Here is a 48,530-nt window from a genome sequence, read left to right as displayed (position 1 = left end):
ATTATTGGGTCGGCAAATGAAGGGGCCCTGGAAAATCCCGGGGGTCCCTTTAACCGCGCCCTTGGTTTTTTTTTTTTTTTTTTTTTTTTTGGATGGTTTTATTGAGGTCCATCCAAAAAATGCATCGCCGCCGATAGGCTAATCTTTGCCAGCTTAGCGGGTCGAAACTAATACATGTCGACCGCGTTCGCCTAGAGCTAACACTAGTAGTGGTGGGCAAATACCGCAGTGCCCAATAGAATATAAGCCTACTATTTATGTTTGACGAGGGAAGGTAATGAACTGGGTCCAAGAAATTTCAATTTTGGTGTTGGTCAAACAAGCCTTGGCTGAAGTGGATAAAAATGGCTTGTATCCTTACTCTCTTCCCAGTGTTGGGGCGTCTTCCGAGCAGCTGGTTGAAGTGGCGAGTTTATTGGGATTTCAGTTGGACTCTAAGTATTCTGATTTTTTGATGAGTGCTGACGGTTGGAACGGTTTCTTTCAAACTGTGGATCTATTTGGTTCTAAGGATTTATGTGGAGGCGAAAAAATGCAATTGGCTTTTAATTTACTGGGGGAGCTGAGTGATGCTCTTTTTGAGCAGGCCGGAGTTTCTCGAGTAGACGTGCTTCCAATTGCTGCGGCTATGGCCGATAAAGATATTTTTCTTCTGGCGAAACCTGACTCCTCTGTACCTGGTGTGGTTCTATGGTTTGCAGGCGAAGAAATTGATCGTTTTGATAATTTTGATGAGTTCTTCCTCGCTATGGTTGATTATAATAGAGAAGAGTTTTATCACATCAGCAAGTGAGGGGGCGGAATCTCTGCTAAAGGGGTGAGCTATTTTTAATGCTGTAGGGAGCTTAAGTTGAGTGTCATCGAAATGGTTGCAATAATGCCAGCTCCAAGTTCTACGTTTGAAGCACCATCTGAAAAAGCATGGTTGGCTGTGGAGAGTCAACTAGGTATTGCGTTGCCTGATGACTATAAGGAGTTCGTTCATAAGTATGGAACAGGGAGTGTCGATAATTTCCTTTGGGTTTTTAATCCGACCTCAAGGAACGAGAATGTAAATTTTCTAGATCAGATTAGTGCTCAGTTGAAGGTGTTGATTGAGCTTCAGTCTTACGGGGAAATTATTCCGTATAGGTTGTTTCCTGCGCAAGGAGGCATCTTGCCGTTCGCTATAACCGATAACGGAGACGTATTGTTTTGGCTTTCAGTTGGCGAACCTAACAGCTGGACTGTTCTAGTTAATGAGGCTCGATCCCCTGAGTGGGAGGTGTTTGATATGTCGATGAGTAAGTTCTTGCTTGGGATCTTGAGCCGTCGACTTATATGTGGGCATTTCCCTAAGTCTTTTCCCCGCGCGAACCCCGTTTTTTACGCAAGTCATTAACGGGATTAAAATTTGATCGCCGGAAAAAGGGGAAAAAGAAGGGGAAAAAGGGGTCGTGGGAAAAAGGGGTCGTAGTCATTTAGTGGCCGCAGCTTGTGCGCTGCTGACATCGATACCCCCCGCGCCACCCAAGGCGCGGTTAGCGCGCGTTATCGATACGGCGCCGCAGGTACTCGGGCAACGATGCCTCATGGCCCATGCGCAACGGTTCGAACAGGTTGAGGATGCGACCGTGACCGATTTTCAGGTGGTCTTCGGCCGTCAGGTCCTTGCCCGACGCCAGTTCGATCGTCCACAGCAGTGCCTGGTTGATGCACAGCGTCAGTGACAGGCATTTGCCCGGTTTGATCAGGATCGACACGGCACCCGAATCGCCGATAAAAGGGCTCGGCCGGCCATGGCCCTGGTGTACCGGGGGGCGGGCGGTAAGCAAGGTCGCAGTGGGGTCGCTGCCGGACCAGAGCGCGTGGCTCAGCCGTTGGCCATGGGCGGTGCGCAGCAGTTTTTCACCGAACAGGGCGACACCGGTGCCCAACGCCAGCTTGCTCATAAAGGCCGTCTCGCAGGGGGCATGCGGATAGGGCTGGCACTCCGGCGCGTCGCCGCGGCCCAGGGTAGCGTGCAGATAGGCCAGTGCCTGCCGGTCGGTGGCCGTGGGTGGGCAAAAACCGCGGGCGTGCGGCGAGTGCAGGCCGGCTAGCCCGCCCAGCACCTTTCTCGGTGGCGCATGCCGGAAGCCATCCCTGAGGGTGGCCAGTCCGGATTGGAAGCCGGGACGGTCCTCCAGGAAACAGTAGGCTCGGTTGTCGGCGTGGGGGCCAGGGCCCGCACAGCGCTGCGTGGCGTCGTCAGCGGCCCTGATCAGCACCAGCTGTTCGCCTTCCGGTCCCTGCCAATACTCGGCAATTTCCTCCGCGCGCATCCCGGGGATCGGCAGAGCGATCCGTCCCAGGCATCTCAGTGGGGGGTGGATATGGGGGTGGCGGGCCGCCAGCCGGCCTGCGGCCTGCGCCAGGGCCTCGGAGACCGACCAGGCCCGTTCGAAACAGGCATCGACACGGCGCGTCAGTTCAGCCTGACAGCGCCGACAGGCCCGGGTGAGTTGATAGGAGGAGGGCGCAAACGCGCCCCCCAGGTAACGGGGAATCACGGGTACCGAGGTCATGCAGTTGAGCGGGTTAAGTTGCTGGCAGTAAATACAGCGAATTGCGGCTTGCACTTCAGCCGTGGTTTCGAGTTGCGCATCCATGGCAGTCTCCAAACGGTCTGAGCGTATTTTTATTCTGTAGTGAGGCTGTGGTTCTGGATTCGATGGCCGGAGCCGGGTCGCCCGCCGCGCAGGGGGTCCTTTTCATTGCGGGGAGCGGGACGAACAGGACTATAGACCAAGGACGCAACGCCGCGCGGCGGTGCAGTCGAAGGGGGGGGCTGTCGAGCGGGGGAAGGGCATCAGCGCCCCCTGCGCCGCAGGGGCGGTGAGGGTTACACATGCCCGGTCAAGCGTCTTAGCCGGGATTCAGCGTCCTGAACACCTCGACCCCGCGGACGATCCAGTACCACAGCTTGTCGTCCTCGCTCTGGTGATAGGGCACGTCCTCGAACATGCAGTCATTGAAGATCAGGTGCTGTTGAAAAAGTGGGTCCTCGTCGTCGACCTCGTCGATGTCCGGAAAATCCAGCACATACCAGTCGGCCAGGGGCAACAGGCGCGCTGCGTTGGCCGCCGGGGTGGTGACCTTATCGGCGTCCTGCAGGTAAAGAGGCCGTTCGATGTTGCCGGCCACCTTGAGGTAGAAGTCGTTGAGATAGGCATGCCGGCAGGACAGGTCCTGTCCGATATTCAATTGGCCATTGGCCCAGCGGCTGGCGATCAGGGCGTTATCCAGGGTGAGACTGCCTTCGACGACCAGCTCGCACTGTTCGCGAATAAACAGGTTCTGCGCCGTCAGGTTGCCAAGCACGTGGAGGTAGCCGGGCAGCCCCACATCGCTCATCCGCAGGTCGAGGTCGCCGCTCAGGTGCAGGTCGCCTTCGATCACGATGCAGTTGCAGTCGCCGGGTTCGAAGCCGCTCGAGTTGCGGTAGGTCAGCTCGGGCAGTTCGGTATTGCCCGGGTAGACCAGGGCGCGAAAGCCCGCGCAAGGGTCGTCTGCTGAGCCGGTTTCGGCCCACACCAGATGAGGGGGCGTATTGAACCAGTCGCTGCCGCCCTGGAGACGGGTGGCGAAGCGCGCCTTGAGCTCGGTCCAGGACAGGGACTGGGGCAATGGATTCATCGAATAGGCACCTCGTGGATTGTGCAGGCAGGGCAAGTTGCCCGGCGGCGTGACGTCATGGCCGACGGTGGGCGACCCACAGTAGCAAATCGGCTGGCACCTGATGCCATGGCGCCGCATCAGCGCGGGGTGCGCATAAGGTGATTTTTCACCGATAACCACTATCGAAACCGCTGATTTCTGCGGGTGCTTTCGCTTGGATAGTCTGGGCACCTACCCACTGTCCCGTGCCGAGAACGCCATGAAAACCCTTTTCTCCTGCCTGTCGCTGACCCTGAGCGTGCTGTTGGCCGGCTGCGCCAGTCCTTGCGTTTCTGCACAGCCGCCGGTTACCGAGGCCGAAGTGCGCCAGTTCGCGCTGGAGATGCTCAACCGCAGCAGCCTGCCGTACGAGCAATACGAAAAAGCCCGGGCGGCGCTGCTGGCGCCCTCCGCCGCAAGCGTGGCCGTTGTGCCTCGCTCTGACAGTTGACCGGGCAGGCTGCGAATACTGGCCAATCAGCTCGATCGACTTTCCGGCGGGGTGGTCACAGCCAGTGACATGCTGAAAAGGACAGTGCCGGTCGCCCCAGTGCGGTGCCGGTACCGGCAGCCGGACGCCAGGCGTGCGGATTGCCTTGGAAGGGAGGAACGCCCCGTGCACCTCGTCGACATGACCCTGTTCTACACCCCGGCCAGTGGGGGCGTGCGCACTTACCTCGAGGCCAAGCATCGGTTGATCGGTGCAGTCGCGGGGGTGCGTCATAGCCTACTGGTGCCGGGTGCGGCCTGGGCCCAATCGGACGCGCGCTACCAGCTCCCCGCCGCCCGTCTGCCCTTCTGCCGGGACTATCGGATGCCGCTGCGGGCAGCGCCCTGGCTCAAGCTGCTCGATGGGCTGCAGCCCGACCTGATCGAAGCGGGCGATCCCTACCGGACGGCCTGGATCGCCCTGCAAGCCGGGCGCCGGCTCGATATCCCGGTAATCGGCTTCTACCACTCGGACCTGCCGCGGCTGGTCGGCAACCGCATCGGCCCCTGGCTGGGAGAGCCGATGAAAGGGTATGTGCGGCGTTTGTATGGTCGCTTCGACCGCGTGCTGGTCCCCAGTGCGGTGATGGCCGAGCGGCTGGTCGACCTCGGTATCGCCCAGGTGCACCTGCAACCGCTGGGGGTGGACCTGGCGACCTTTCGACCGGGACGCCGTGATCCTGCTCTGAAACGGGTGCTGGGGCTGTCGGAAGGCTGCCGTCTGATGCTGTTCGCCGGTCGCGGTTCGCGGGAGAAAAACCTGCCGCAGCTGCTGGAGGCGGCGCGTTTGCTGGGGCCGCCCTATCAACTGTTGCTGGTGGGCTCCGGCATGCCGACCCGTACACCGGCCAATGTCCGGGTGATCGATCGATTCTGCCCGGCCGACGAGGTGGCGTGCCTGATGGCCAGCTGTGACCTGCTGCTGCATGCCGGGGCCCAGGAAACCTTCGGCCTGGTGGTGCTGGAAGCCATGGCCTGCGGTTTGCCGGTGGTGGCGGTGCGCGCCGGGGCCCTGGCCGAACTGGTGCCGTTTCACTGCGGACGCCTGTGCCGGCCCGCGGACCCGGCGGCGATGGCTGCTGCGGTGCGCGAGGTGTTCGACGGCGATCCGCGCCAGCTGGGCCGTCAAGCGCGCCTGCATGTCGAGGCCCACTACGGCTGGGAGCAGGTGGTCGACGGCTTGCTCGGCCATTATCGGGCGGTGCTGGGGCAGGCGCAGCCGGTGGAGTGGGCCCATGGGTGAGCAATCGGTAAGCCTGGTGCTGCACGATGCCTCGCCGCTCAGTTGGGCGGCGTACCGATCCTTTGTCGAGGCGGTGGACGCCTTCGGACATGTGCCCATCACCTGGCTGGTGGTGCCGGATTTCCATCATCGCCAGCCGCTGGCGGCGCACCCCGGGTTCTGCCGGTACCTGGACGTTCGCCTGGCCCGCGGAGATGAAGTGGTCCTGCACGGGCTTTACCACTGCGACGAGGGGCCGCCGCCGGCGTCGTTGTCGCAGTGGTTTATGCGTCGGGTCTACACCCGGGAGGGCGAGTTCCACGGCCTGGATCAGACGGCGGCCCTGGCGCGGCTGCAGACCGGCATCGAACTGTTTCGCCGACTCGGCTGGCCGCTGCAGGGGTTCGTCGCGCCGGCCTGGCTGATGAGTGCCGGCACGCGCCAGGCCTTGGCCCACTGCGGCCTGGTGTACACCAGTGACCGTCAGCGCCTGTACCGCTTGCCGGGGTTCAGCCCCGTGGCGGCACCGAGCCTGGTCTGGAGTGCCCGCAGTGGCTGGCGGCGAGGTGCCTCCTGGCTGCTCAGCGAAGCCGCGTGGCGCCATTATCGCTCGGCGTCGCTGCTGCGCCTGGGGGTGCATCCGGTGGACCTGCGCCATGCTGTTGCCCGTGATTACTGGCTGCGCCTGCTGCGCCAAGCGCTGCACGCGGGGCGAGTGGCGCAGACCAAGCAGGCCTGGCTGGCATGTCAGGGGTCATGAGCCTGCGGCGCCGGTGGCTGCCCGGCGCCCTGGCGACGGCCCTGTCGATTCCCCTGGCGCTGGGCGGCAGTGACGTCTGGGGGGCATCTGCAGCGGTTTCCGTCGGGCCTGTTGCTGGCGATGCTGGGTATCCTCACTTACGCGCGGTGCGGGAGGCGTGGGTCAGTCCGTTGCTGGGTGGCAGTGTGGCGCTGTTAGGCACCGCGCTGCTGCTGGTGGCGCTGCTGGGGCGCTTTTATCGGCGACTGCTGGGTGTCAACGGCCGGCTGCTGGCCCGCCTGGGTATCGGGCAGTCTCGGCGACAGCGGTGGATCCGGCGGGTGCTGCGGTTTTGCGCCGCGCTGCGGGCCAGCTTGCGTTTGCCGCGGCCCCTGTTGTGGGGCCTGCTGCTGTTGACCGCCGTGCATTGGGCGCTGCGTTACAGCCAGCTGTACCTGGCGCTCTGTGGACTGGGCAGTGCGCTGCCCTGGAGCCGAGCCCTGCTGGTGCAGGTGCTGGCGCTCAGTGCCGGTCAGCTGAGTCTGGCGCCGGGTGGCGCGGGCAGCACCGAGCTGACAGCGGTGGCGTTGCTGGCGCCGTGGCTAGGAGCCTCGACGGCGGCGGCCGCCATCCTGATCTGGCGCCTGGTCGCCTTCCATCTCTACCTGCTGGCCGGTGCCCCGGTGTTTGTTCATCTGGTTGGCCGGGTGCTGTGGCAGCGCCTGGGCGATCGGCGCCCGGAGTGAGCGGACGCGCCGTCAGAGCGCGTCCAGCGGGATTTTCAGGTAGCGGATGCCATTGGCCTCGGCATTGGGTAAGCGGCCGCCGCGCAGGTTGATCTGGATGGCCGGCAGTATCAGTGTCGGCATCGACAGTTGGCGGTCGCGCGCGGTACGCATCGCCACGAACGTCGCTTCGTCGATCCCGTCGTGCACATGGATGTTCGCCCGGCGCTGCTCGTCCACGCTGCTTTCCCAGCAAGGCCCGCGGCCTTCGGGTGGGTAGTCGTGGCACATAAACAGGCGGGTGGCCGGTGGCAGTTCGAGCAGGCGGCGGATCGAGCGATACAGCTGGTGCGGATCACCGCCGGGGAAGTCGCAGCGCGCCGAGCCGACATCCGGCATAAACAGCGTGTCGCCCACGAACACCCAGTCGTTTTCCACCTGATAGGCCATGTCCGCAGGCGTATGGCCGGGGACGTGCAGCGCGCGAGCCTGCAGGCCGCCGATCTGGAACAGCTCGCCGGGCTCGAACAGGTGGTCGAAGGGCAGGGGATCGTCCAGCGGCGAGGGTTGCAGGTTCAGCAGCCGCTGAAAGCGCTGCTGCACGTCGCGGATCCCCGCGCCGATGCCGATGCGGCCGCCCAGTCGCTCGCGCAGGTAGGCGGCGGCCGACAAGTGGTCGGCGTGGGCATGGGTTTCCAGCAGCCAGTGCACCTCAAGCCGTTGCTGGCGCACGCGCTGGATGATGCGTTCGGCGGATGCCGTGGCGGTGCGCCCCGAGGCCGCATCGTAGTCGAGTACCGCATCGATAATGGCGCAGGCACCCCCGGGGGTCGGGTAGATCAGGTAGCTGACGGTGGAGGTGGCAGGGTCGTAAAAGGCCTCTAACTGGGCTGTCATGCGCGGCTCCATGCCGTAATGCCTGGGGCTGACAATATAGTGAAAGGCCGTAGCTTTGAATATACGGCGTCGGCCCCTGCAGGCATCGAGTCTGCTGCGCGCGGCACAGGCCCGTGAAGCCCCGCGGATAAGCCTCCGTCTGCCGGCAGTGAGTGCCCGCGCACAGCCTCGGCAGTTCGCCGTGGCGCGGCTCGACAACGGCTGAATAACCGCTTTACTGCCAGGTTTCGCGTGGCTTGCGCGGCCGCGTGGCGTTGTTCAATTACAGGTGTTTCAGGAGGGTATATGGATATCCCACTCACTTCACACAGTCCCGATTTTTCCAGCAGCGGGCAGATTGCCGCGGACGACCTGGAGGCCCTGGCGGCCCTGGGTTTCCGTTCGATCGTCTGCAACCGGCCCGACCACGAAGGGGGACCCGCGCAACCCTGCAGTCAGGTCCTGCAGGCACGCTGCGATGAGCTGGGCCTGGCCTTCGCCTATTGTCCGGTGGCGTCCGGCGGTATCAGTCGCGCCGACGAGCTGGCCTTTGCCGCGTTGCTGGAAGCGTTGCCGGCACCCGTGTTGGCCTTCTGTCGATCCGGTAACCGCTCCAGCCAGCTGTATCGACTCACCCGGCCCGCGGCGGGGCAAGCGCCGGCCACGGCCTGCGAGGTGCTGGAGCAGGACCGTTTCGATGTGCTGGTCATAGGCGGTGGCTCCGCCGGTATCGGTGTGACCGCCAGCCTGCTGCGGCGCCGTCCGGACTTGAAGGTGGCGGTGGTGGAGCCCAGTGACACCCATTATTATCAGCCGGCCTGGACCCTGGTGGGCGGCGGGGCCTTTGCCCAGGAGCGGACCCAGCGCCCGATGGCCAGCGTGATTCCGCCCGGCGCGCACTGGATCAAGGCGGCGGCGGCCGCGTTCCAGCCCGAACGGCACCAGGTTCAGCTCGTCGACGGCCGCCGCCTGGGCTACCAGCAGTTGATCGTCTGCCCAGGCCTGACCCTAGCCTGGGAGCGCATCGAGGGGCTGGAGCAGAACCTGGGGCGCAACGGCGTAACGTCCAACTACCGCTATGACCTGGCGCCTTACACCTGGCAGCTGGTGCGTGAGCTCAAACAGGGCAAGGCGCTGTTTTGTCAGCCGGGCATGCCGATCAAGTGCGCCGGTGCACCGCAGAAGGCCCTGTACCTGTCCTGCGACCATTGGTTGCGGCAAGGGGCGCTGGAGCACATCGAGGTGGAGTTCAACCTCGCCGGCAAGGAGCTGTTTGGCGTGGCCGCCTTTGTGCCGCCGCTGATGGCCTATATGGAAAAATACCGGGCCCAGTTGGCGTTCAACTCGAACCTGGTCAAGGTCGACGGCGACAGCCGTACCGCCTGGTTCGAATCCACCGCGGCGGATGGCAGTGTGACCCGTCAGGCCAAGTCCTTCGATCTGTTGCACGTGGTGCCGCCGCAGGTCGCCCCGGACCTTGTTCGTCACAGCAGCCTGGCCAATGCCGCCGGTTGGTGCGAAGTCGATCCCGCCACCTTGCAGCATCCACGTTACCCGGACATCTTTGCCCTGGGCGATGCCTGCTCGGCGGCCAATGCCAAAACCGTGGCCGCGGCGCGCAAGCAAATCGTGGTGGTGGTGCAGAACCTGCTCAGCCAGCGTGAGGGTCAGGTGCTGACGCAGTGTTACGACGGCTATGGCGCCTGCCCGCTGACCGTCGAGCGGGGCAAGGTGGTGCTGGCGGAGTTCGGTTACGGTGGCAAGCTGCTGCCGACCTTTCCCCTGGAGCCGCGGGTGGCGCGCCGTTCCGCCTGGTGGCTCAAAGCCCATTTCCTGCCCTGGTTCTATTGGAACGGCATGCTCAAGGGGCGCGAGTGGCTGGCCGGTTCGTCACTGCCCTGAATCCGCGGTTAACGGGGCGGGCGCGGACCGTCGGGGTGGTAAGCGGCTTGGCGCCGCGCTGGTCTGTCGCGCCGCTCCAGGCCGGGATTACCGGGCGCCGCCGGTGGGTCTCTGACTCGGTTGGCGTGGGCGCCGCCGCACCGCCGCGAGATTGTTCGGCGCGGTACGCGCGTCCCTGTTTGCTCTTGGGCCCCGACCGCGTAAACTCGGCTTCTTTGAGTGATTGACCGGGCGGATCAGTGTCGGGCTTCGCTCGCGCAACAGGTCAGGCGGGCTGCGCCAGCATCGAAGTGGCATGCTGGGTCCGCCTGTTAATGCCCCGTTGTCTGGTGTCTGCTGCCGTACCTGTGGTCACCAAGTCAGGCCTAATCGAGGCTTTTCGTCAGGATTGGCACAGGTGCCCGATCGCTGCGAAAAGCAGCTTGTCAACACACACACGAGGTGGCTGCTTGATCAGGGTGCTGGTGGTCGATGATCACGATCTGGTTCGCACGGGGATCACCCGGATGCTGGCCGATATCGAGGGTCTGCAAGTCATAGGTCAGGCTGACTCCGGTGAGGAGTCTTTGAAAAAGGCCCGGGAGCTCAAGCCCGACGTGGTGCTGATGGACATCAAGATGCCAGGCATCGGCGGTCTGGAGGCCACCCGCAAGTTGTTGCGGACCCATCCGGACCTCAAGGTGGTGGCGGTGACGTCCTGTGAGGAGGATCCTTTTCCGACCCGGTTGCTGCAGGCGGGTGCGGCGGGCTACCTGACCAAGGGCGCGGCCCTGGAAGAAATGGTCCAGGCGATCCGTCTGGTGTTTGCCGGACAGCGTTATATCAGTCCGCAGATCGCCCAGCAGCTGGCCCTCAAGTCGTTCCAGCCACAGAACAATGGCTCGCCCTTCGACCTGCTGTCCGAGCGTGAAATTCAGATCGCCCTGATGATCGCCAATTGCCAGAAAGTGCAGAGTATTTCCGACAAGCTTTGCCTGTCGCCCAAGACGGTCAACACCTACCGTTACCGTATTTTCGAAAAACTGGCGATCACCAGCGATGTGGAGCTGGCCCTGTTGGCCGTGCGTCATGGCATGGTGGACGCGCTCAGCTGAGATGTTCCTTCCGTTCGATTCCAGTGCCTTTCTCGCCACCTGCAGTGGTCGCCCCGGTGTGTATCGGATGTTCGATGCCGAGGCCAAGCTGCTGTATGTGGGTAAAGCCAAGCACCTGAAGAACCGTCTGGCCAGCTATTTCCGCAAGACCGGGCTGGCGCCCAAGACAGCGGCGCTGGTGGCGCGCATCGCCCAGGTCGAAACCACCATCACCGCCAATGAAACTGAAGCGCTGTTGCTCGAGCAGACGCTGATCAAGGAGTGGCGGCCGCCGTACAACATCCTGTTGCGCGACGACAAATCCTACCCCTATGTGTTTCTTTCGGATGGGGCGTTTCCGCGCCTGAGCATCCACCGTGGGGCGAAGAAGCAGAAGGGCCGTTATTTCGGGCCCTACCCCAGTGCCGGCGCTATCCGCGAGAGCCTCAGCCTGCTGCAGAAGACCTTTCTGGTGCGCCAGTGCGAAGACAGCTATTTCAAGAACCGTACGCGGCCCTGCCTGCAGTATCAGATCAAGCGCTGCAAGGGGCCCTGTGTCGGCCTGGTCGAGCCACAGGAATACGCCCAGGATATCCGCCATTCGGTGATGTTCCTCGAGGGTCGCAGCAATGCCCTGACCGACGAGCTGTCCAGCGGCATGGAGCAGGCTGCCCAGCAGCTGGATTTCGAGCGCGCCGCGCAACTGCGTGACCAGATCTCGCTGTTGCGGCGGGTGCAGGACCAGCAGAGCATGGAGGGTGGCACCGGCGACGTCGATGTGGTGGCGGCCATGGTCAACCCGGGTGGCGCCTGTGTGCACCTGATCAGTGTGCGGGGCGGGCGGGTGCTGGGCAGCAAGAACTTCTATCCCCAGGTGGCCATCGAGGAGGACGCCAGCGGGGTGCTCGCGGCGTTTCTGGCGCAGTACTATCTGGGCAACCAGGAGCGTGAACTGCCCAGCGAGCTGATCGTCAATGCGCTGCACGAGGACTTCCCCACCCTGATCGCGGCGATTGCCGCGCTGCGTGGACGGGAACTGAGCATCAGTCACCGGGTACGCGGGACACGTGCGCGCTGGCAGCAGTTGGCGGTGACCAATGCCGAGCAGGCCCTGGCCGCGCGCCTGGCCAACCGCCAGCACCTGTCCGCGCGCTTCGAGGCCCTGGCCCAGGCGCTGGACCTGGACGAGCCGCCGCAGCGCCTGGAGTGTTTCGATATCAGCCACTCGAGCGGCGAAGCCACGGTCGCCTCCTGCGTGGTGTTTGGCCCCGAGGGGCCCTTGAAGTCCGATTACCGGCGCTACAACATCGAAGGGGTGACCGCGGGTGACGACTACGCCGCCATGCACCAGGCGCTGACACGGCGATTCAGTCGGTTCAAGGACGGTGAAGGCAAACTGCCGGATATCCTGCTGGTCGATGGTGGCAAGGGGCAGTTGGCGATGGCGCGCGATGTGCTGCAGGAGCTGGCGATCCACGACCTGTTGCTGCTCGGCGTGGCCAAGGGCTCGACGCGCAAACCGGGCCTGGAAACCCTCTACCTGAACGATGCCGCCCACGAGTTCACCTTGCCGGGCGATTCGCCGGCGCTGCACCTGATCCAGCAGATTCGCGACGAGGCGCACCGCTTCGCCATTACCGGTCACCGGGCGCGGCGCGGCAAGACGCGCCGCACCTCGACCCTGGAAGAGGTGGCGGGCGTGGGTCCCAAGCGGCGTCGCGAGTTGCTCAACCATTTTGGCGGCTTGCAGGAATTGACGCGTGCCAGCGTCGAAGAGATTGCCAAGGCGCCGGGCATCAGTAAAAAGCTTGCCGAGTCGATTTATGCGACCCTTCACAGCGAGTAGAATGCCCGATCACTTCGCCAGTCCCGTGTGCCGATGAATATCCCCAATCTGATTACCGTGCTGCGCGTTGTCCTGATCCCTATTTTTATCTTGTTGTTTTATATGCCCTTTTCATGGAGCTATTGGGCGGCCAGCGGCGTCTTCGGGTTTGCCGCGCTGACCGACTGGCTGGACGGCTACTTGGCCCGAAAACTCGAGCAGAGCACCCCGTTCGGCGCCTTTCTCGATCCGGTGGCGGACAAGCTGATGGTGGCGGTGGCGTTGGTGCTGTTGGTCGAAGAGCATGCCAGCCTGTGGTTGACCCTGCCGGCGGCCATCATCATCGGCCGGGAGATCGTCATTTCGGCCCTGCGCGAGTGGATGGCCGAGCTGGGCGCCCGGGCCCAGGTGGCGGTGTCGAACCTGGGCAAATGGAAAACGGCGGCACAAATGATGGCGCTGGTCATCCTGCTCGGCAATCCGCCGGTACTGACGTTTTGGGTCGGCTTGGGCTATTGCCTGTTGTTGCTCGCGGCGGCCCTGACCCTGTGGTCCATGCTGCAGTACCTGAGGGCCGCCTGGCCGCACTTGCGCACCACCACGGAAAAGAAATAAAGTTTTTTGAATCAAGCGGTTGACGCGGCGCTCCGATCAGATAGAATGGCGCCCGTCACCAAGCAAGACAAGCGGGAATAGCTCAGTTGGTAGAGCACGACCTTGCCAAGGTCGGGGTCGCGAGTTCGAGTCTCGTTTCCCGCTCCAAATTTTACGGGCCGTCCACAGCGGCCCGTTTGCTTTAAAGGCTGAGTAGCAGAGTGGTTATGCACCGGATTGCAAATCCGTGAACGCCGGTTCGATTCCGACCTCAGCCTCCATACATAGACCCCCAAGGCCCCGGGCCTTGGGGGTTTTTTGTTTGGGGCCAGGTGGTGCGCGACTGAGCCGCCGCGGCGGCCCAGTCGACTCCCTGCACGATCAGGCCACCTGGTCTCCTCGCTTGACCGCCAGTGCGGCCTTGATCTGTTCACGCCACTGCTGCGCCGTAAGGTCCCAGGCCTGGCAGTCGGCGAGATCCGCAGGCCCCTTCAATGCCTCTTCCAGGTAACGAAGGCTGAATTGCTGGAAGTAGGCGGTCGCGGCGTTGGTTGGCTTCAGCGTAATCATGTCGTCTCCTCCTTGAAGCGAACATCAGTAACGGGCTGGAAAGCCGTGAATCGTGAATATAGGCGCGTTGCGTCGCGTGCACGCCGTTTAAAACGACCGTTAGTCGTACCGTTACCCGGAGGCGATCGGGTCTGGATCAGCTGGCATCCAGGGGCTGGCTGAGCATCTCTTCGATACGACTGGCGAGGGTGGTGATCGCGAAGGGTTTGGTGATCATCTGCATGGCGGGCCCGAGAAAGCCGCTGGCCGAGGTGGCGTCCTCGGCGTAACCGGTAATAAACAGTACCTTGAGGTGGGCGTGCTTGTGCGTCGCCAGTTTGGCCAACTGATGACCATTGATGCCGGGCAGGCCGATGTCCGTGATCAGCAGGTCGATGCCCCGGTGGGTGTCCAGGATATTCAGCCCGGACGGCCCGTCAGCGGCGGCCAGGGTGTGGTAGCCCAGGTCCTGCAGCACTTCGCCGACCAGGTTGCGTAACACCGGGTCATCTTCCACCAGCAGCACGGTTTTATCCGCCGAGGCGCGCACGCGCGCGTCGCGCTGTTCGCCGGCTTCCTGCTCCAGGCTGCCGGCGTGGCGCGGCAGGTGGATCTGCACGCAGGTGCCTTTGCCGGGCTCGGAGCTCAGCTGCAGGTGACCCTCGCTTTGCTTGACGAAGCCGTAGACCATCGACAGGCCGAGACCGGTGCCTTGGCCTTGGGGTTTGGTGGTAAAAAACGGCTCGCAGGCCCGGGCTGCCACCTCCGCGGGCATGCCCGTGCCGGTGTCGCGGATGCTCAGGGTCACGTACTGACCGGGGGGCAGGTTCACCAGGTCGGCGCTGCTGCGGTCGACCTCGGTATTGGCGGTTTCGATGCTCAGCGTGCCGCCTTGCGGCATCGCGTCCCGCGCATTGAGCGCCAGGTTGAGGATGGCGCTTTCCAGTTGGTTCGGATCGCAGAGGGTGGGCCAGAGGGACTCGGCGGTGGTCAAGGCCAGGCTGTGTGTCGGGCCAAGGGTGCCGCGCAGCAGGTCTTGCATGTCGCGAACCAACTGGTTGGCGTCCACCGGTTTGGGGTCCAGGGGCTGGCGACGGGCAAAGGCCAGCAGGCGGTGCGTCAGCGCCGCGGCCCGTTGCGCCGAGTTCATGGCGTTACGGGTGTAGCGCGGCAGGCTCTCGAGCCGGCCCTGGTCGATGCGCAGCTGGATCAGCTCCAACGAGCCCAGGATGCCGCCGAGCAGGTTATTGAAGTCGTGGGCGATGCCGCCGGTGAGTTGCCCGACGGCCTCCATTTTCTGGGCCTGACGCAGCAGCTCCTCGGTTTCGCGCAGGGCATCGGCCTGGGCCTTTTCCGCGCTGATGTGCCGGCCGTAGGCGTAGATCTGCTGCCCTTCAACGCTGCTCTGCCAGGAAATCCAGCGGGGCGTGCCGTCCTTGTGCCGGTAGCGGCTCTCGAAGCTGGTGAGTGCCTGGGTGGCGGCCAACGCCAGCCGCTGTTCGGTCAGCGCGCGGTCCGGCGGCCAGACGAATTCGCGAAAGCTGCGCCCGGTCAGTTCCGCGGGCGTATAGCCCAGGATCTCCTGCCAGGCCGGATTGACCGCGTGAAAGACGCCCTGGGTGTCGAAAATGGCCAGCAGGTCGCGCGAGTTGCGCCAGACCCGGTCACGCTCCGCGGTGCGGGCTTCGACGCGCATTTCCAGGGTGTCGTTGAGCTCGCGCAGGGCCTGGGCCGCCTGCTTCTGATCATGAATATCGGTGTGAGTCCCGATCCAACGGCTGAGGGTGGTGGTGTCGTCCTGAATAGGCACGGCGCGGGACAGGTGCCAGCGGTAGGCGCCATCGTGGCGGCGTAAACGCAGTTCGGCTTCATAGGGGGTGCCGGTGGCCAGGGCGGCGTTCCAGCGCTGCAAGGCGGACGGCAGGTCGTCGGGGTGCACGTGGCGGGTCCAGCCGTGGCCGTCCAGTTCGCCTTGGGCGGCGCCGCTGTATTGGTAGCAATGGGGGTTGAACCAGTCGAGCAGGCCACCGGCCGGGGCGGTCCAGACATGGTTGGGCATGGCCTGGGTCAGGGCGCTGAAGGTTTGCTCGCTGGTGTAGAGGGCTTCCTGGGCCATATAGGCATCGGTGACGTCATGGCCTTCGACGAAGATGCCGGTGACGGCGCCCAGTTCGTTGGTCACCGGTTCGTAGATAAAATCCAGGTAGCGCAGTTCCGGCGCGCTTCCAGGGGTCTGATTCAGACGAATCGGATTGCGTTGGGCGATATAGCGTTCGCCGGATCGGTACACCTGGTCGAGGCGCTCGAAAAAATCCTGACCGGCCAGCTCGGGAAAGACCTCGCGTACCGACCGGCCAAGCAGGTCACGGTCGCCGGTGAGTTTGGCGTAGGCCAGGTTGGCGAATTCGAAGCGGTGCTCGGGGCCTTGCAGGATGGTGATAAAACCCGGGGCCCGCTCGAACAGCCGACGCTGGCGCGCGGTGTCCTCGGCCCGGCGTCGTTCGGTCTGCACCTGGCGCGTGGTTTCCAGGCAGGGGCAGAAAAAGCCGGCGACCTGGCCCTGTTCGTCGCGCACGGGGGTGTAGGAAAAGGTGAAGTAGGCTTCCGCGGGATAACCATGACGCTCCATGACGAAACGCAGGTCGTTCATGTGCACCGATTCGCCGGCATAGGCCCGTTCGACTATGGGTTCCAGGTGAGGCCGGATCTCTCTCCACACCTCCAGCAGCGGTCTGCCCAGGGCGGTGTCGTGTTTGTCGCCCAACAGTTCCGCGTAGGCGTCGTTATAGAGCAGGGTATGTTGGTCGCCCCAGGCGATAAACATCGGCTGGTTGGCGCCCAGGGTGACGGCCACCAGGGTCTGCAGCGGCAACGGCCAGCGGACGGGTTCGCCGAGCGGCGTGTCCGCCCAGGGATGTCGGCGCACCCGCCGGCCCATTTCGCCGCCGCCGCTGAGGAAGGCGCACCCTGCGCCCGGGTCGGCCGTCAGCGGGCGCATCGGAGTTCACTGCCAGGACCTGGCTCGAGAGGCGGTCTGTCGGGGCATGCGCGACGAACTCTGCCGGCGGTGGGCAAGGATAGGCGCCCAGTCGGGCCGACGAAAAAACTGCAACAGTGGTTTCGGAGCATGGTTGCAGCGTCCCACCAAGCGAGGGGAGTTGTCAAAGCGTGCAGCTGGCACAGGTGCAGCAGGTCCTTGGACCGCGGATAGCCTTATGAGGTTCGTAGCCTGCTGATCCGCCGAGTTTTTTTTTGCTGGCGGGCGTGCGGGCGGTGACCCGAACTTGCTTCGGCGGGGCAGGCTCTATATATTCCTGCCCTCGTCAGGCCGGTGCGAATGCACTGAGTCCCGACGCCTCGCGTTACCGCCCGGATGGCGAAATTGGTAGACGCAAGGGACTTAAAATCCCTCGCTCTTTGAGCGTGCCGGTTCGACCCCGGCTCCGGGCACCATCTTTTATAACGGCCCCAGCGATTCGCCGGAGTTCTGGCCCTGCTCGCCCTCGCAACTTTCGTACGAAGCGTTTGGCTCTATCCGTGCCCTGTCCGGATGGGCTGTCAGTGCGAGGTCACCCGCGTTACGCGCCTGACCTTTGGGGGGGGAGGGCACCTTGCGGGCAACAACCCCGTGACTCAATACATCTTACCGCCGGCTGCCGTGCAGTTGAATGACTCTGGGTGAGCCAGCTTGACCGCCATCCCGTAGGCCTGAGCGCGGGGTATCAATAGGGGGCGATAACGGCTGCTCATGTCAATGATCGCGTCGGCGCCGCTTTGACGACCGGTGTTCGCCAGAGCCAGGAATGTTTCGGCAAACCCCCCGAAAAATTTACTGGCCACGGCCCGTCCGATCAAGGTCGAGGGTTGGGAGGGTGAAAGCGGGGTGGTCAGCAGGCAAACCGGTCCCGCATGGGGCGTCAGCGCACCGGTTCCGCCTTGCCACTGTTGCAGGTAGGACTTCGCGGCGCATCCGGTTAAAAGCACGATCATTATCAGCGGTACTACTGTGCGCATGGCGCCTCCTGGCGAATTCTACTGCGAAGGAATAACGCTTGGGCCACAGGCTTGCGGCGCCACTTGGGACGACAGACCTTATACCTAACATCCAGGAACAAGCCCAGCGGGAGGGGGACGAAAGTGCCGATGCCATGCGGCGGTTCGCGTGTCGCATAAGGCACGCAAATGGCGGCCTCTGTGGGGCGCAGGTGTCCCAGCTGCCTGGTAGCGAAAATACCACGCTGCCCAGAAAGGGTTCGCTACCGCCGCTATTCTGAACCGCGGCCTTCAGGAACCGCCGACCCGCCAGGTAGTCGATATCAGCGACACGTGGTGATCGGGCGAGGTGGCGGTTCTGCCTGCCCTTCCCGCCACCTGTGACCCCTTCAGAAGGAGCTGACGGATGGATAAAAGGGTCCGTAAAAAACTGCTGATCGAAGCGGTCCGGCACTACTTGAAGACCGCCAAGCGGCCGATTCCCGAGGATCCGGCAAGGGCTGGTGATGCCGTATTCGCCGCCTTGCTGGAAGATTGGGAACGCATGAGCAGTTTTGCCCAGGGTCAGCTATTGTTGGCGATCGCCATTCTTGCCAAGTTTCACGGTTCGGAAGGGCGCGCCGAGCGTGAGATTCGTAACTTCAAGGGGAAAGGTTAATCGCCGCTGCTGCTGTTTCGATGGAGGTATAGGCGGCAGGTGTTGTCAATGGCCGAACACCGTTCAGACTGTGCTCGGCAGTGCCTATGTCGGCAGTTGCACTGCGCCGCAACGGCAAATTTCCGGTACGCTGCGGGTTATTCGTCCTGCCATTGCAAAGGTATAGTCCTCCAATAATGCTGCCCCCAGCCGCCGGACGTCTTGTGCATTGCCGCATTCGTCGGCGCGGATGCCGACGATGACAAAGCTATCGACATTGGAATGACTTTGGAATTGAAAAGACAAGAATCCATCGGCGCAGCAGGAACAGCGAATCCGAAAGGCGGGCATGCTGGTTTCGAGGATGTTTTCGATGACCGGGTTCGGTAACTTGATCGCCATACAGACCTCCCTGTTATGATAACGATCTTGAGGGAATTTAGCATTGATTGTTGGTCGATCAACTATTAGTTAACTTGCATCCGATCAATGGTGTTTCGCTTCGCTTGATATCGTTGAGGCTGGCGGGTGGGTCAGATTAATCTATGAGTGGGACTCTCCTGGCAGGTAAGTTGGGTTGGGTTAGTTGCGTTATTGAACGTTGGCTGACTCGTAGCCACTGGGCGTGCTTCGATCAAGACAAGGCTGATATTTAATGGGTACCTTTGTCGGGTGCATCACGCACGATGAGCCATTCAGGGCGTCGGCCCGTTGCATCGACTGGCTTAACGGTTTGTGCGGGTGTTGTGATGAGCTCCAGCAAGGACCCAGCTAACCGGTGGTTGGCGTGGCGCGCTGATTGGATGTTGGTGCAGCATCTAGACGGCCCCGGCCAGTCAGATGACTAAGATGGCTATTTACGGAGTGCAGTACAATAGGTCGCCTTTAATGTGTTGGCGTTTTCCAAGTTCGGCTTCGGTTGGATTTTCTCTGGGAGCAAAACCTCGCTCTTTGTAAGTTGTTGATCATTAGGTCAAGTTGTAGGTGTGGCTGTGGAACTTGCGATGATGGTTTCTGGGCGCAATGGTGTTCTGTTAGCGACCCTGGACCGGAACCACCGCTGTATCCAAGCCTGTAGCACCGTTCAGCGGCTAGCCGGTGCAGCGCTGAACAAATCCTTAGGGTACCGCTCCAAGTTAGCGGCCACTATTATGCCCAAAGGAATTTCATGGACCTGTACCCTGATACCCTCGCCGAGTTTGAGGCGTCGCCCGAAGTGGATTGGCCGTTGGATGAGCCAGTGGTGCCAAACGCTTTGCCCGTGCCGACGGTCTATTCGCCTATCGATATTGCCGATGACCGTGTCTTGGACCGTTTCTGCTGAGCGGCTTGAGGTTGCACCCGCCGCCAGTGCCCGGTTCAGTCACCGAGCGGGTTTCTTTACGCCCGTCAAGTGGGCACTCCTTCAGATTGACACACTGCCTGTACGCACTGGCGATCAGGTTGAATGTCCGAGAGACGGAGCAGGCGAGCGATGACCGTCAGGACAGAAGTGAGCGAACAGGGCGGTTCGCTAACCCTCTGGGTCGAGGGCGACTTTGATTTCGCAGCGCAGCGGCAGTTCGAGCTGCTGTATCGTTCGCCGGCCGTTCGGCCGACGCGGTTTATCGTGGATTTTTCCAACTGTACCCGAATCGACAGTGCGGCCTTGGGCCTGCTGCTGTTGCTGCGTGACTATGCCGGTGCCGGTGCCGGTGCCGGTGCCGGATATGCCGGCGCCGAGCCGGCCCGGATCCTACTGCGTAACTGCAGCCCGTATTGCCGGCGCATCCTGGATGTGGCCAACTTTCTCCAGCTGTTCGATATCAGTTGAGGGTGCGGCGCTCCGCTGACAGGCGCGGCTGTGCAGGCAGCGTCATCAGGCCCTAACGATCCAGGAGTGTCAGTGTGAGCCTGTCTCGCCAGCCTGAGAAAACACAACGTGCCGATTTGTAGAGCGTTTTTCCGGTTAGCTCGAAATGCAGGTCGACCTCCAGGTCCATGGTGACGTTATCGCTTTCGTCCACCTGAACTTGACCCGATCCCCGATACGTTACTCGATTGGCCTTGAAGTCTTGGCCGGCCGCGCGCTCGATTTCCGCTTTGCAACGGGCAAAGGTGGGTTCGAGGTCCTCGGCGCTGATACCTCGGTCCTGGCTGCAGGCGCTCAGGGTACTCAGGCCGAGAAAAAGGGTGAATGACAAAAGACGCATGGCAGATTTCCGCAGGAGGGACTGGCAGACAGGGTAATAGCTCCGGACGCGTTCGGCTCGCCTGTCGCTTAGCGTCGCCGACGCTGTCCGGTTTTGAGTGGTCCTGGCCGAGGGCTAGAATGGGCGCCGGGTCGCTCTGTCAGACGTGAGCTTCCTGCTTGGCTGGGCGTTTAGCCAAGTTCTTTTAACGTTGCACTGGAATTCGCCAATGAACAGCCGCTGGGACATCTTTTGCCGTGTGGTCGACAATTATGGCGACATTGGGGTGACCTGGCGGCTGGCCCGGCAATTGGTTGCCGAGCATGGCCTGGCGGTGCGTCTCTGGGTGGATGACATCGATGCCTTTGCCCGGCTCTGTCCCGCGGCCGACGCGACGGCCACGCGGCAATGGCGGCAGGGGGTCGAGGTGTGCCAATGGTTGGATCCCTGGCAGCCTGTCGCCGCGGCCGACGTGGTGATCGAAGCCTTTGCCTGTGAGTTGCCCGCTGACTACCTGGTCGCCATGCGAGGCCGGACGCCGCCGCTTTGGCTCAACCTGGAGTACCTGAGCGCCGAACCTTGGGTGGAGGGCTGCCATGGTTTGCCCTCGTTGCAGTCCCAAGGCCTGCAGAAATTCTTCTTTTTCCCCGGGTTCAGTGACGCCACCGGTGGCCTGTTGCGCGAGCGCAGCCTGCTGGAACGGCGCCAGGCTGTGCAGGCCGATGACGCGGCCCGGGCGTCCTTGTTTCGAGAGTTGGGGGTGCAGTGGTCGCCCGCGCAGCGGGTGATCTCGCTGTTCGCCTATGAGAATTCCGCACTGGCCAGCTGGCTCGCCTGCCTGGCCGCAGAGGCCACACCGACCCTGCTGTTGGTGCCCCAGGGACGTATTCTGGGTGATTTGCGCCAGGCGCTGGGTAGCGGCGCGCTGGAGTCCGGAGTCCCGTTCATGATCGGCCATCTGCAGGTGGAGGTGCTGCCGTTTCTCGAGCAGGATCACTACGACCGCCTGTTGTGGTGCTGTGACTTCAATGCGGTGCGCGGGGAAGACTCGTTCCTGCGGGCGCTATGGTCCGGCCGGCCGCTGCTCTGGCAGATTTACCCCCAACAGGAGGACGCGCATTGGGACAAACTGGAAGCGTTCCTGGCACGTTACCTCGAGGGGCTGCCGTCCGCGGCCGCGCAGCCCATTAAGGCACTGTGGCAGGCGTGGAACGCCGGGGCTGCCATGGGGCCCGCATGGACAGCGTTCAGCGAGCAATGGCCGCGGTGGCAGGCGCATGCGCAAGGCTGGGCGCAGCGGCAAGCCGTGCAGGCTGACCTGGCGACTCAACTGCTGGACTTTTACCGGCACTGGTCGGCCTGAGCAACAGCGCTTGGCGGCTTTCTCAGGCGCGTTGCGCCTGGCGCGTGACCTGCGCGGGGGGGCAGACCGCCGAGTCGATGGCTGCCTCGATGGCGACGATGATGCGCTCCACTTGGGCCTCGGTGAGGCTGTGACTGCAGGCGATACCGGCAATCGACAGCAGGGTCTCGCCAGTGCCAACCACAAACAGCCGCACCGCCATGCTGCCGGGGCTGTCCAGGGTGGCATCGAAGCCAATCGGGTAGAAGTGGGTGCGTAGGCGCTGGCACGCGCTGGGGAAGGACATTCTGCTCATAGGGGCTACCTCACAAAAGGGCCGTGCTCCAGCGACTGCGACCGGCATGCCGCGCCCTTCGATTGAATGTAGCAGCTGCACCAGGATGCGGCGCAGCGCAGCGAACGTTGAGCACCAGCAGGTCGTCTGGTTTGGCGCCGTCGGTAAGCCCCGATACCCATATGGGATCGAATTGGCTATGATACGCGGCCTAGATTTCTGTAGCCCATCCAAATTCGGATATTCGTATGAAAACCGCACAAGAAATGAAGCCCAACAGTGTGGCGCTGATCGACGGCCAGCCTTGGCTGATCCAGAAGGCCGAGTTCACCAAGTCCGGTCGTAACAGCGCCATCGTCAAGATGAAGCTGAAGAACCTGCTGACCGGTAGCTCGACCGAGACCGTCTACAAGGCCGACGACAAACTCGAGCCGGTGATCCTCGACCGTGTGGCGGTGAGCTACTCGTATTTCAGCGAACCCAACTATGTGTTTATGGACGAGGAATTCAACCAGTACGAGCTGAACCAGGATGACCTGGAAAGCGTACTGCCGTTTATCGTCGATGGCATGACCGACGTCTGTGAAGCGGTGTTCTTCGAAGGCAAGGTGGTGTCCGTAGACCTGCCGACCACCATCGTTCGCCAGATCACCTACACCGAAGGTTCCGCACGCGGCGATACCTCGGGCAAGGTGATGAAGCCGGCCAAGCTGAGCAACGGCACCGAAGTGAAAGTGGCTGATTTCTGCGAGATCGACGACTGGATCGAAATCGACACCCGCACCGGCGAGTACAAGTCGCGCGCCAAGGCCCCGGTTTAATAGCCGACCTGGTGTATCGAAAAAGCCCGGCTCTGGCCGGGCTTTTTTATGCCTGTCGTATTCAGCCCGATGACCTGGCCGGCCGGAGTGGCGGGGCCAGGCTTGCGAGTCAGCGAGGTGTTAGATGGTGGTGGTCAGGCGCACGTCGATATTGCCGCGGGTGGCGTTGGAGTAAGGGCAGACCTGGTGAGCGGCGGCGACCAGCTCTTCGGCCACGGCGCGATCGAGCCCCGGCAAGTTGATCTGCAACTCGACCTCCAGGCCAAAACCGCCGGGAATCTGGCCAATGCCGACCTTGCCGGTGATCGAGCTGTCCGCCGGCAGCGCCTGTTTGCTCTGGCTGGCGACGTACTTCAGCGCGCCGATAAAGCACGCCGAGTAACCCGCCGCGAACAACTGCTCCGGGTTGGTCGCTTCGCCGCCTTGACCGCCCAGCTCACGGGGCGTGCTGAGTTTCACGTCGAGCACACCGTCGTCGGACACGGCGCGGCCATCGCGCCCGCCGGTGGCGGTGGCAGTGGCGGTGTACAGGGCTTTGATCGGGGTCATGGTAAGTCTCCAGTGGTGGGTTCGCTGAGTGTTGGCACGCCTTCCTGGCGCTTGGGATTTAATTTAGTGCTATTTATTTTTGTGCGCAATATATATTTTATGATTTTGTCGGTCGTGCTTATGGCGGTGCCTGGCGCTGGGCGGCTAGGCAGTCGGACCGCCTTTTGCAAACACCTGCCAGGGCCACCAGAGCTTGCTTGAGGCTGCCCCGTTGCGTCATGGACTGCGCGGTCGCCTGCAGGCTGCCACCCGGCACGGCCTTGGCCTGCGCCCGCCGCGCGACCCATTGTCCGTCAGGTGCAGTTCCACCCTCCGTTCGTCCCGGTTTCTGCGCGTGCGGGCCAGCAACAGCGAAGTGGTGTGCAGGGCGCTATGGTGCATGCCCTGGTTGCGTAGCGGTATTGTTCAGAACAGTGGCAGGCTGACGTTTAGGAGGGCAGGTAAATATCCTGCACAGGCTGTGATGGGCTTCCTTGTCGTGCAACTTGCGTGCTGGGCATCATGATGTGTTTCTCTCTTCCAATGACCAGGAGTGCAGTATGGATACGCCCAACCCCTTTCAGGCGCCCGCGGCGGAGCTACGATCCGAGACTAGCTTGGAGCTCGCCGGTCGAGGCGAACGCCTGGGAGCCGCTCTCATCGATGCCCTGGCGGTCCTGGTGGTGACGCTGCCCGTGGCCTGGCTGACCGGTAGTTTCGACGGTGTGATGGAGGGCAAGCAGCCGGGCCTGGGGCTGCAAGTGTTGAATTTTGTACTCGGCGTGGCCACGTTTCTGGCGATCAATGGCTACTTGCTGAAAACCTACGGTCAGACCCTGGGTAAACGTTTGCTGAAGCTGGCCATCGTCGACCTCGAGGGACGTCAACCCGACTGGATTCCCATGATCGCCAAGCGATATGGGGTCCTGTGGGTCGCTTCGGCCATTCCGTTCGCGGGTGGCTTGGTGGGTCTGGTCGACGCCCTGTTTATCTTTCGCGCCGACCGTCGCTGCGTCCATGACCTGATCGCCGAGACCCGTGTGGTCAAGCTGCGCGACTGATCAGTTGCGACCCAGGCCGGCCTGCAAGGCCAGGTCCCAGGGGGGCACGGGGGCGAAGCGCGCCTTGAGAAACTCCTGCAGCAATCGGCTGCGGGAGCTGGCCTGGCCGTCCAGGCGCAACGCGTAGATACCGCTGGGCTCGGGCGCCGGCAATCCCTCTTCACAGAACAGCGGCAGTAACTGCCCCCGGCGTAAGTAGTCGCTGATCAACCAGGTCGGCAGGTGTGCGATGCCCAGGCCCGCCAGGGCACCAAACAGCAAGGTCTCGGCGTTGTTGGCGACCATGCGCATGCGCTGCGGGCGGCACAGCTGCAGCCGTCCCTGCTGCTCGAAACGCCAGGCATAGGGTGGCGCCAGGCCGTCCCAATCCAGCCCGTCATGTTCGCTTAAGTCCGCCGGACAGCGCGGCATGCCGCGTCGGTGCAGGTAGTCGGGGCTGGCGCAGACCACCCGGATCAAGGGCGCCAGGGGCGTGGCCACCAGCCGGGTATCGGCCAGCGGCCCAATGCGCAGTACCAGGTCGACTTCACCCAGGTGCTCGCCGTGCAGGTCGACAAAACTGTCGATCAGTCGCAATTGCACGTCGAGCCCGGGGTAGGCCACCAGGAACTCGGCGATGGCCGGGGCCAGGTGGCGCCGGCCGAACGGCGCGGGTGCGTCGATACGCAGTAACCCTTCCGGTGCGCAGCTCAGCGACACCGCTTCGGCACGCGCCAAACGCAGTTCCTGCAGGATGCGCCGGGCCCGTTCGGCGAAGGCCAGCCCGGCGGGGGTGGCGCGCACCGCATGGGTACTGCGACTGAACAAGCTGCTGCCCAGGGCCCGTTCCAGGCCGTCGATGCGCCGTGCCACCGCCGAGGGGGTGAGCGGGTGACGACGGGCCGCGGCGGAGAAACTGCCGGTTTCCAGCACGTCGATAAACAGCACCAGCTGGTGCGTCATGGCATCCGGGTTCATGGCTCTCACTTATGCAGATAACGCACAGCCATTGTGCTGGCTTGTGCGTTTCGCCGCCAGTGATCAGTCGCTAGCATGGCGGCCTGCGCGAGGAGAGTGGCCGATGACCCTGCTGGACCTGTTAATCAACCTGATGCTGGGCCTGGCGCTGGGCACGCTTGGCGGGCTGTTCGGTATCGGTGGCGGACTTATTGCGATTCCGGTGCTGGGCGTGCTGTTCGGTCTGGATCAACCGCTGGCCCAGGGCACCGCGCTGGTGATGGTGGTGCCCAACGTACTGTTGGCGCTCTGGCGCTATCACCAGCGCAACCGGATCGTCCGGCGCCACGCCGTAACTTTGGCCGTGCCCGCCCTGTGTTTTGCCTGGCTGGCCTCGGCCTGGGCGGTGGCACTGGACGCCGACGCCATGCGTCTGGGCTTTGTCGGTTTTCTGCTGGCGCTGGCGCTGTACACCCTGGCCCGGCTGTTCCGTCGCCCGCCGCCTGCCAGTGCAGCGCTGCGTCAACCCTGGCCCTGGCTGGGGCTGCTGGGGGCCGGCTCCGGCCTGCTGGGTGGGGTGTTCGGGGTCGGCGGCGCGGTATTGGCCACCCCGGTGCTGACCAGCGTGTTCGGCACCAGCCAGCTGGTCGCCCAGGGTTTATCCCTGGCCCTGGCCGCGCCCAGTACCGGCATCACCCTGGCCACCTATGCGCTGCATCAACAGGTCGACTGGCTGCTCGGCGCGCCCCTGGCGGCCGGCGGGCTGCTCAGCATCGGCTGGGGCGTGAGGCTGGCCCATGCCTTGCCGGAGCGGCTGCTGCGTGGCCTGTTCTGCGGCTTCCTGGTGCTCTGCGCGGTGCTGCTGGCGGTTAAAGTCTGAAGCCTTCGGCGATGTGTTCGGCCAGGCACTCGGTGACCGGTGACTGCGTGCGCGGGTTGCGCAGCAGCACGATGCTGGTCATCGGCAGTTCGGGCAGCCCCTCGGCCGCGCCGAGGATGCGCATGTCGGCTGGGATCAGGCTCTGCAATTGCGCGGTGACGGCCAGTCCGGCGCTGACCACGGCCATCAGCGCCGACAGGCTCGGGCTGCTGTACGCCACCCGGTAATCGTGGGATTGCGCCTCCAGCGCATTGCAGGCCCAGGTGCGGCAAAAGCAATCGGTGTTGAACATGGCCAGCGGCATGGGCGTTTGCTCATGGGGGCTGAAGCCGATCGCCTCGGCCCAGACGAAACGTTCCTGGCGCAGCAGTTGGCCGATCTCGGTACCGGGCTCGCGCGTGATGATCGACAGGTCGAGATCGTCCCGTTGCAGCAACTGCGACGAAGACTCGCAATGCACCTCGACCTGTACCAGGGGGTACGCCTGGGCAAAGCGCGAGAGGATGCCCGGCAGGAAACGCATCACATAGTCGTCCGGGGTGCCGATGCGCACCGCGCCGACCATATGGGGTTCACGCAGGGTACTCAGCAGTTCGCCGTGCAGGCGCAGGATCCGCCGGGCGTAACTCAGCAACAGCTGCCCCTCGGGGGTCATGCGCAATTGGCGGCCGTCGCGCTCGAACAGCGCCCGCTGCACCACGTCTTCCTCGAGACGTTTCATCTGCATGCTGACCGCCGATTGCGTGCGGTTAAGCACTTCGGCCGCGCGGGTGAAGCCGCCATGATCGGCAATGGCGACGAAGGTGCGCAGCAACTCGGTGTCGATGCCGGGATAGTGGGCCATACATCATCCTGTGGAATGTATAGTATAAGAAACATTCGTTGGATTGATCTTAAGCCCGGCGCGAGACTGAAGCCAATCCCCTAAGGAGGGCTTCGAGATGAACGGTCAACATGCGGTACTGGGCTTTACCCGCCGGAAATCCATCGACCTGGTGTCGCACTGGTGGGCGAAAGTGCGGCGCTGGAACGAACTGGCGCGGCAACGGCGGCAGCTGTTGCGGCTCAACGAGGCCGCGCTCAAGGACCTGGGCCTGAGTCGCGCGGATGTCGAGCACGAAGTGGAGCAACCGTTTTGGCACGATCCGATGAATAATCGCTGAGCGAGCGGCGCGTGCGTAGCCGCACCGGGGTGGCCAGCGGGTTCGCGCAGGCCGGCCGCTGCCGATTCAGGCTTGAACATAATAAGGTGATCTATGCAGGTGGATATCAAGGTAGTGAATGCCTTTGTCGAGGCGGGCCGCGGCGGTAACCCGGCCGGTGTGGTGCTCGACGCGGACGCGCTGAGCGCCGCGCAAAAACTGGCGATTGCCGCCCGGGTCGGGCTGTCGGAAACGGCGTTTGTTTCCGCCTCGGAGACGGCCGCGTTCAAGCTGGAGTTTTTCACGCCGGTGCGACAGATCGCCCATTGTGGCCATGCGACGGTCGCCACCTTTTCTCTGCTGCGCCAGCTGGGCCGGGTGCAGGAGGGCTGGAGCAGTAAAGAAACCATCGATGGCAATCGCGACATCCTGCTGGTCGGCGACGCTGCTTATATGGAGCAACGCCGGCCGCAGTACCGGGAGGTGGCCGCGGAGGATCCCGCGGTGCTGGCCGAGGTTCTGGGTGCGCTGGGCCTGGAGGCGCGGCAGTTGCTCGAGGGGCATCTGCCGACGCGGGTCGAGACGGGCATGGCCTTTATTCTGGTGGCGCTGCGCAACGAAGCGGATGTAAAGGGGGTGCGTCCCGACCTGGCCCGCCTGGAGCGCCTGAGCGAGCGCTTCGACCTGGTCGGCTTTTATGTGTTTTCCACCGCCACCCGGGAGCCGGGACGGGCCGCCGGCGCGCGCATGTTCGCGCCGCGTTACGGCATCGCCGAGGAGTCGGCGACCGGCATGGCGGCGGGGCCGCTGGCCTGTTACCTGCACGATCGCCTGGGGCTGGCGACGACCCGCCTGGCGATCGAGCAGGGGTATCTGATGGCGCCGCCGTCGCCCAGCCTGATCCAGGTCGAGCTGGAGCTGGAGGATGACCGGATCAGCCGGCTGATGGCCGGCGGCCAGGCGCGGGTGATGGACGCCTACTGCCTGTCGCTCTGACGCGGCCGGGCACGCCAGTGCCGTCGCGCTGCTGCCGCCCGTCGCACGATGGCGCTATGCTGCGGCCCTGACGCAGTTTCCCTGTCTGACCCTGGGTGATAAATACATGCATGCAGTAGCGCGGGCGGCGAGTTCATGGCGATGACGCGCAAGGGCGCGGACGCCTTTTTGTTCGGTGTCATGCTGCTGTTGTGCGCCTTGTGGGGCCTGCAGCAGGTGGCGATCAAGGTGGCGGCGGCGGATATCGCGCCGCTGTTGCAGGTGGCCTTGCGCTCGGGCATCGCGGCCGTGCTGGTCGGCCTGCTGATGACCCTGCGCGGGGGGTGGCAGGGCCTGCGCCAGGGCACCTGGCGGCCCGGCCTGCTGGCCGGCGCCCTGTTCGCCCTGGAGTTCCTGTTTATCGCCGTGGGCTTGCACTACACCTCGGCCTCGCATATGTCGGTGTTTCTCTACACGGCGCCGATTTTCTCCGCCCTCGGCCTGCACCTGCGCTTGCCCAGCGAGCGCCTCGGGCGGCTGCAATGGGGCGGCATCGGCCTGTGTTTCCTGGGGATAGCCCTGGCATTTGGCGGCGACCTGTCCTGGTCCGCACTGGATGGGCGGATGCTGTTCGGCGATGCCCTGGGGCTGTGCGCGGGCATGGCCTGGGGCGCGACCACGGTGGTGGTGCGCAGCTCGAGCCTGTCCGAGGCGTCGCCGAGCCTGACCCTGTTCTACCAGCTGTTCGTGGCCTTTATCCTGCTGCTGGCCTTCGCCCTCTGCAGCGGCCAGTTGCAACCGCTGCGCCTGACCCCGGTAAGCCTGGGCAGTGTGTTGTTCCAGGGGGTGCTGGTGTCCTTTGTCAGTTACTTCACCTGGTTCTGGCTGCTGCGCCGCTACCTGGCGTCGAACATGGCGGTGTTTTCCTTTATGACCCCGTTGTTCGGCGTCACTTTCGGGGTGCTGATCCTCGCTGAACCGCTGAGTCTTAACTTCGTGCTCGGCGCTGGCCTGGTGCTGCTGGGGATCACCCTGGTCAGCGGGCATGCCTGGCTCGCGCGCTGCTTTGGCGCAGGAACGCCGGCATGACCCACTCGCTGTCACTGGTGCAGGCCCGGCGCCTGGCACTGGCGGCCCAGGGGTTTCTCGCGCCGCCGCGTCAGGGGGTTGGCGCGGCGCGCCTGAACGGGCTGATCGAGCGCCTGGGTGTGGTGCAGATCGACTCGGTCAATGCGCTGGTGCGCTCGCATTACCTGCCGCTGTATTCGCGCCTGGGCGACTACCCACGCGAGTTGCTGGAGCAGGCCGCCTGGGGCACCGGGCGGGCGCGGCGTCTGTTCGAATACTGGGGGCACGAAGCCTCGCTGCTGCCATTGTCGCTCTATCCGCTGTTGCGCTGGCGCATGCGCCGGGCGGCCGAGGGTGGCGGCATCTACGGTCAGCTGGCGCGTTTCGGCCGCGAGCAGCAGCCCTTGATCCGCCAGGTGTTGCAGGCGGTGCACGAGCGTGGCGCGCTGGGTGCCGGCAGCTTGACCCAGCGCACCTTGCGCGCCGGCCCCTGGTGGGACTGGAGCGCGGAGAAAACCGCGCTGGAATGGCTGTTCGCTGCGGGGGAGGTCACGGTTGCCGGACGTCGTGGTTTCGAGCGCCTGTACGACCTGCCCGAGCGGGTGTTGCCGAGTGCCTGCCTGGACCATCCGGAGATGACCGAGGCGCAAGCGCAGCGCGCGCTGCTGCTGCGCTCGGCCCGGGCCCTGGGGGTGGCGACCGAAAAGGACCTGCGCGATTACTACCGGCTCGATCCCCGTGACAGCCAGGCCCGCCTGGCGGAGCTGGTCGAGGAGGGCGCGTTGGTCCCGGTGCGGGTGCAGGGCTGGACCCACACGGCCTACTGCGCCGGAGAGCCCAGCGCAGTACGCGGACGGCCCGTAAGCGCGCTGCTGTCGCCTTTCGACTCGCTGATCTGGGAGCGGGCGCGCACCGAGCGCCTGTTCGGTTTCCGTTACCGGTTGGAGATCTACACGCCCCAGCACAAACGTGTGTACGGCTATTACGTGCTGCCGTTCCTGCACCATGAGCGTCTGGTCGGGCGTATCGACCTGCGTGCCGATCGCCGCGCCGATTGCCTGATGGTGCATGCCGTGCACGAAGAGGCGCCGGGCCTGGACGACGGCGCGCTGCAGGCGCTGGCCGAGGCGCTGCGGCGCCTGGCCGCTTGGCTCGGCCTGGCGCAGCTGCAACTGCCCTGTCGCTCGCCCGTGGCGGGGCGCCTGCGGGTGCTGCTGGTGGAGTCGCTCAGCGACGGACCTGCTTGAGGGTCTCGGCGATCAGAAAGGCCAGCTCCAGGGACTGATCGGCATTCATCCGGGGGTCGCAATGGGTGTGGTAGCGGTCCGACAACCCGTCCTCGGTGATCGGTCGGGCGCCACCGATGCACTCGGTGACATTCTGCCCGGTCATCTCGATATGGATGCCGCCGGCATAGCTGCCCTCGGCCTGGTGCACGGCGAAGAACTGCTTGACCTCGGCGAGGATCTGCGCGAAATCGCGGGTCTTGTAGCCGCTGCTGGCCTTGATGGTATTGCCGTGCATGGGGTCCGAACTCCAGAGCACCTGGCGACCTTCGCGCTGCACCGCCTGGATCAGTCGCGGCAGCCCGCCCTCGACCTTGTCCGCGCCCATGCGCACGATCAGGTTCAGGCGCCCCGGGTCGTTGTCCGGGTTGAGCACGTCGATCAGGCGGAGCAGCTCGTCCGGCTGCAGGCTGGGGCCCACCTTCACCCCGATCGGATTGCCCACGCCGCGCATAAATTCGACATGGGCGCCGTCGAGCTGGCGGGTGCGGTCGCCGATCCACAGCATATGGGCCGAACAGGCGTAATCGCCGCCGGTGAGGCTGTCGCGACGGACGAACGCCTGCTCGTAATTGAGCAACAGCGCTTCGTGGGCGGTGAAGAAACTGGTCTCGCGCAGTTGCGGCGAGGTGTCCATGCCGCAGGCGCGCATAAAGGCCAGGGTTTCGTCGATGCGATCGGCCAGCTGGCTGTATTTTTCGCCCAGCGCCGAGTGGGCAATAAAGTCCAGGTTCCACTGGTGCACCTGGTGCAGGTCGGCGAAGCCGCCTTGGGCAAAGGCGCGCAGCAGGTTCAGGCTGGCGGTGGACTGGTGGTACGCCTGCAGCAGGCGCTCGGGGTCGGGCACCCGGTTCTGTTCGTCGAAATCGATGCCGTTGACGATATCGCCGCGGTAGGCCGGCAGGGTGACGCCGTTCAGGGTCTCGTCGTTGGCCGAGCGCGGCTTGGCGAACTGGCCGGCCATGCGCCCGACCTTGACCACCGGGCAGCCCGCGGCGAAGGTCATGACGATCGCCATCTGCAGCAGCACCTTGAAGGTGTCACGGATCTTGGCGGCGGAGAACTCGGCGAAACTCTCGGCGCAATCGCCGCCTTGCAGCAAAAAGGCCCGGCCCTGGGTCACCTCGGCGAATTGCCGGCGCAATTCGCGCGCCTCCCCGGCGAACACCAGGGGTGGATAACTGGCGAGGGTCTGTTCGACCCGGCTCAGGTGAACGGCGTCGGGGTAGTGGGGCTGCTGCTGGATGGGTTTGCTTCTCCAGCTTTCCGGGCTCCAGGTGTGGCTCATCGTCTTGGCTCGATCCGTTAATGCGCGATGGGCCATGGTAACAGCTCGGTTCGCGGGTTGTGATAGACGCGCTGCAGGGCGCTGGTAAGATGCCGTGCATCGATCGCAGGGGGCTGGGCATGGACTTGGAGGGTAAGGAGGAGCGGATTGTCGCCGAGGTGCAGGACCCGTTCGGCCTGATTCGGGTGCTGGAAATCGGCGACTACCGGTTCCTCGAATTTGGCGAGGCGATCGAGCAGAGCTGCACCTTTATCGCCGATCCGAGCTGGCTGGAATACGACTACACCCGCGCCATGTTCCTCGGGGCGCTGTGCCATCCGGCGCCGGAAACCGCGCTGTTTCTCGGGCTCGGCGCGGGGACCCTGACCCAGGCGTGCCTGAAGTTCCTGGTGCTGGAGGACGTCGAGGTCATCGAGCTGCGTCCCGATGTGCCTCGCCTGGCGATGGAGCACATGGGCCTGGTGGATGACCCGCGCCTGACCATTCGCATCGGCGATGCGCTGGAATTGCTGCACAGCGCCGAGACCGCCGACCTGATCTTTCTCGACCTCTATACCGATCAGGGGCCGGCGGCGGGGCACCTGGCCTGGGCGTTTCTCGAACAATGCCAGCAGCGGCTGAACCCGGGTGGCTGGCTGGTGATCAACCAGTGGGCCAGCAACGATGGCAAGCCCCTGGGGGCGGCGCTGCTGCGCGGGCTCTATCACCGGCACTATTGGGAGTGCCCGGTGAAGGAAGGTAATGTGATCCTGTTTATCCCGGCGGACCTGGAGCAACAGTTCGAGCCCCAGGCGGTGCGCCAGCGCGCCGAGGCCTTGGCGCCGCACCTGGGTTACTCGCTGCTGCCGCTGCTGGACAGCGTGCGCGGGGCGACTTAGCGCACGCCAACGGGTCGGGGGAAGGCATTCACCATGGGGGCGCGCCTCCCCCACGCAGCAGGACAGTGCGCCGCCCGCAGGGGTGGACTACTAGCAGCCTTTAAACTCCCCGGGGCGGCGCTCCTGCATGGCGCGCACGCCTTCGGCGGCATCCGCGCTGGCCATCAGCCGTTGCACGGCCGGCAGCAATCCGTCGATGGCCGCCTGCTCGCCCTCGGTGATGCACTGGCGCGCCGAGGCCAGGGTGGCCTGGACGCCCAGCGGTGCCTGGGCCGCGATCCGCTCGGCCAGTTGCAGCGCGCGCGGCATCAACTCCTCGCTGGCCAGCACTTCCTGGACCAGGCCCAGGCGGTAGGCTTCGTGGGCATCGAACTCGTCGCCGGTCAGCAGCCAGCGCATGGCATTGCCCCAGCCCGCAGTCTGGGGCAAGCGCAAGGTGGCGCCGCCAAACGGCAGGATGCCGCGTTGCACTTCCATCTGGGCAAAGCGGGTATTGCTGGCGCACAGGCTGATATCCGACGCGAGCATCAGCTCGATGCCGATGGTCAGGCAGTAGCCTTGGGCAGCGACTATCACCGGTTTGCTGACCCGCGGACCGCCGAACACACCCCAAGGATCGCAGCCGCCTGCCGGCAGTTGCCAGCCGGCGGCAAAGGTCGGCGCCACCTGGGCCAGGTCCAGGCCGGCGGTGAAGTGCTCGCCGTGGGCGAACACCAGGGCGACCCGCGCCTGGCCGTCGCGTTCGAACTCGCCATAGGCCAGGCTCAGGTCGTTCAGCAGATCGAGGTCGAAGGCGTTGCGCTTGGCTGGACGGTCCAGGCCGATGAGGAAAAGCGGGCCACGTTGTTCTCGGCTGACACGGCCGCTGGCGCTGTGGGTCATGACGGACTTCCTTGCGTGGGTGGGGACCTGCGAGGGTATAACGCCCGGCTGCCCGGCTGTCCAACAAAACCGCCGAAGGGCGTTCGACCCTAGGGTTCGACCGTCCGGCGGTGCAGTTGAAAAACTTGTGGGAAAAACCCGCACCCTGGTCAAGTTTTTCCGGTATAGTACGCGCCGGCCAATACTCTGGCCGCGTTCAGGTAATGCAATCCCTCCGAAGTCAGCTTCGGCTGCATGTCCGCTTCAGCGGGCGTCCTTGACGATTCATCCATTAATACGTTTTCGCAAATCCCCGCCGACAGGGCTGCCAGGGTGACTCTAGGGTCTTACACGGCATGCGCAGCTTTGGAACATGGGTCTTTGCGGATGCACTAGAGGCAGACCCATGACCCAAGTACTCGGCGGCTTCGCCGCACTCGAACTTCATCCGAATATCCTGGCCGCGGTGATCGCGACCGGTTACGAAGAGCCGTCGGCGATCCAGTTGCAGTCGATTCCGGTGATCCTCGCCGGCCACGACATGATCGGTCAAGCCCAGACCGGTACCGGCAAGACCGCGGCCTTCGCGCTGCCGATCCTCAGCCGCATCGACCCGGCCAAGAAAGAGCCGCAGGCCCTGATCCTGGCGCCGACCCGCGAGCTGGCCCTGCAAGTGGCCACTGCTTTCGAAACCTACGCCAAGCAGATGCCGGGCCTGAGCGTGATCGCCGTATACGGCGGCGCCCCAATGGGTCCGCAACTCAAGGCCATCCGCAATGGTGCCCAGGTGGTCGTGGCCACGCCGGGTCGCCTGGTCGATCACCTGCGTCGTGACGAGAAGGTCTTGTCGACCATCCAGCACCTGGTGCTCGACGAAGCGGACGAAATGCTCAAGCTGGGCTTTATGGACGACCTGGAAGTGATCTTCAAGGCCATGCCGGAAAGCCGTCAGACCGTGCTGTTCTCGGCGACCCTGCCGCAGTCGATCCGCGCCATCGCGGAAAAGCACCTGCGCAACCCCAAGCACGTCAAGATCGAAACCAAGACCCAGACCGTGACGGCGATCGAGCAGGCGCACCTGTTGGTGCACGCTGATCAGAAACACGCCGCCGTGCTGCGTTTGCTGGAAGTCGAGGAATTCGACGCGCTGATCGCCTTCGTGCGCACCAAGCAAGCCACCCTGGACCTGGCCGCCGCGCTGGAAGCCAAGGGCTACAAGGCCGCCGCCTTGAACGGCGATATCGCGCAGAACCAGCGTGAGCGCGTGATCGAATCGCTGAAAGACGGTCGCCTGGACATCGTGGTCGCCACCGACGTGGCCGCACGGGGCCTGGACGTGCCGCGCATCACCCACGTGATGAACGTGGACATGCCCTATGATCCTGAATCCTACGTGCACCGTATCGGCCGCACCGGCCGTGCCGGGCGTACCGGTCGTGCCTTGCTGCTGGTCACCCCGCGCGAACGCCGCATGCTGCAGGTGATCGAGCGCGTCACTGGGCAGAAAGTCGCCGAAGTGCGTCTGCCGGATGCCCAGGCCGTGCTGACCGCACGCATCAAGAAACTGACCATGAGCCTGACGCCGCTGGTGGCCGGCGATGCCGAAACCACCCACGGTGAATTGCTCGATCGCCTGACCGCCGAAATCGGTTGCACCCCGCGTGCCCTGGCTGCGGCCCTGCTGCGCAAGGCCACCAATGGCCAGGCGCTGACCTTGGCCGAAGTCGAGCGCGAGCAGCCGCTGGTGCCGACCAGCGCGCCGCGTGAACGCAGCGAGCGTTCGGGTGAGCGTTCCAGCGAGCGCAGCGAAATGCGTGAACGCCGTGCCCCGGTGCCCTTGGCCGACGGCCGTGCCCGTTGCCGTACCGCACTGGGCGCGCGTGACGGCATCGCCGCGAAAAATCTGTTGGGCGCCATCCTCAACGAGGGCGGCCTGGCCCGTGAAGCCATCGGTCGCATCCAGGTGCGTGACAGCTTCAGCCTGGTCGAGTTGCCGGAAGACGGGCTCGAGCGCCTGCTGACCAAGCTCAAGGACACCCGCGTGGCAGGTAAGCAACTGAAGCTGCGCCGGTATCGCGAGGACTGATCCCTCGGGATTGAGTCACCCTAAAAAACCCCGCCTTGGCGGGGTTTTTTTTATGGCGGTGTACGGTCAGTCGAATCGGTAGATATCCATGCCCAGCGCGCCGAGGGTAAAGCCACTGTGCACTTGGGCGAAACGCCCACCCGCGCCTCGGGCGAAGTACAGCGGCAGCAGGTGCTCGTCGCTGGGGTGGTTGCGTACGGCCGAGGGGGCCAGGCGTCGGTAGTCGTGCAGCGCAGCTTCGTCGTCCGCGGCCAGCTGCCGCACCATCCAGTCGCGAAATGCCCCAGCCCAGGGCTCGATGACCTCGGGCCCGGCCTGCCAGTCCAGTTCACCCAGGTTATGGGTGATGCTGCCGGAGCCGATCAGCAGAATGTCTTGCGCCCGCAGTTCAGCCAAGACGCGGCCTATGCGGGTCTGGGCGGCCGGGCCAAGCCGGCTCGGCAGCGACAGTTGCACCACCGGTATATCCGCGTCGGGGTACATCAGCGACAGCGGCACCCAGGCGCCGTGGTCCAGCGGGCGGTCGGGGTCGATGCTCGCCGGCAGACCCTGGGCGGCCAACAAGGCCTGCACCTGCTGCGCCAGCGCCGGTGAGCCGGGGGCGGGGTAGCGCACGTCGTAGAGGGGGCGCGGAAAACCGGAAAAATCGTGCCAGGTCGCCGGCGTCGCGGCGCCAGTCAACTGCAGGCTGTGGCTTTCCCAGTGGGCCGAGACCAGCAGGATGGCCCGCGGCCGTGGCAGTTCGGCGGCCAGTTGCCGCAGGGCCGGGCCGCTGGCGCCGGGCTGCAGGGCCAGCATGGGTGAGCCGTGGGAAATAAACAGGCTGGGGAGCATGATAAGGTTCCTCCTGGGGTGCCCTTATCTTCAGCGTGAAACGTATCGGCATCCAGTATAAATTATTGCCCTAATCAATCGAAATAATTGGTAGGTAAGCATGGATGAAGCGTTTTGGCAGGCCCGCTGGTCGCGCGATCAGATCGGCTTTCACCTGCCCGAGGTGAACCCCTATTTGCGCCGCCATTGGCAGGGGCTGGCGCTGGCGCCTGCCGGGCGGGTGCTGGTACCGCTGTGCGGCAAGACGCTGGACCTGGCCTGGCTGGCGGCGCAGGGCCATCGGGTGGTGGGTGTGGAGCTGGCGCAAAAAGCTGTCGAGGCGTTTTTCCAGGAGCAGGGGCTGCTGCCCGAGGTGGCCGAGGAGGGCGCCTTCGTGCGTTACCGGGTCGGGACCCTGGAGCTCTGGTGCGGTGACTTTTTCGCCCTGCAGGCGCATCAGCTGGCCGATTGTGTAGCGCTCTACGACCGGGCCGCCTTGATCGCCTTGCCCGCGGCCATGCGCCTGGCCTACGCGGAGCATCTGGCGCGGATCCTGCCGGCAGGCGTGCGCGGCCTGCTGATCACCCTGGATTACGACCAGGCCCGCCTCGAGGGGCCACCGTTTGCGGTGAGCGACGCCGAAGCCCGCGAGCGCTTCGCGGCGCTGGGGGCGCTGCAGCTGTTGCAGGCCGGGGATGTGCTGGGCGACAACTGGAAGTTTCTCGAGCGCGGCCTGGACCGCCTGGAGGAGCGGGTCTATGGCCTCAACTGGCCGTGCTCTGCAGACGCCGGATAAAGGCGTCGGATTCGTCGATGGAGCGTTGCATCTCGCGCATCAGCTGATCGACATTGCCTTGCAGGGTGCGGTATTCGCCTTGCAGGGCGCCAATCGCCCGGGCATTGAGGTTGTGCTTGAGGAACAGCACCTGGTCCCGTAGCACGCTAAGCACCGGTTCGATACGGGCTTCGGCGGCCTGCATGCGTTGCAACAGGCTGCGGTACTCCTGGCGGGTGCGGCTCAGTTCCTTGGCGCTGGCGGCACGCAGGCTGGGGTTGCTGTATTGCGCGAGCTCGTCCTGCCACTCCTCGAACAAGGCCACGGCCACGTCCTCCACCGCGGCGATGCGCTGGCGTACCTGCTGGGCGCTGGCCTCGCTGGCCTGGTATTCCTGGTCCAGTGCCTGGTAACGCTCCTCCAGTTCGCCGCCGTCCACCTGCACCACGCTGCGATAGCGTTCCAGGGCGTCCTTGAACTGCTGCTTGGCGTCCTGCTGGGCATCGCGGGTTTCCTCGACACGATCCACCAGGATATCGCGCTTGTGCACGCCGACCTTGTCCATGGCGGCGTAATAGGCGCTTTGGCAGCCACTGAGGCTGAACAGGGCGATGCAGGCGAAAACCAGTGGACGCATGGGGGCACAATCCTGGAGAACAAAGGGAGGGAAGGGGGCCGTGGGCGCCACGGACACCCCGAGTAGACCCCTGGCGTCTTGCGGAGTGCCCATAAAAAACGCCCTGACCCGCGAGGTCGCCCAGGCGTTCGACGTCCTCCCCGTCAGCCGCGCTGGCGCAGGGCCTCGATCCGCACTTCCAGCGGGGGGTGACTCATAAACAGGCTTTTGAGGCCCTGCTTGCGGCCGCCATTGATGCCGAAGGCGGTCAGGCTGTCAGGCAGCTGCGCCGGCAGGTTCTGTTCCTGCTGCAGGCGTTGCAGGGCGCCGATCATCGCCGGCGTGCCAGCCAGGCGAGCACCGGCCTCGTCGGCGCGGAACTCGCGCTTGCGCGAGAACCACATGACGATGGTGGTGGCCAGGATGCCCAGGACCAGCTCGGCGACTATGGTGGTGACATAAAAACCGATGCCGCGGCCGCTTTCGTTCTTAAGGATCACCTTGTCGACGAAATTGCCGATGATGCGCGCGAAAAACATCACGAAGGTGTTCACCACGCCCTGGATCAGGGCCAGGGTGACCATGTCGCCATTGGCCACATGGCCGATCTCGTGGGCCAGCACGGCCTTGACTTCGTCGGGTGAGAAGCGCTCCAGCAGGCCCTGACTGACCGCCACCAGCGCATCGTTCTTGTTCCAGCCGGTGGCAAAGGCGTTGGCCTGGGTGGCCGGGAAAATGCCGACCTCGGGCATCTTGATGCCGGCGTCGCGCGACAGCTGTTCGACGGTCTGCAGCAGCCACTGTTCGTGGTGGGTGCGCGGTTGGCTGATGATCGCCGTGCCGGTGCTCATCTTGGCCAGCCATTTGGAGATCAGCAGGGAAAACAACGAACCGGCGAACCCAAATACCGCGCAGAACACCAGCAGCCCTTGCAGGTTCAGGTCGATTCCATTGGCCGCCATTATCCCGTTGAAGCCCAGCAGGCTCAGGGTAATGCTGGCGATCAGAACCACCGCCAGGTTGGTGCCCAGGAACAACAGGATGCGCATCATGGTAGAAAATATCTCCTTGCGGGAGCAGGTGAACTGCTGATGCGGCTTATATAAGGGCGCCCCTCCTGTCTATACAACTGGGCGACTATTTCAAACTGTGTCGCTTGCACCGTCCAGACGGCTTTCAAAGAGCTGGCGGGTCAACTGGGCCAGTCGTTCGCCCTGGTGCTGGGTCAGGGCTTCACGCAGCTGGAAGGCCAGGGTGGCGTGCACGCGCAGCACGCTGGGGGGCAGGCTGATGTCCTGAATCCCATGGGGCAGGCTGCGCGACAGGCGTAGGAAGCCTTTTTCCGAGAGTACCGCCTGGTCCAGGGCCTCGTAGCGAATGGTCGACTCGTAACGCAGGTAACCTTCTTCGGCCAACCACAGCAGCGCGCCTAGGCAGCTCTGATGGCGTTTGCTGGGTAAGCCGAACTCGTCGGGTTCCTCCAGGCCGATCAGGTCTTCCACATACAGGCCGATGCGCCGTGGGAAGGCCTGGTACAGGGTCAATAAGCCGCTGGCGGCGTCCTTGTAGAAATCGTCGATCTGTAGATCCATGGTCAGGGTTTCGCTGTCTGCACGATGGGCTGAGGAAGGGCGCGCGCCGCCGCGCGGGTCCGGGTGGTGGCACGATTCGTGCGGGCGCCCGTCACCCGCTGGCGGCGGGTCATCTTACTGGCTATAGGTCTTGAGAAAGCTGCCGATCCGGCCGATGGCCTGGTCCAGGTCGTCCAGTCGCGGCAGGGTTACCACGCGGAAGTGATCCGGCCACGGCCAGTTGAAGGCCGTGCCCTGTACCACCAGCAGTTTTTCCGAGAGCAGCAGGTCGAGCACGAATTTCTCGTCGTTATGGATGGGACAGACTTTCGGATCGATCTTCGGAAAGGCATACAGCGCGCCCATGGGTTTCACGCAACTGACTCCGGGAATGGCGTTGAGCAATTCCCAGGTGCGGTTGCGCTGCTCCAGCAGGCGGCCCTGGGGCAGGACCAGGTCAGTGATGCTTTGGTAGCCGCCGAGCGCGGTCTGGATCGCATGCTGGCTCGGCACGTTGGCGCACAGGCGCATGTTGGCCAGGATGTCGATGCCTTCGATATAGCTCTGCGCCTTGTGCTTGGGGCCGGAGATGGCCACCCACCCAGAGCGGAAGCCAGCGACCCGATAGGACTTGGACAGGCCGTTGAAGGTCAGGCACAGCACGTCAGGGGCCAGCGAGGCGGTGCAGATATGCACGGCGTCGTCATAGAGGATCTTGTCGTAGATTTCGTCGGAGAACAGCACCAGGTTGTGTTGGCGCGCCAGCTCGACGATGTCTTCCAGGACTTCCTTGGAGTAGACCGCACCGGTGGGGTTGTTCGGGTTGATCAGCACCAGCGCCTTGGTGTTGGGCGTGATCTTGGCGCGCATGTCGGCGATATCGGGGAACCAACCGGCCTGCTCGTCGCACAGGTAGTGTACCGGCTTGCCGCCGGCCAGGCTCACTGCGGCGGTCCACAGGGGATAGTCGGGCGCCGGGATCAGCACTTCGTCGTTGTTGTTGAGCAGGGCCTGCATGGCCATCACGATCAGTTCCGACACGCCATTGCCGAGGTAGATGTCCTCGATGCCAACGCCTTCGACCTGTTTTTGCTGGTAGTACTGCATCACCGCCTTGCGCGCGCTGAACAGGCCCTTGGAATCGCTGTAACCCTGGGCCGTGGGCAGGTTGCGGATCACGTCCTGGAGGATTTCCTCGGGGGCCTCGAAACCGAAGGGCGCAGGGTTGCCAATGTTCAGCTTGAGGATGCGATGGCCTTCCTCTTCCAGGCGTTTGGCGTGCTTGAGCACCGGACCGCGAATGTCGTAGCAGACGTTGGCGAGCTTGTTGGATTTGCTGACCTGCATATAAGGGATCCCGAATGAACGAACGCCGCGGAAAAGGTTTCTAACAGGCCATTGGAAAACGTAGGCGAGGCCGCCGAGACAAGGCAAAAACAGGCAAGGAAGCGGCGCTTACAGGGTGTAAATGAGCGTTCCGAGCCTGTTTTTAACGCCGTATCGGCAACGCCGGTAGTTTTACAATCGCTCGCTTAAAGTCAGCTTGGCCTGGCTTGGCAGCCGCCCATGCGGATGCCAGACTGGCGTCTAAAGTGGCGCAATCATACGTGCGGCCCGATCCCTCGAAAAGGGACTGATCGGGCTTTTTATGGATCACGACTGACTGAGAGGTGATGGATGGACAAGCTTGAAAAGCCCCTGGAGGCCTGGCGCGAGGAGCTCAGCGACGAGCAGTTCCACGTCTGTCGCCTGGGCGGCACCGAGCGCGCCTTCAGTGGCGCCTACCATGCCGACAAGACCCCGGGGCTCTACCACTGCGCCTGCTGCGATGCGGTGTTGTTCGACTCCCAGGCGAAATTCGATTCCGGCACCGGCTGGCCCAGCTATTACCAGCCGGCGTCGAATGCGGCGATTGCCAGTCGCGAAGATTCCAGTCACGGCATGCAGCGTATCGAGGTGCTTTGCGCCCAGTGCGACGCCCACCTGGGGCACCTGTTCCCCGATGGACCGGCGCCGACTGGCATGCGCTACTGCATCAATTCCGCCTCGCTCAAACTCAAGCCGTATCCGGCCTGAAACCCCTGGGCCCGGATCACCACGTCAGGCATTGCCCGCTGCGGTGCTGGCGCGGGTATAACGCCACCATAGGCTCGCCCATTGGCGGGCCTTATTTTTCACTAACTAGATTGTGTGCAATTGAATAGCGCACTATCTTCATCGACTTGCCTTCCTCAACTCTTCACAGGTCGATCACCATGACAGACGCATTGCTGGACATACCCTGCACCACCATCAAGGGCGAGCAGAAAACCCTGGCGGATTTCGCTGGCAAGGCCGTGCTGGTGGTCAACACCGCCAGCCAGTGCGGTTTTACCAAGCAGTACGCCGGCCTGGAACAGCTGTGGCAGTCCTACAAGGACCGTGGCCTGGTGGTGCTGGGATTTCCCTGCAACCAGTTCGGCAAGCAGGAACCGGGCGATGAAGGGGCGATCAGCGAGTTCTGCGAACTTAATTTTGGCGTGAGCTTCCCGTTGTTCAAGAAGGTCGACGTCAACGGTGCCGAGGCCCATCCGTTGTTCGTGCAGCTCAAGCAGCGGGCGCCCGGGCTGCTCGGCAGCCAGGGGGTCAAGTGGAATTTCACCAAGTTCCTGATTGGCCAGGACGGCAAGCTGGTCAAGCGTTTCGCTCCGGCCACCAAGCCCCAGGACCTGACCGCCGAGATCGAAGCGCTGCTCAAATGAGTCGTGGGCTCGACGAGGCGAGCGCGCTGCGATTGGACGAGCAGCTGTGTTTCAGATTGTATGCCGCCTCGCGGGCGGTCATTCGTGGTTATCGGCCGATGCTCGATCAGCTGGGTCTGACCTACCCCCAGTACCTGGTGATGCTGGTGCTGTGGGAGTGGGCGGGCGCCCCACCCACCGAGCCGACCCTCAAGGCCCTGGGGGAGCGCCTGATGCTCGATTCGGGCACCCTGACCCCTCTCCTCAAGCGTTTGCAGCAGCTGGGCTGGGTGCTGCGCCAGCGTGCCAGCGCCGACGAGCGTCAGGTGCATCTGGCGTTGACCAAACCAGGACTGGCCCTGCGTGAGCGGGTCATGCCGCTCAAGGCACAGTTGCTGTGCGAGCACGGGGTCGATCAGGACAAGCTGGCGGCCCTGCGCGAGCAGTTGGGCGGCTTGCTGGCGCGTCTTACGGGGTTGCCGTAACGGGCAGCCAGCTGTCCAACAAGGCTTCCAGCTCTTCCCGGCGAAAAGGTTTGGCCAGGTAGTCGTTCATGCCGGCGGCGCGGCAGCGTTCGCGTTCGTCCGGCAGCGCATTGGCGGTCAGGGCGATGATCGGCAGGTCCGGCCAGCGGCCGCTCTGACGGATGCGCCGGCTGGCCTCATAACCGTCCATCACCGGCATATTGCAGTCCATCAGTACCAGGTCGACGCTGGTTTGCTCCAGGCTGCTGAGGGCCTCGGCGCCGTGGGCGGCGACCAGTACCTCGCAACCCAGTTTACTCAGCATCCCTTTGGCCACCAGCTGATTGACCGGATTGTCCTCCACCAGCAGCACTTTGGCCTGGCGCCGCACCCGTTGGGCGATCAGCGTCGGCGCGCTGATCTGTTCGTGGTCGGGTAGCAGCACCCGGCGTATCGCCTGATACAGCGCTGCCCTGGCCAGGGGACGCGCCAATTGTTCCAGCGGAGCCAGCGCGGCGGCTTGTTCGCCCGCCAGGAAACTGCCGTAGGCGGTGACCAGCAGGACGGGCATGGCCAGTTCTGGCCGGATATCGAGCAGGCACTGCGGGCAGTCGCTGATCAACAGGTCGGCCTCGAGACCTTGCAGCGCGGCATTGGTGTCGTAGCGTAGATAGGTCAGGCCCCAGCTCGGCAGCAGGGTGGCCAGCAGTTCGCTCAGGCCGCTGCTGGCGGTGCTGAGACCGACCACCCGGCCGCTCATGGCCGGCAGGCGGATGGCCGGCGCATGGCCAAGCAGGGGCAGCTCGGCGCAGAACTGGCTGCCAAAACCCTCCTCGGAATACAGGCTCAGCTGGCCATGCATGGCTTCGCACAGCCGGCGGGTCAGCGCCAGGCCCAGCCCGGTCCCGCCATACTGTCGGGTGATGCCCGCACCGGCTTGGGCAAAGGGCTGGAAGATCCGCGCCTGGGCTTCTTCCGGAATACCGATGCCGGTGTCCCGCACGACGATGCGCACGCCTTCGGCGTGGGCATTGACGCGGACATCGACGCGGCCCAGGCGGGTGAACTTCAGTGCGTTGGACAACAGGTTGCTGACGATCTGGCGCACCCGGGTGGGATCGCCCAGGACCATGGCCGGCATTTGCTGGTCGATCAGGCAGGTCAGCTCCACCGCGGTGGTGGCGTTCTGCGACAGCAGGTTGGCGGTTTCTTCAACCAGCAGGCCCAGGTCGAAGGGGATGCGCTCGAGCTGCAACTGGCCTGCTTCGAATTTCGACAGGTCGAGAATATCGTTGAGCAGCTCCACCAGTACCTTGCCCGAGTCGTGGGCGATCAGCAGCTGCTGGCGTTGTTCGGTGTTGAGCGGGCCATCCAGGGCCAGGGCGAGCATGCCCAGCAAGCCATTGAGCGGGGTGCGGATCTCATGGCTCATATTGGCCAGAAACGAGGAGCGCGCCTGGGCCATGTCCAGGGCCGTGCTGCGCGCCACTTCGAGGTGCTGGTTGGAGAGGGTCAGGCGCGCATTGGTCGCCTTGAGTTCGGTGGTGCGGGCCGAGACGATGTTCTCCAGTTCGTTGAGGTACTGGGTCAAGCGATCTTCGGCGCCTCGACGTTGCTCGATCTCTTCGGCGATGCTGACCAGCTGTTGGTTGGCCACTTGCACCAGGGTGCCGATTTCATCGCGTTCGTGGCCGGGCGGGCAGGGCAGGGTCTGGCGCGTCGGATTGCGCAGGTCACGTTCACTGAGCGCGCGGATGACCCCGACCAGGGGTTTGGTCAGCATAAAGTAGAACAGCACCAGCAGGATCAGCGACAACAACAGGCTGCGGGCGAATCCGGTCAACAGGGTCAACAGGGCACGGCTGAGAAAGTGGCTGCCAAAGGCGTAGGTGTCGACTTCCAGGCGCAGCAGGCCGAGGGCTTCCTGGGGGGCGTGGTTGACGAACAGCGGATCCTCGAAGCGGCGACTGGCGCCAAACAGAGAGTCGCTGAAAATGCGGTAGCGGCTTTCCGTGCGTGGTCGACTGACGCTGGCGAGGGTCATGCCGCTGTTGTCGAGGATTTCCGCACTGATGACCGCCGGCGAGCGCAGTAGGCCCAGCACCAGCTCCTGGGCCAGTTCGGCGTCAATGTTGTAGGCGATGCGAGCGGCGGGATTGTGGCTGACTTCCAGCAGGGCGCGAATCTCCCGGTCGATGGAGGCATCTTCACTGGCATAATCGATGCCCACCTGAACGATGCTAAGCAGCGTACCCAGGATAAACGCTACCAGTACTGTCAGGCTGGCCTGTTTGTAGGACAGGCGTTGGGTGAGCGTTATATCCATAGGTAAAAAAGTCGACCTCAAGTCCGTTCGCCCGCCAAGCATAGCCCATCTGGTCTTTCTGACGGCAGCGTCAAGTGCCGGTCAGTGCGCACAAAGGAGTGAAATGTGGAATCTCGATTAATTGAGTTGCTGGAGCGCGCCGAGTCGCTGTTGATTCGGCTTGAACCGCTGTTGCCCGCGGTTCACACCCCACTGGCGTGGGGCGGCTGCCTGGCGGCCCGGTGGCAACGGGACGGCCGCAACGGTTACCTGCTGCCCTTGCGGGTCAGCCTGAACCGCGGCCTGTCCGACTTGGTGGGCGTGGACCGCCAGTGCGCGCAACTGGCGGGCAACACGCGGCAGTTTCTCGCCGGATTGCCGGCCAACCATGCACTGCTCTGGGGCGCACGTGGCACCGGCAAATCGTCCCTGGTCAGGGCACTGTTGAGCGAGTACGCGGAGCAGGGACTGCGTCTGATCGAGGTCGAGCGCGATCACCTGGCGGACCTGCCGCGAATCGTCGAACAACTGGCGGGTTTGCCGCAACGCTTTGTGGTGTTTTGCGATGACCTGTCCTTCGACCCTGGCGAAGGCGATTATCGGGTCCTCAAAACGGTGCTCGATGGTTCTCTCGAACAGGCGCCGGACAATGTCCTGTTGTATGCCACCTCGAATCGTCGGCACCTGGTGCCCGAGCGGGAAAGCGACAATGAAAATTGGCAGCGGGTCGATGGCGAGCTGCATCCGAACGAGGCGGTCGAGGACAAGATCGCGCTGTCCGACCGTTTTGGCCTGTGGCTGTCGTTCTATCCCTTTACCCAGGAGCATTACCTCGCCGTGGTTCAGCACTGGCTGAGGCACCTGGCGGGGCAGGCCGGTCTGGTCTGGCAGTGGGACCATGCGCTGGAGATCGAAGCGATTCGCTGGGCCCTGGGGCGCGGCAATCGCAATGGTCGCTGTGCCTATCAGTTCGCCCGCTATTGGGTGGGCCTGCGTTTACTGGAGACATCTGCATGATCGATTTACCGCAAAGTGGTCGTGGCCTCGAGGGCTACAGCCTGTTGGCCGCGCAGGTGGAGGCGTTGCTGGCCGATGAGCGCGACCTGATCGCCAATGCGGCGCAGTTCGCCGCCTTCCTCTTTTACGAGCTCGACGGACTGAGCTGGGCAGGGTTCTATTTCAATCGTGACGAGCAACTGCTCCTGGGGCCGTTCCAGGGGCGCGTGGCCTGTGTGCGTATTCCGTTCGGGCGCGGGGTGTGTGGCACGGCGGCGGCCACCCGGCAAACCCAGCGGGTCGAGGATGTACATGCCTTTGCCGGGCATATCGCCTGCGACAGCGCGTCCAATAGCGAACTGGTGGTGCCCCTGGAAAAGCACGGGCGTTTGCTCGGTGTGCTGGACCTGGACAGCCCGCGCCACGCGCGCTTCAGCCTCGAGGACCAACAGGGTATCGAAGCCCTGGTGGCGATCTTCCTGCGCTTGACCGACTGTTGATCGAGCCTGTCAGCCCTGGCCGCTGAGTTTAGCCAGGGTGCGCTGCTCGCCAGGCAGCACCTGTTGCACGGATTCCAGCGCTTTGATCCGCCCATAATGGGCGCTTAGCCCGGGCCAGCGCTGGGGGTCCAGGGACTCGCCGCCGTGTTCCAGGTTGATCAACTGGCAGCCTACGGCCAGGTCCGCCAGCGTCAGACGGGTACCGACGAAATAGGCGGCATCGCCGAGGATCTTTTCCAGGTAATCGAAATGCCCTGGCAGTTTGTCCTTAAGGGCATTTTGCACGGCGATTTCGTCACACACCTTGCCCATCGTGGGTTTCAGCGCGCGGTTGCGAAACACGCAAAGCGTGGTCAGTGGCGCCAGCTCGTAATCGGCGTACTTTTCCAGCCAGCGCACGCGAGCCCTGGCCTGGGCGTCCGGGCCATACAGCTGGGGCGTGGCTGGGTACTGGTCCTCCAGGTATTGGCAGATGACGCTCGAATCGGCCAGGCTGAAGGCGCCGTCCTTGAGCGCGGGGATGCGGCCCAGCGGGCTGAGATCCAGGTACCAGCCGGGTTGGCCAAAAGGCGTGATGATCTCCAGGCGATAGTCCAGGCGTTTTTCCGCGAGGGCCAGTCGCACCTTGCGCACGAAGGGCGACAGGGGGGCGCCGTAAAGCGTCAGGCTGCTGGCCGGGTACGCACCCGTCGGCGTCTCAGTCATAGATATTCTTCTTTTTCCAATCTTCTTCGGCGTCCAGGGACTTCAGGCCATCGGTTAGCTCGCTGGCGTCGCCGACCGGCTTGCTGGTTTCAAGCACCTTCGCATTGGCTTGGGTCAGCTGGCTCTCCATCTGCTTGAGCTGGGCCTGGTAGCGGGTGGGGTCGTTCTGCTTGTGCAGGTACTGGACGCCCCGTTCGAATGCCAGGCGCGCCTGCCCCGGCTGGCCCTGCTGCAAGGCTTGCTGACCGAGATTGGTGAAGAACTCGATATGCAGCAGCACCAGCATATGGCGAATTTCCTGAGCCCAGTGTTTGGCCTCGTTGACCGGCAACAAGGCGTCCTGGGCGGCGCGGTTGATTACGCCATGCAGGTTTTCCAGCAGAAAGCGGACTTCCTTGGCCTTGGCTTCGCTCTGCACCGGTTGCGGGGCATTGCGTACCGGAATCGATTCGCCTTTGCCGACCAGGCCGCGCAGCTCCTCGATGCGACTGGCCAGCGCCTTGTTGCTCTTTTCCAGCGGCAGCAAGCGTTCGGTGAACTGCAGCTGCAGGCGACTGAGCATCAGTTTGAGCTCGGGGGTCATCAGTTGCCCCGGCAGGGCTTCCGAGACATCACCACAACGGCGCAGGCGATCGGTCAAGTCAGCCTTGAGGCGAGCCTTTTCCAGCTTGTTGTTCTCGACCATATGGTTGATGTAGCCAATGGCGATCAGAACACTGATGCCGGCAACGATCAGCAGGGTGATGACGAGTGGAGACACCTGGACGACCTCTCGATTGCTGGTTTTTCGTCCGAGTGTAGAGTCTTAGCGCTGAGGCTGGTAGCGGTAGATCAGTTTCTGGCCTGAAGTCATTGATTTAAAATAATTTTCACTCAAGGGTTGACGGCCTGTCCAAGGCTCCCTAGAATTCGCGCCACTTTGCAGCGCTAAGCCTTAGGGGTCAGCCAGCAAAGCCGGAAAACTTGCGTGATGGCTTGTTGTTGGTTCCGGTGTGTGTCCCCTTCGTCTAGTGGCCTAGGACACCGCCCTTTCACGGCGGTAACAGGGGTTCGAGTCCCCTAGGGGACGCCATTTTTAGATGTAATGGCTGTATGTTGCGGGAATAGCTCAGTTGGTAGAGCACGACCTTGCCAAGGTCGGGGTC

General features: G+C 63.7%; 51 protein-coding genes and 4 tRNA genes. 33 read left to right on the top strand and 22 right to left on the bottom strand.

Annotated features, from left to right (window positions below):
- Nucleotides 1-277: 277 nt before the first annotated feature.
- The gene (locus tag ABWY06_RS25145) at nucleotides 278-793 is read left to right on the top strand and encodes an SMI1/KNR4 family protein (protein WP_353928320.1); all 516 of its coding nucleotides are present in this window, start codon (nucleotides 278-280) and stop codon (nucleotides 791-793) included.
- Between the two features lie 57 nt (nucleotides 794-850).
- A complete protein-coding gene (locus tag ABWY06_RS25140) occupies nucleotides 851-1,381 on the top strand; it encodes an SMI1/KNR4 family protein (protein ID WP_353928319.1) in 531 nt (176 codons plus the stop codon).
- Between the two features lie 139 nt (nucleotides 1,382-1,520).
- Here ABWY06_RS25140 and ABWY06_RS25135 read toward each other — a convergent pair whose 3' ends face one another.
- Nucleotides 1,521-2,630, bottom strand: a complete 1,110-nt coding sequence (locus ABWY06_RS25135; RefSeq protein ID WP_353928318.1) for a hypothetical protein — start codon at nucleotides 2,628-2,630, stop codon at nucleotides 1,521-1,523.
- Nucleotides 2,631-2,886: 256 nt separating this feature from the next.
- Entirely contained in the window at nucleotides 2,887-3,657 is a 771-nt protein-coding gene (locus ABWY06_RS25130; protein ID WP_353928317.1) for a hypothetical protein, read from the bottom strand.
- 241 nt (nucleotides 3,658-3,898) lie between these two features.
- Here ABWY06_RS25130 and ABWY06_RS25125 point away from each other — a divergent pair, with 241 nt between their 5' ends.
- The 4 genes from ABWY06_RS25125 (at nucleotide 3,899) to ABWY06_RS25110 (ending at nucleotide 6,874) form a co-directional block, all read left to right on the top strand.
- Nucleotides 3,899-4,129 (top strand): hypothetical protein, encoded by a 231-nt coding sequence (locus ABWY06_RS25125; RefSeq protein WP_353928316.1) that lies wholly within the window; start codon nucleotides 3,899-3,901, stop codon nucleotides 4,127-4,129.
- Between the two features lie 165 nt (nucleotides 4,130-4,294).
- Nucleotides 4,295-5,410, top strand: coding sequence for an N-acetylglucosaminyl phosphatidylglycerol synthase (gpgS, locus tag ABWY06_RS25120; RefSeq protein ID WP_353928315.1), 1,116 nt, complete (start codon nucleotides 4,295-4,297; stop codon nucleotides 5,408-5,410).
- The gene (gene gpgD, locus ABWY06_RS25115) at nucleotides 5,403-6,149 is read left to right on the top strand and encodes an N-acetylglucosaminyl phosphatidylglycerol deacetylase (RefSeq protein WP_353928314.1); all 747 of its coding nucleotides are present in this window, start codon (nucleotides 5,403-5,405) and stop codon (nucleotides 6,147-6,149) included. Before gpgS ends, gpgD begins: the two co-directional genes overlap by 8 nt.
- Nucleotides 6,146-6,874: a flippase-like domain-containing protein gene (locus ABWY06_RS25110; protein ID WP_353928313.1), complete on the top strand. Its 729-nt coding sequence runs from the start codon at nucleotides 6,146-6,148 to the stop codon at nucleotides 6,872-6,874. Before gpgD ends, ABWY06_RS25110 begins: the two co-directional genes overlap by 4 nt.
- A gap of 12 nt (nucleotides 6,875-6,886) precedes the next feature.
- On the opposite strand, the gene ABWY06_RS25105 is transcribed toward ABWY06_RS25110, so the two are convergent.
- Entirely contained in the window at nucleotides 6,887-7,750 is an 864-nt protein-coding gene (locus tag ABWY06_RS25105; RefSeq protein ID WP_353928312.1) for an MBL fold metallo-hydrolase, read from the bottom strand.
- 285 nt (nucleotides 7,751-8,035) lie between these two features.
- Here ABWY06_RS25105 and ABWY06_RS25100 point away from each other — a divergent pair, with 285 nt between their 5' ends.
- The 6 genes from ABWY06_RS25100 to ABWY06_RS25075 all read left to right on the top strand — a co-directional run bounded on the left by ABWY06_RS25100 (nucleotide 8,036) and on the right by ABWY06_RS25075 (nucleotide 13,404).
- A complete protein-coding gene (locus ABWY06_RS25100; protein WP_353928311.1) occupies nucleotides 8,036-9,631 on the top strand; it encodes a bifunctional protein tyrosine phosphatase family protein/NAD(P)/FAD-dependent oxidoreductase in 1,596 nt (531 codons plus the stop codon).
- A gap of 449 nt (nucleotides 9,632-10,080) precedes the next feature.
- Complete coding sequence (gene gacA / locus ABWY06_RS25095; RefSeq protein ID WP_353928310.1) at nucleotides 10,081-10,725, top strand: response regulator transcription factor GacA; 645 nt, start codon at nucleotides 10,081-10,083, stop codon at nucleotides 10,723-10,725.
- A 1-nt stretch (nucleotide 10,726) separates the two neighbouring features.
- A complete protein-coding gene (gene uvrC / locus ABWY06_RS25090) occupies nucleotides 10,727-12,550 on the top strand; it encodes an excinuclease ABC subunit UvrC (RefSeq protein WP_353928309.1) in 1,824 nt (607 codons plus the stop codon).
- 33 nt (nucleotides 12,551-12,583) lie between these two features.
- Nucleotides 12,584-13,144 carry a CDP-diacylglycerol--glycerol-3-phosphate 3-phosphatidyltransferase gene (gene pgsA, locus ABWY06_RS25085; RefSeq protein WP_353928308.1) on the top strand — a complete coding sequence of 187 codons (561 nt, stop codon included), beginning with the start codon at nucleotides 12,584-12,586 and terminating at the stop codon, nucleotides 13,142-13,144.
- Between the two features lie 71 nt (nucleotides 13,145-13,215).
- Nucleotides 13,216-13,291: transfer RNA gene (locus ABWY06_RS25080), tRNA-Gly, on the top strand.
- A 39-nt stretch (nucleotides 13,292-13,330) separates the two neighbouring features.
- A tRNA-Cys gene (locus ABWY06_RS25075) sits at nucleotides 13,331-13,404 on the top strand.
- A gap of 100 nt (nucleotides 13,405-13,504) precedes the next feature.
- On the opposite strand, the gene ABWY06_RS25070 is transcribed toward ABWY06_RS25075, so the two are convergent.
- Together ABWY06_RS25070 and ABWY06_RS25065 are read right to left on the bottom strand one after the other, a co-directional pair.
- Nucleotides 13,505-13,693 (bottom strand): hypothetical protein, encoded by a 189-nt coding sequence (locus tag ABWY06_RS25070; protein WP_353928307.1) that lies wholly within the window; start codon nucleotides 13,691-13,693, stop codon nucleotides 13,505-13,507.
- A 136-nt stretch (nucleotides 13,694-13,829) separates the two neighbouring features.
- A complete protein-coding gene (locus ABWY06_RS25065; protein WP_353928306.1) occupies nucleotides 13,830-16,670 on the bottom strand; it encodes a hybrid sensor histidine kinase/response regulator in 2,841 nt (946 codons plus the stop codon).
- 369 nt (nucleotides 16,671-17,039) lie between these two features.
- Here ABWY06_RS25065 and ABWY06_RS25060 point away from each other — a divergent pair.
- A tRNA-Leu gene (locus ABWY06_RS25060) sits at nucleotides 17,040-17,125 on the top strand.
- A gap of 180 nt (nucleotides 17,126-17,305) precedes the next feature.
- Here ABWY06_RS25060 and ABWY06_RS25055 read toward each other — a convergent pair.
- Complete coding sequence (locus ABWY06_RS25055; protein ID WP_353928305.1) at nucleotides 17,306-17,686, bottom strand: hypothetical protein; 381 nt, start codon at nucleotides 17,684-17,686, stop codon at nucleotides 17,306-17,308.
- 385 nt (nucleotides 17,687-18,071) lie between these two features.
- Here ABWY06_RS25055 and ABWY06_RS25050 point away from each other — a divergent pair, with 385 nt between their 5' ends.
- Complete coding sequence (locus ABWY06_RS25050; protein WP_353928304.1) at nucleotides 18,072-18,323, top strand: hypothetical protein; 252 nt, start codon at nucleotides 18,072-18,074, stop codon at nucleotides 18,321-18,323.
- Between the two features lie 84 nt (nucleotides 18,324-18,407).
- Here the strand turns inward: ABWY06_RS25050 and ABWY06_RS25045 are convergent, their stop codons facing one another.
- Nucleotides 18,408-18,704 (bottom strand): hypothetical protein, encoded by a 297-nt coding sequence (locus tag ABWY06_RS25045; protein ID WP_353928303.1) that lies wholly within the window; start codon nucleotides 18,702-18,704, stop codon nucleotides 18,408-18,410.
- Between the two features lie 766 nt (nucleotides 18,705-19,470).
- Here ABWY06_RS25045 and ABWY06_RS25040 point away from each other — a divergent pair.
- Together ABWY06_RS25040 and ABWY06_RS25035 are read left to right on the top strand one after the other, a co-directional pair.
- Nucleotides 19,471-19,626, top strand: coding sequence for a hypothetical protein (locus ABWY06_RS25040; RefSeq protein WP_353928302.1), 156 nt, complete (start codon nucleotides 19,471-19,473; stop codon nucleotides 19,624-19,626).
- Nucleotides 19,627-19,776: 150 nt separating this feature from the next.
- Entirely contained in the window at nucleotides 19,777-20,115 is a 339-nt protein-coding gene (locus tag ABWY06_RS25035; protein ID WP_353928301.1) for an STAS domain-containing protein, read from the top strand.
- Nucleotides 20,116-20,167: 52 nt separating this feature from the next.
- On the opposite strand, the gene ABWY06_RS25030 is transcribed toward ABWY06_RS25035, so the two are convergent.
- Nucleotides 20,168-20,494, bottom strand: coding sequence for a hypothetical protein (locus ABWY06_RS25030; RefSeq protein ID WP_353928300.1), 327 nt, complete (start codon nucleotides 20,492-20,494; stop codon nucleotides 20,168-20,170).
- A gap of 208 nt (nucleotides 20,495-20,702) precedes the next feature.
- Between ABWY06_RS25030 and earP the strand changes: the two genes are divergently transcribed.
- Nucleotides 20,703-21,836: an elongation factor P maturation arginine rhamnosyltransferase EarP gene (earP, locus tag ABWY06_RS25025; RefSeq protein ID WP_353928299.1), complete on the top strand. Its 1,134-nt coding sequence runs from the start codon at nucleotides 20,703-20,705 to the stop codon at nucleotides 21,834-21,836.
- 22 nt (nucleotides 21,837-21,858) lie between these two features.
- Here the strand turns inward: earP and ABWY06_RS25020 are convergent, their stop codons facing one another.
- Complete coding sequence (locus tag ABWY06_RS25020) at nucleotides 21,859-22,131, bottom strand: DUF1652 domain-containing protein (RefSeq protein WP_353928298.1); 273 nt, start codon at nucleotides 22,129-22,131, stop codon at nucleotides 21,859-21,861.
- 227 nt (nucleotides 22,132-22,358) lie between these two features.
- Between ABWY06_RS25020 and efp the strand changes: the two genes are divergently transcribed.
- Complete coding sequence (gene efp / locus ABWY06_RS25015) at nucleotides 22,359-22,931, top strand: elongation factor P (RefSeq protein WP_353928297.1); 573 nt, start codon at nucleotides 22,359-22,361, stop codon at nucleotides 22,929-22,931.
- 120 nt (nucleotides 22,932-23,051) lie between these two features.
- Here efp and ABWY06_RS25010 read toward each other — a convergent pair whose 3' ends face one another.
- Nucleotides 23,052-23,480, bottom strand: a complete 429-nt coding sequence (locus ABWY06_RS25010) for an organic hydroperoxide resistance protein (protein ID WP_353928296.1) — start codon at nucleotides 23,478-23,480, stop codon at nucleotides 23,052-23,054.
- Nucleotides 23,481-24,019: 539 nt separating this feature from the next.
- Between ABWY06_RS25010 and ABWY06_RS25005 the strand changes: the two genes are divergently transcribed.
- Nucleotides 24,020-24,520, top strand: a complete 501-nt coding sequence (locus tag ABWY06_RS25005) for an RDD family protein (RefSeq protein ID WP_353928295.1) — start codon at nucleotides 24,020-24,022, stop codon at nucleotides 24,518-24,520.
- Here ABWY06_RS25005 and ABWY06_RS25000 read toward each other — a convergent pair whose 3' ends face one another.
- A complete protein-coding gene (locus tag ABWY06_RS25000) occupies nucleotides 24,521-25,477 on the bottom strand; it encodes a LysR family transcriptional regulator (protein WP_353928294.1) in 957 nt (318 codons plus the stop codon).
- A 103-nt stretch (nucleotides 25,478-25,580) separates the two neighbouring features.
- Between ABWY06_RS25000 and ABWY06_RS24995 the strand changes: the two genes are divergently transcribed.
- The gene (locus ABWY06_RS24995; RefSeq protein ID WP_502948252.1) at nucleotides 25,581-26,336 is read left to right on the top strand and encodes a sulfite exporter TauE/SafE family protein; all 756 of its coding nucleotides are present in this window, start codon (nucleotides 25,581-25,583) and stop codon (nucleotides 26,334-26,336) included.
- Here the strand turns inward: ABWY06_RS24995 and ABWY06_RS24990 are convergent.
- Nucleotides 26,326-27,180: a LysR family transcriptional regulator gene (locus ABWY06_RS24990; protein WP_353928293.1), complete on the bottom strand. Its 855-nt coding sequence runs from the start codon at nucleotides 27,178-27,180 to the stop codon at nucleotides 26,326-26,328. The two genes, ABWY06_RS24995 and ABWY06_RS24990, sit on opposite strands and share 11 nt — an antisense overlap.
- A 97-nt stretch (nucleotides 27,181-27,277) precedes the next feature.
- Here ABWY06_RS24990 and ABWY06_RS24985 point away from each other — a divergent pair, with 97 nt between their 5' ends.
- From ABWY06_RS24985 to ABWY06_RS24970, 4 genes are all read left to right on the top strand, one after another.
- Nucleotides 27,278-27,499, top strand: a complete 222-nt coding sequence (locus tag ABWY06_RS24985) for a DUF1127 domain-containing protein (protein ID WP_353928292.1) — start codon at nucleotides 27,278-27,280, stop codon at nucleotides 27,497-27,499.
- Between the two features lie 93 nt (nucleotides 27,500-27,592).
- Nucleotides 27,593-28,474: a PhzF family phenazine biosynthesis protein gene (locus tag ABWY06_RS24980; protein WP_353928291.1), complete on the top strand. Its 882-nt coding sequence runs from the start codon at nucleotides 27,593-27,595 to the stop codon at nucleotides 28,472-28,474.
- Nucleotides 28,475-28,609: 135 nt separating this feature from the next.
- A complete protein-coding gene (locus ABWY06_RS24975; protein WP_353928290.1) occupies nucleotides 28,610-29,542 on the top strand; it encodes a DMT family transporter in 933 nt (310 codons plus the stop codon).
- Nucleotides 29,539-30,768, top strand: coding sequence for a winged helix-turn-helix domain-containing protein (locus ABWY06_RS24970; protein WP_353928289.1), 1,230 nt, complete (start codon nucleotides 29,539-29,541; stop codon nucleotides 30,766-30,768). The genes ABWY06_RS24975 and ABWY06_RS24970 overlap by 4 nt, the downstream gene beginning before the upstream one ends.
- Here ABWY06_RS24970 and ABWY06_RS24965 read toward each other — a convergent pair.
- Nucleotides 30,749-32,095: a class II 3-deoxy-7-phosphoheptulonate synthase gene (locus ABWY06_RS24965; RefSeq protein WP_353928288.1), complete on the bottom strand. Its 1,347-nt coding sequence runs from the start codon at nucleotides 32,093-32,095 to the stop codon at nucleotides 30,749-30,751. The two genes, ABWY06_RS24970 and ABWY06_RS24965, sit on opposite strands and share 20 nt — an antisense overlap.
- 119 nt (nucleotides 32,096-32,214) lie before the next feature.
- On the opposite strand from ABWY06_RS24965, the gene ABWY06_RS24960 reads away from it, so the two are divergent.
- Nucleotides 32,215-32,973: a spermidine synthase gene (locus tag ABWY06_RS24960; protein WP_353928287.1), complete on the top strand. Its 759-nt coding sequence runs from the start codon at nucleotides 32,215-32,217 to the stop codon at nucleotides 32,971-32,973.
- Between the two features lie 90 nt (nucleotides 32,974-33,063).
- Here the strand turns inward: ABWY06_RS24960 and ABWY06_RS24955 are convergent, their stop codons facing one another.
- On the bottom strand, nucleotides 33,064-33,855 hold the full coding sequence (locus ABWY06_RS24955; protein ID WP_353928286.1) for a crotonase/enoyl-CoA hydratase family protein: 792 nt from the start codon (nucleotides 33,853-33,855) through the stop codon (nucleotides 33,064-33,066).
- Nucleotides 33,856-34,240: 385 nt separating this feature from the next.
- On the opposite strand from ABWY06_RS24955, the gene ABWY06_RS24950 reads away from it, so the two are divergent.
- Nucleotides 34,241-35,920 carry a DEAD/DEAH box helicase gene (locus ABWY06_RS24950; RefSeq protein WP_502948251.1) on the top strand — a complete coding sequence of 560 codons (1,680 nt, stop codon included), beginning with the start codon at nucleotides 34,241-34,243 and terminating at the stop codon, nucleotides 35,918-35,920.
- Nucleotides 35,921-35,986: 66 nt separating this feature from the next.
- Here ABWY06_RS24950 and ABWY06_RS24945 read toward each other — a convergent pair whose 3' ends face one another.
- Entirely contained in the window at nucleotides 35,987-36,754 is a 768-nt protein-coding gene (locus ABWY06_RS24945; RefSeq protein ID WP_353928284.1) for a DODA-type extradiol aromatic ring-opening family dioxygenase, read from the bottom strand.
- Between the two features lie 100 nt (nucleotides 36,755-36,854).
- Here ABWY06_RS24945 and ABWY06_RS24940 point away from each other — a divergent pair, with 100 nt between their 5' ends.
- Nucleotides 36,855-37,529, top strand: coding sequence for a thiopurine S-methyltransferase (locus ABWY06_RS24940; protein WP_353928283.1), 675 nt, complete (start codon nucleotides 36,855-36,857; stop codon nucleotides 37,527-37,529).
- Here ABWY06_RS24940 and ABWY06_RS24935 read toward each other — a convergent pair.
- From ABWY06_RS24935 to ABWY06_RS24920, 4 genes are all read right to left on the bottom strand, one after another.
- Entirely contained in the window at nucleotides 37,498-38,145 is a 648-nt protein-coding gene (locus ABWY06_RS24935; RefSeq protein ID WP_353928282.1) for a DUF2959 domain-containing protein, read from the bottom strand. The two genes, ABWY06_RS24940 and ABWY06_RS24935, sit on opposite strands and share 32 nt — an antisense overlap.
- Nucleotides 38,146-38,288: 143 nt before the next feature.
- Nucleotides 38,289-39,176 carry a protease HtpX gene (gene htpX, locus ABWY06_RS24930; protein ID WP_353928281.1) on the bottom strand — a complete coding sequence of 296 codons (888 nt, stop codon included), beginning with the start codon at nucleotides 39,174-39,176 and terminating at the stop codon, nucleotides 38,289-38,291.
- Nucleotides 39,177-39,266: 90 nt separating this feature from the next.
- Nucleotides 39,267-39,716: a hypothetical protein gene (locus ABWY06_RS24925; RefSeq protein WP_353928280.1), complete on the bottom strand. Its 450-nt coding sequence runs from the start codon at nucleotides 39,714-39,716 to the stop codon at nucleotides 39,267-39,269.
- 114 nt (nucleotides 39,717-39,830) lie between these two features.
- Nucleotides 39,831-41,042 carry a pyridoxal phosphate-dependent aminotransferase gene (locus ABWY06_RS24920; RefSeq protein ID WP_353928279.1) on the bottom strand — a complete coding sequence of 404 codons (1,212 nt, stop codon included), beginning with the start codon at nucleotides 41,040-41,042 and terminating at the stop codon, nucleotides 39,831-39,833.
- Between the two features lie 330 nt (nucleotides 41,043-41,372).
- On the opposite strand from ABWY06_RS24920, the gene msrB reads away from it, so the two are divergent.
- The 3 genes from msrB to ABWY06_RS24905 all read left to right on the top strand — a co-directional run bounded on the left by msrB (nucleotide 41,373) and on the right by ABWY06_RS24905 (nucleotide 42,900).
- Entirely contained in the window at nucleotides 41,373-41,771 is a 399-nt protein-coding gene (gene msrB, locus ABWY06_RS24915; protein WP_353928278.1) for a peptide-methionine (R)-S-oxide reductase MsrB, read from the top strand.
- Nucleotides 41,772-41,950: 179 nt separating this feature from the next.
- The gene (locus tag ABWY06_RS24910; protein ID WP_353928277.1) at nucleotides 41,951-42,436 is read left to right on the top strand and encodes a glutathione peroxidase; all 486 of its coding nucleotides are present in this window, start codon (nucleotides 41,951-41,953) and stop codon (nucleotides 42,434-42,436) included.
- Nucleotides 42,433-42,900 (top strand): MarR family winged helix-turn-helix transcriptional regulator, encoded by a 468-nt coding sequence (locus tag ABWY06_RS24905; RefSeq protein WP_353928276.1) that lies wholly within the window; start codon nucleotides 42,433-42,435, stop codon nucleotides 42,898-42,900. Before ABWY06_RS24910 ends, ABWY06_RS24905 begins: the two co-directional genes overlap by 4 nt.
- Here the strand turns inward: ABWY06_RS24905 and ABWY06_RS24900 are convergent.
- Entirely contained in the window at nucleotides 42,884-45,205 is a 2,322-nt protein-coding gene (locus ABWY06_RS24900; protein ID WP_353928275.1) for an ATP-binding protein, read from the bottom strand. The genes ABWY06_RS24905 and ABWY06_RS24900 overlap by 17 nt on opposite strands.
- Before the next feature lie 105 nt (nucleotides 45,206-45,310).
- Between ABWY06_RS24900 and ABWY06_RS24895 the strand changes: the two genes are divergently transcribed.
- Both ABWY06_RS24895 and msrC read left to right on the top strand, forming a co-directional pair.
- Nucleotides 45,311-46,201 (top strand): ATP-binding protein, encoded by an 891-nt coding sequence (locus tag ABWY06_RS24895; RefSeq protein ID WP_353928274.1) that lies wholly within the window; start codon nucleotides 45,311-45,313, stop codon nucleotides 46,199-46,201.
- The gene (gene msrC / locus ABWY06_RS24890) at nucleotides 46,198-46,680 is read left to right on the top strand and encodes a free L-methionine (R)-S-oxide reductase MsrC (RefSeq protein ID WP_353928273.1); all 483 of its coding nucleotides are present in this window, start codon (nucleotides 46,198-46,200) and stop codon (nucleotides 46,678-46,680) included. Before ABWY06_RS24895 ends, msrC begins: the two co-directional genes overlap by 4 nt.
- 9 nt (nucleotides 46,681-46,689) lie before the next feature.
- Here the strand turns inward: msrC and ABWY06_RS24885 are convergent, their stop codons facing one another.
- A complete protein-coding gene (locus tag ABWY06_RS24885; protein WP_353928272.1) occupies nucleotides 46,690-47,385 on the bottom strand; it encodes a glutathione S-transferase family protein in 696 nt (231 codons plus the stop codon).
- A complete protein-coding gene (locus ABWY06_RS24880; RefSeq protein ID WP_353928271.1) occupies nucleotides 47,378-48,145 on the bottom strand; it encodes a hypothetical protein in 768 nt (255 codons plus the stop codon). Before ABWY06_RS24880 ends, ABWY06_RS24885 begins: the two co-directional genes overlap by 8 nt.
- A gap of 236 nt (nucleotides 48,146-48,381) precedes the next feature.
- Between ABWY06_RS24880 and ABWY06_RS24875 the strand changes: the two genes are divergently transcribed.
- Nucleotides 48,382-48,457: transfer RNA gene (locus ABWY06_RS24875), tRNA-Glu, on the top strand.
- Nucleotides 48,458-48,530: the final 73 nt, after the last annotated feature.

Source organism: Pseudomonas sp. (genome assembly GCF_040514055.1).
In the GTDB taxonomy this organism is placed as follows: Bacteria; Pseudomonadota; Gammaproteobacteria; order Pseudomonadales; family Pseudomonadaceae; genus Aquipseudomonas.
The sequence above is the reverse complement of the archived record's forward strand: the minus strand, read 5'-3'. Positions and strand labels throughout refer to the sequence as shown.

What these genes read in the sequence shown, in the direction of transcription:
- ABWY06_RS25145 (WP_353928320.1), top strand. Translation starts at nt 278, where the DNA reads ATGAACTGGGTCCAAGAAATTTCAATTTTGGTGTTGGTCAAACAAGCC.
- ABWY06_RS25135 (WP_353928318.1), bottom strand. Translation starts at nt 2,630, where the DNA reads ATGGATGCGCAACTCGAAACCACGGCTGAAGTGCAAGCCGCAATTCGC.
- ABWY06_RS25130 (WP_353928317.1), bottom strand. Translation starts at nt 3,657, where the DNA reads ATGAATCCATTGCCCCAGTCCCTGTCCTGGACCGAGCTCAAGGCGCGC.
- ABWY06_RS25125 (WP_353928316.1), top strand. Translation starts at nt 3,899, where the DNA reads ATGAAAACCCTTTTCTCCTGCCTGTCGCTGACCCTGAGCGTGCTGTTG.
- gpgD (WP_353928314.1), top strand. Translation starts at nt 5,403, where the DNA reads ATGGGTGAGCAATCGGTAAGCCTGGTGCTGCACGATGCCTCGCCGCTC.
- ABWY06_RS25110 (WP_353928313.1), top strand. Translation starts at nt 6,146, where the DNA reads ATGAGCCTGCGGCGCCGGTGGCTGCCCGGCGCCCTGGCGACGGCCCTG.
- ABWY06_RS25105 (WP_353928312.1), bottom strand. Translation starts at nt 7,750, where the DNA reads ATGACAGCCCAGTTAGAGGCCTTTTACGACCCTGCCACCTCCACCGTC.
- ABWY06_RS25100 (WP_353928311.1), top strand. Translation starts at nt 8,036, where the DNA reads ATGGATATCCCACTCACTTCACACAGTCCCGATTTTTCCAGCAGCGGG.
- uvrC (WP_353928309.1), top strand. Translation starts at nt 10,727, where the DNA reads ATGTTCCTTCCGTTCGATTCCAGTGCCTTTCTCGCCACCTGCAGTGGT.
- pgsA (WP_353928308.1), top strand. Translation starts at nt 12,584, where the DNA reads ATGAATATCCCCAATCTGATTACCGTGCTGCGCGTTGTCCTGATCCCT.
- ABWY06_RS25070 (WP_353928307.1), bottom strand. Translation starts at nt 13,693, where the DNA reads ATGATTACGCTGAAGCCAACCAACGCCGCGACCGCCTACTTCCAGCAA.
- ABWY06_RS25065 (WP_353928306.1), bottom strand. Translation starts at nt 16,670, where the DNA reads ATGCGCCCGCTGACGGCCGACCCGGGCGCAGGGTGCGCCTTCCTCAGC.
- ABWY06_RS25055 (WP_353928305.1), bottom strand. Translation starts at nt 17,686, where the DNA reads ATGCGCACAGTAGTACCGCTGATAATGATCGTGCTTTTAACCGGATGC.
- ABWY06_RS25050 (WP_353928304.1), top strand. Translation starts at nt 18,072, where the DNA reads ATGGATAAAAGGGTCCGTAAAAAACTGCTGATCGAAGCGGTCCGGCAC.
- ABWY06_RS25045 (WP_353928303.1), bottom strand. Translation starts at nt 18,704, where the DNA reads ATGGCGATCAAGTTACCGAACCCGGTCATCGAAAACATCCTCGAAACC.
- ABWY06_RS25040 (WP_353928302.1), top strand. Translation starts at nt 19,471, where the DNA reads ATGGACCTGTACCCTGATACCCTCGCCGAGTTTGAGGCGTCGCCCGAA.
- ABWY06_RS25035 (WP_353928301.1), top strand. Translation starts at nt 19,777, where the DNA reads ATGACCGTCAGGACAGAAGTGAGCGAACAGGGCGGTTCGCTAACCCTC.
- ABWY06_RS25030 (WP_353928300.1), bottom strand. Translation starts at nt 20,494, where the DNA reads ATGCGTCTTTTGTCATTCACCCTTTTTCTCGGCCTGAGTACCCTGAGC.
- earP (WP_353928299.1), top strand. Translation starts at nt 20,703, where the DNA reads ATGAACAGCCGCTGGGACATCTTTTGCCGTGTGGTCGACAATTATGGC.
- ABWY06_RS25020 (WP_353928298.1), bottom strand. Translation starts at nt 22,131, where the DNA reads ATGAGCAGAATGTCCTTCCCCAGCGCGTGCCAGCGCCTACGCACCCAC.
- efp (WP_353928297.1), top strand. Translation starts at nt 22,359, where the DNA reads ATGAAAACCGCACAAGAAATGAAGCCCAACAGTGTGGCGCTGATCGAC.
- ABWY06_RS25010 (WP_353928296.1), bottom strand. Translation starts at nt 23,480, where the DNA reads ATGACCCCGATCAAAGCCCTGTACACCGCCACTGCCACCGCCACCGGC.
- ABWY06_RS25005 (WP_353928295.1), top strand. Translation starts at nt 24,020, where the DNA reads ATGGATACGCCCAACCCCTTTCAGGCGCCCGCGGCGGAGCTACGATCC.
- ABWY06_RS25000 (WP_353928294.1), bottom strand. Translation starts at nt 25,477, where the DNA reads ATGAACCCGGATGCCATGACGCACCAGCTGGTGCTGTTTATCGACGTG.
- ABWY06_RS24995 (WP_502948252.1), top strand. Translation starts at nt 25,581, where the DNA reads ATGACCCTGCTGGACCTGTTAATCAACCTGATGCTGGGCCTGGCGCTG.
- ABWY06_RS24990 (WP_353928293.1), bottom strand. Translation starts at nt 27,180, where the DNA reads ATGGCCCACTATCCCGGCATCGACACCGAGTTGCTGCGCACCTTCGTC.
- ABWY06_RS24985 (WP_353928292.1), top strand. Translation starts at nt 27,278, where the DNA reads ATGAACGGTCAACATGCGGTACTGGGCTTTACCCGCCGGAAATCCATC.
- ABWY06_RS24980 (WP_353928291.1), top strand. Translation starts at nt 27,593, where the DNA reads ATGCAGGTGGATATCAAGGTAGTGAATGCCTTTGTCGAGGCGGGCCGC.
- ABWY06_RS24975 (WP_353928290.1), top strand. Translation starts at nt 28,610, where the DNA reads ATGGCGATGACGCGCAAGGGCGCGGACGCCTTTTTGTTCGGTGTCATG.
- ABWY06_RS24970 (WP_353928289.1), top strand. Translation starts at nt 29,539, where the DNA reads ATGACCCACTCGCTGTCACTGGTGCAGGCCCGGCGCCTGGCACTGGCG.
- ABWY06_RS24965 (WP_353928288.1), bottom strand. Translation starts at nt 32,095, where the DNA reads ATGAGCCACACCTGGAGCCCGGAAAGCTGGAGAAGCAAACCCATCCAG.
- ABWY06_RS24960 (WP_353928287.1), top strand. Translation starts at nt 32,215, where the DNA reads ATGGACTTGGAGGGTAAGGAGGAGCGGATTGTCGCCGAGGTGCAGGAC.
- ABWY06_RS24955 (WP_353928286.1), bottom strand. Translation starts at nt 33,855, where the DNA reads ATGACCCACAGCGCCAGCGGCCGTGTCAGCCGAGAACAACGTGGCCCG.
- ABWY06_RS24950 (WP_502948251.1), top strand. Translation starts at nt 34,241, where the DNA reads ATGACCCAAGTACTCGGCGGCTTCGCCGCACTCGAACTTCATCCGAAT.
- ABWY06_RS24945 (WP_353928284.1), bottom strand. Translation starts at nt 36,754, where the DNA reads ATGCTCCCCAGCCTGTTTATTTCCCACGGCTCACCCATGCTGGCCCTG.
- ABWY06_RS24940 (WP_353928283.1), top strand. Translation starts at nt 36,855, where the DNA reads ATGGATGAAGCGTTTTGGCAGGCCCGCTGGTCGCGCGATCAGATCGGC.
- ABWY06_RS24935 (WP_353928282.1), bottom strand. Translation starts at nt 38,145, where the DNA reads ATGCGTCCACTGGTTTTCGCCTGCATCGCCCTGTTCAGCCTCAGTGGC.
- htpX (WP_353928281.1), bottom strand. Translation starts at nt 39,176, where the DNA reads ATGATGCGCATCCTGTTGTTCCTGGGCACCAACCTGGCGGTGGTTCTG.
- ABWY06_RS24925 (WP_353928280.1), bottom strand. Translation starts at nt 39,716, where the DNA reads ATGGATCTACAGATCGACGATTTCTACAAGGACGCCGCCAGCGGCTTA.
- ABWY06_RS24920 (WP_353928279.1), bottom strand. Translation starts at nt 41,042, where the DNA reads ATGCAGGTCAGCAAATCCAACAAGCTCGCCAACGTCTGCTACGACATT.
- msrB (WP_353928278.1), top strand. Translation starts at nt 41,373, where the DNA reads ATGGACAAGCTTGAAAAGCCCCTGGAGGCCTGGCGCGAGGAGCTCAGC.
- ABWY06_RS24910 (WP_353928277.1), top strand. Translation starts at nt 41,951, where the DNA reads ATGACAGACGCATTGCTGGACATACCCTGCACCACCATCAAGGGCGAG.
- ABWY06_RS24905 (WP_353928276.1), top strand. Translation starts at nt 42,433, where the DNA reads ATGAGTCGTGGGCTCGACGAGGCGAGCGCGCTGCGATTGGACGAGCAG.
- ABWY06_RS24900 (WP_353928275.1), bottom strand. Translation starts at nt 45,205, where the DNA reads ATGGATATAACGCTCACCCAACGCCTGTCCTACAAACAGGCCAGCCTG.
- msrC (WP_353928273.1), top strand. Translation starts at nt 46,198, where the DNA reads ATGATCGATTTACCGCAAAGTGGTCGTGGCCTCGAGGGCTACAGCCTG.
- ABWY06_RS24885 (WP_353928272.1), bottom strand. Translation starts at nt 47,385, where the DNA reads ATGACTGAGACGCCGACGGGTGCGTACCCGGCCAGCAGCCTGACGCTT.